We start from the raw sequence: 57,671 nt of genomic DNA on the forward strand, positions 1-57,671 counted from the left end.
CTTTGTGAAATAGTAAAGACTCATTTTCTTACCTCCTCAATACATTTTTGTCTCCTATTTGTTATCCATTTACATAGTAAAATTCAACTTTCACATTTTCTTCACAAGTTTATCATTTTGTATTTTTAAAGAAGAGTGTGTTTTTTTTATACAGGTGTCTATTTTTTACAAAAAACAAATCCATACAATTTTTGCCAATTATATACAATAAAAAATCACCCAATTTTTTCTCTTTTAGAATTTATTTTTATACATTTTCCACAATTTTTTAGTTGTTTATATATTTTCTTAGTCGAGCGATACATTATTTAATGTAACTATGAACAAATTTGTTACTCCATAAAAAAAGATGCTGTTTCGATAGCAAATTAAATTTGCTATCGAAACAGCATCTTATATTAAATATTATATATATTACCAACGGTCAAAAGGTATAAGCCCACATAAGTTTACTCATAAGTGTGTGAAAGACCTTTGGCATGCCCCTTTATTCACCTGAAATTATCCATGGTGCAGGCTGTGCAACAAATACACTGTCCTTATCTGTCTTTGAAACAGATATCTGCATTACTTCAGACAAATTAACTCCATGTTTCTTGAATAAATATGGAATATCTGAAAGTATATCAAGCTCTAAAGTATATATTATAATTTTCATGTCTGGATTTATCTTTTTAAGTGTTACAATATCCTGCTCAATTGTATCCTTTTGTGCAACTAGAAAAGCAAGTCTTGGAACCGGCTTATCCTTTAATGCTTCTTCTGTTAAATCCGATACTATTTCCACATTATGTACTCCAAATTTTGCTGCATTTTCTTCCATTGAAGCAAGTGAACCTTTATCTCTTTCAACAGCAATTACCACACCTTCATATGCAACCATTGATGCTTCAATTACAATACTTTCACCACTGGCTATAAGCACTGTATCCCTTACATCCATTTCTAACTTATTCATAATTACGGAACGTATTTCGTGTCCAACATATTTTACACTACCTGTTGAAAAGTTTTCATTTTTCATTCCAAATATCATAGACTCACGTGTATTTTCATTTACTACAAAAATAACTGTAGGTCCACTTATATTTACATCCATGAGTTCAAATACTTTACAGTGTTTCATTTCACCCGGCTCATATCCTTGTCCGTAATACATTTCATAATCGCCGTATCCTGCTTCCCATAATTTATAAAGCATATTTTCATTTGTTTCATCAGCAAAAATCAAAACTCTCTTATGAGTTGCTATTGTTGCCAATACATTTCTTCTTTTGCTGCATGTATTTAACAACTTAATTTTTTCCGGACTTATCTGCAACATATCTGCAATATATCCCATCCAATCCAACATCTGCTTGCTGGAAAATTCTACTTTTTCTGCCATTATTGTACCTCCATTAGTTGTTTTTTAATCTTATTTTTAGCAAATGAATATCTTACTGCATTTGCATAAATTTCACTTTCTTCATTATCCGTAATGTCAAATTTATTTCTTATTAAGTTCATCTCATGCCCCATGTCCGTTCCGCATATTGCCATATCATCTGTATTAATTGTAACAGGAATTCCTAATTTCATAAACTCTCTTATCGGAAAATCTTCAATCTTTTCAATTGCTTTTGTCTGCAAATTACTTGTAGGACACATTTCCAAACATATTTTTTTCTCTGAAAGTGCTTTCATAAGTGCCAAATTCTCTACACTTCTTACTCCATGTCCTATTCTTTTTGCGCCAAATTGAACTGCTTTTTTTACACTTTCTGCGCCATCGGCCTCCCCTGCATGTATAGTAAATGGTACATTTAATTCGGTTGCAAGTTTAAAAACATCAATAAATTGTTCTGTTTTATATAATGCCTCAGCTCCTGCTAAATCCAGTGCAACTACTCCGTAATCTTTATTGCTTTCTTCATTTATCAAATACTCTTTTGCAAGTTTAACTGTTTCTAAATTCTGTTCTTTGTTATCAGCCATTCTCATACAACATAAAATAAGATTACATTTCAAATCAGACTTCTTTAATCCGTCCAAAGCACTTTCAATAACTTCCCTCATAGTCAAACCTTTATCCATATGAAGTTGTGGTGCAAATCTTATTTCCGCATATACTACACCTTGTCTTTTTATGTTTTCCTGAACCAGATAAACAGCTCTCGCTATTCCTTCTTTTGTCTGCAATAAACTACAAGGTAATTTAAAGCATTCCAAAAACTCATTTAAACTTCTACAATCTTTAGAAACCATAAGAGCTTTTTCTAATTCACGTTCGTCTTTATATGGAAGTTTTATTTTCTGCAATGCTGCCAAATCTTTTGCTATATCAGGCGTAATTGCTCCATCTAAATGAAGATGCAACTCAATATATCTTTTTTTCATATCCGCACCTATCCTTTAATATATAATGCCCCTCCCTTTTGTCAGTGGCTGTTTAGCGTAAACACTTATTAAAATGAACTTCATTCATTTTGTTTCCTCTTTTCTTTAATTATACTCCTAAATAATTATTTGTTAACAAAAATTTGTTAACAAAATATTGTTATTTTATTTATAAACTATAGTTATGATATTATTGGGTTTTGTATAAGAAAATTTATTATTTTTTGGCGGGCATAAATTTTAAAGAATACTCTTATATAGACATAACATATTTATAGGATTTTAGCTTTGTCTTTTTTATAATTGATATATATAAATTACCCATACATCTACTTAAAATTCTTAGGAGGATTTATGCTGCAAATTAAAAATATTTCAAAAAAATATACAACCGGTGATTTTGTGCAAACTGCCCTCAATAATGTGAGTTTGAATTTTCGTGACAATGAATTCGTTGCAATCTTAGGGCCTAGCGGTTCCGGTAAAACTACATTACTTAATATCGTTGGAGGTCTTGACCGATATGATACCGGAGATTTGATTATAAATGGAATTTCCACAAAAAAATACAAAGATAAAGACTGGGATTCTTACCGAAATCATACTATAGGATTTGTATTTCAAAGTTACAATCTTATACCTCATCAATCCATTTTATCAAATGTTGAATTGGCGCTTACAATTTCAGGAATTTCAAAAAAAGAACGCAAGGAAAGAGCTAAGCAGGCTCTTACGGATGTGGGGCTTGGTGAACAGATTCACAAACGTCCAAATCAGCTTTCAGGTGGTCAGATGCAACGTGTTGCAATCGCCAGAGCTTTAGTTAATAATCCTGATATTTTACTTGCTGATGAGCCTACGGGAGCATTAGACAGTGACACAAGCGTTCAGGTTATGGAACTTTTAAAGGAAGTTGCTAAAGACAAACTTGTCATTATGGTTACTCATAACCCTGAACTTGCAAATCTCTATGCAAACAGAATTGTCAGAGTAAAAGACGGTCATATATTAGATGATTCTAATCCATTTGAACTTAATGACAAAAAAATAGCTCCGCCCGAGCATAAAAATATGGGTAAATCGTCAATGTCGTTCTTGACTTCTCTTGCCCTTAGTTTTAATAATTTAAAAACCAAGAAAGGGAGAACATTTTTAACTGCATTTGCAGGCTCAATAGGAATTATTGGAATTGCATTAATATTATCGCTTTCAACAGGTGTCAATCAATACATCACTGATATTCAAAAGGATACCATGACTTCATATCCAATAACCATAGAGCAAAAAACCTTTGACCTTTCCAGCATGATGAATGCCGGCGAACAGGCTTCTAAAAAGAAAGTTAATCATAAATTAAATGCTGTTTTTTCAAATGGAACAGATATTATGATGACAAGTAAAATGGCAACAAGTATTAGCGAAAATAATTTGACTGAATTTAAAAAATATCTTGATAATAAGGACAGTGAAATCAACAATTATGTTGGTGAAAACGGAATAGTCTATTCTTATGATGTTCCATTTTCTGTATTTTCTTATGATTCAGACAATACTCTTGTAAATACTAATGGAAGCACATTTTCAAATTCTAATTCTAATACAAGTTCAATTGCCCAGATGAATGGCAGTATGTCAGTCTCAATGAATGCGGATATGAGTACTTCTATGAGCACCGATATGATGACAGGAAATATAAATAGCAGTCCATTTACTGAAATGTTATCCGGCAAAAATGATGAACTCGTAAGTGATGTCATAAAAGATAATTATAAAGTTGTATATGGTGACTGGCCTAAAGCTTATGATGAAGTTGTTCTTGTTTTAGATAAAAATAATGAAGTATCACTTACTACTCTTTATTATCTTGGGCTTTTACCATCAAAAGATTATAAAGATATTTTAAAGCAAATTAATAAAGGGGAAGAAGTCAATCCGGAAACTTCCAAGATATCATATGAAGACATATGTAATCACAACTTTTATTTAATTGCGGATAGCGACCTTTATCAGAAAAATAGATCTGATTTATTTAAATATGTTGGCAATGACAATAATAAAGTTGAAGAATTACTAAAATCAGGTATTACTTTGAAAGTTTCAGGTATCATCCGACAGACTTCAGATGACTCATCTAATATTCAAATATCAGGAAGTGTTGGCTACACTAAGGCTCTTACTAATTATTTAATTAATTATGGAAATAAAAGTGATATTGTTAAAGCTCAAAAAAATAGTCCTGACGTAAATGTATTAAACGGTTTACATTTTAATCCGGACAATGACAGTATAAAAATTGATGATGCCAAAACTTATTTGTCAAACCTTTCTACATCAGACAAAGCAAATATGTGGAAATCCATGGCAATGACTGCATATGCTGATTCTCCTGAGCAGATTCAAATGCTTGATTCAATGACTGAAACCCAGTTAGCTGCCATGCTTGATTCATATTTAGAGAATCCTAAAGATGAAGAAATGCTTTCTATATATGATAACTATATAGATGTTGGAAGCTATGATGATAATATGAAAAATTTTGGATACGTAAGCCTTGGCGCTCCTTCATCAATTAGCATTTATGCTGATACATTTGAAGATAAGGATTCAATATCTGATTGTATTGACAAGTATAATAAAGATGTAAAGGACGATAAGGATAAAATAACATATACTGATTACGTTGCTTTACTTATGTCAAGTATCACTACAATTATTAATGTAATAACTTATGTATTAATTGCTTTCGTTGCAGTTTCTCTTATAGTTTCATCTATTATGATTGGTATTATAACTTATATATCTGTACTTGAAAGAACAAAAGAGATTGGTATTCTTCGTGCAATTGGTGCATCAAAGAAAAATATTTCTCAGGTATTTAATGCTGAAACATTTATTATAGGACTATTCTCCGGAATTATAGGTATAGGAATAACCTGTCTTCTACTGCTTCCTATAAATGCAATTATTCATGCAGTTACAGACTCAACTAATGTAAATGCATTTTTACCTGTTCAAAGTGGAATTATACTAATTGTTTTAAGTGTTATTTTAACATTGATTGGCGGATTTATTCCTGCTAAAAAGGCAGCAAAGAAAGACCCTGTTGCAGCGTTGAGAAGTGAATAAATTAATTCTTAAAATATCTGTGATTTATATATATGATAAACACTTTTATACTAAAGCCCGGGGCGTTGTCCACACTCCGGGCTTTAAGTATATTTCAGACTAAAACATCATCTTTACCAAATTCTTATCTTTCATAAAATTGCTCATTTCATATAAAACAAGCACATCTGTTATATTATTAGATTCTACAATACTTTGAAGATTTCCACTAAAATATCTGTAATCCACAATTGTAATTGTGTTATAATCTTTTAATAAAAATGGTGTAAAACTATTTGCATATGAATCTTTTATTATTAACAAATTTTTATCGTTATTTGCCTCATTGTTTTCAATACTAACTACACCATAATTTCCACCAAAGAATACCTTGTATTTATCTTTTTCTTTTAATTTATCTATATGGTAAATTTCTGATTTTTTACCATTAATCATCACATTACATTGGGGAATATTTTCTGCTATTTCTATCGAATCGCCTTTTTTCTTTTTATCAAGAACCTTTGAATATAATGTTCCATAAAATTTATCTGTCACATTTTTCATTTCCAAATTTTCATAAGGTTCACTTTCAATTCCCTCCACTTTACAAAATTCATTATAAGCAATAAATGCACCTTTAGTTGTCCAATGGTGGTCTGTCTTATAATAAATATAATCTTTGGATAATTTCTTCAACGCGTCATATGTGTTTACGATTTGAGTATTATTGTCTGCATTATTTGTAAATTCCTTCTCTGCTATTTTTTCATAATAATTATAATCATAAACATCTGCATATTTGGGTAATTTATCAGTTAATATATTTCCGGAACCAGGAATTAACATTACATAACTTTTAAGTTCTTTATTTTTATTAAAAAATGTATTTATGTATCTTATATTATTTTTCAGCTGTTCTTCACTCACATCTTCATTTGTTATTTTTTCAAGATAATAACCATCTTTTCCAATGTAAGCTCCTTCTATATCCTTAATTCCCGTTAACTCTTTAGCCACGCTCCTTAAAGTAATCAATTTTTCTCTTTCAGGAATCTGGTCACTAATAAAATTTTCTAATGACTTTTGAAAATCAGTATTTTCTATATTGCTTAAACTAATTTGGGGTCTTTCCTCTAAATATCTGTTTTCATTCTCCGAAAAGCTTCTATCCTTTGTGGCAAAAATCTCTATTCCCGTTCCGGCAAGAATAAGTACCATCACAATGACAAATATACAATTTATTTTTCTCATATTTTCACCTTTTAATGTTCTTCTAACAAGACTTACATATTAATACTAATTTTTTCTTATAGTATAAACACATATCTCTATTAAAAATATACTTACCCTTTCCTTTAAAATCTAAAATATAAAAACGGGTTATATGAATCTCCTACTAAAAATGCAACACATATAAAGAACAGAATTAAACATGCCACATTACTTACAATTAATTTAACATTATTTGAAACATTCATTTTAATTGCAACCTGACCTACAATATATTTTGGTAATTTTGTGCTTGCTATAGCTGCAATTATTAAAATAACTGCGTATGATCCTATATAATATAAAGACATTTCTCCAAGAAACGGAGTTTTAATTCCAAACATTGCCTTAAAGAATGTACCCATTTCTGATATGTCAGTACATGCAAATATAACCCAGCCACATACTATTAAAATCAATGAATAGATATGTTTTAAAATATTTGGGCATTTATTTAACACTTTTTTTAACACAAATTTTTCCAAAACTAAAATTATAAAGAAATATAATCCCCAACAGACAAAATTCCAACCTGCACCATGCCATAATCCTGTTAAGAACCAAACTATAAATAAGTTAAATATCTGTCTTGGAACTCCTTTTTTATTTCCACCAAGTGGTATGTACAAATATTCTCTAAACCATGTTCCAAGAGTCATATGCCACCTGCGCCAAAACTCAGTAATGCTTTTTGACTCATATGGATAGTTGAAATTTTCAGGAAATTTAAATCCAAACATTTGCCCTAAGCCAATTGCCATATCCGAATACCCTGAAAAATCAAAATAAATTTGAAAAGTATATGCGATAGCTCCTACCCATGCCATTGATGTAGTGATTGAAGACATTGCCGATATTTCGTCCCATAAATTTCCGACCTGATTTGCTACGAGTATTTTCTTAGAAAGTCCAACAATAAATCTTCTAAAACCATTTGCAATATCATCTATATTTTCATTTCGTCTGGCTATCTGATTTTCAACATCACTATATCTTACAATCGGTCCTGCTATCAATTGCGGGAACATGCTCACATACATTCCAAAATTTATTATATTGTGCTGAACTTTAACTTTTCCAAGATAAACATCTATTGTATAAGATAATGTTTGAAATGTATAAAATGATATACCTATCGGAAGGGCTATCTGCAATAATGATACAGATGCACCAAATAAATTATTTATATTTGTAATTACAAAATCCGTATATTTGAAAAATGCCAGTATTCCCAAATTTACAACTACTGACATTATAATTACAATTTTACAGATTTTTTCATTATGCTTTTTTCTAAATGTTTCTATCAACATTCCATTACAATAGTCAAATGCCGTTGAAAAAATCATTATTCCAACATATATCGGTTCACCCCATGCATAAAAAATAAGGCTGAATACAAATAGTACTGTATTTCTTAGCTTTCCAGGGCATATATAATATACTGCCAATACGATAGGCAAAAATAAAAACAAAAAAACTCCGCTGCTAAATACCATATATTTTTCCTTTTTTATTTAAAGCTATCTTCAAATGCTTTCTTTATTTCACTTGCATTATCACTTACAATTAAAACAGCATAATCATCTTTAACAAATATCTGTGCATCATTTGCTCTGTCTACCTGTGTTGGGTCATAACTTTTGTAAAATGCAATTCTGTCCTTAATATGTTTTTCAAGGCTCTTTTTTGCTTCATCTACGTCTTTGCTGTTTTTAACTCTGATAACAGCAACCTCTTCAGCCGTTCCTTCCTGTGCATAATCTAAAAAATATTTGTCAACCTTACTGTAATCCATATCCGAAAGATACGCAAATAAATCTTTTGTATTATCTGAATCAGAATTTACTGCTAACATTGTTGGCATATCTGTGTCTGCTGCCATCATTGTTTTTTCAAGTTTAGTCATATCTATTTTATTATTGTTATTTCCACATCCAACCAACTGAATTGCAAATACACACACTAATGCAATGTTAAATATTTTTTTAATAAACTTATTTTTCATATTAATATTTCCAAGGTGCCATTACAGCACCTTGGACTCCTCTCATTAAAATCTTTTATGTTACCAGAATCAAAAGACCTAAGTTCACATAAGTTTTCTTATTCAGCTGCTACTGATTCGCTTTCATCAGCTGCTCCTTCATTTAAGCTTTCATTCTCTATTGCTTCATCTGATGAACCAATTGTTCTTGAATTACTTGTTATGTCTCCTAAATCTTCGTCTTCCATTCCTGACATTTCTGCAAAATCACTAAAAGCTTTATCTACAGCTTTGTTAATCTTCTCAGTAACCTTATCTGATAAATTATCCATAGCTGATGTATCGTTATAAGATGAGATATATACAGCCATTACTTTATCGTCATTGTCTGCATCAATCAAATTAGCTGATAAATTATAACTATCTGTAACATAATTTGAAATCGACTGTACAATTGCATTTATTATGCTGACTTTTTCATCATCTACATCCTGTCCTAAATTATAAGCGAGAAAATATTTCTTATCTTCGATTGCTTTTTTTATTTTCTTTGGAAGTTTATATACATCATCTAATTTTTCATTATTCACTACTGCGTAGTTATATTTTGTTCCTGTTGCTGCCGGGAAGAAATCTGTATTCCATTCATAATTGTCACTACATTCTTTATCATTCATATTAAAATGTGAATAATTTGGACTTCCTGCATCTGAATAAATATCTGTATGATACCATTCACCATCAAGTTTTACTTCATCCCATGAATGGATTCTGTCAGTTGTATGTACTACCTTACATTCAATATCCATCATCTGCATAAATAATCTGAAAGTTGTTGCATATCCTACACAAACCGCTGTTTTAGATTTTAAAACACCATTTGGAGTTGCTGCGTTCTGACCTGATGTTGGAATAACAGACATCATTCCTGAATCATTTTTTATATTTTTTACCATCCAATTGTACACAGCAAGTTCTTTTTCATAATCTGACATTCCATCTGTTATTATTTCATCAAGAACTTTCTTAGCCATATCAAGAGTATCTTTATCTTCTTTATTTAAAGAATCTTCTTTTCCTTCTTTATATGCATCAGAGATATTTTTTGTTGATTTAATTGTGTATTCGTCAGCAATAACAACATCATCTTCCTGTGCCACATCCTCATCTTTTGCAAGGGTACTGTCAACACTTGTCTTTAATCCACTGACTTTATTAAACATTACAGCACTTAATGTAATACTTGCTCCCATTCCTACTACCAGTACAGCTAAAATACCCCATACTGCAATCCATTTTTTCTTTTCCATGATTTACTCCTTTTTTGTAATCTGAATTTTAGATAACGCGGTAAAAACTCTAAAGTCTCAATGCTTCTTTTTATTTATAATCACATTATATTATTGTAATGGTGCATATATTGTTATGAAATTTTTTAATTTTTTCTTAAGTACCTATAACAATGATATTACTTATATTACATATTTTTTATACATTAGTTACGTGAATAATTGATTTTTATACAAGAGTTACGTGAGTAAATAGATTTTAATAAAAAAAGAAATATGATATGATTTCAAAGTAAACGGCTCTAAACTTTATATTATGAAAAGTTTAGAGCCGTTTATTTTATCAATTACTTTTAATCACTGCAAATTACTTATCTGTTTTATATTTTTTGTTTGTTTTTTTATTATACTCACTGCATTTTCATATAACCAATGTATTCCCAAAGGCATTGCCACTCCGGCAACATACTATATAAAACCAAAACGGACTTATAATCCAGGCTCTTGACAAATCAATTGACTGGTCTTTTTTTACAATTAATATATAAATCAATATTGCTATAACAAATGAGTCAATAATGCTAATATATAGTGTTCAAACTTAGACAGAACGAAGCAAAATAGGCACATTGAGAAAAAAACACCGGAATAAACCAAAATGCCAATAAAAACATCCCCGGACTCGCAAAGCCAAAACCATTTATCATAATTGTAAGAATATCTCCTAAATTCATATACTTTGACTGCGACATTCCTATTCCCTTCATTATATCTATTAAATAGTTTCTCTGTGTATCTTTCATTTTTCTCCTAAAAGTAGAAATATCAATCTCACGTCTTAAACTAAAAAATAACTACTAAAAGCATCTTAAACTGTTCCTTACCATAAACTGCATGTGGATGTTTTGCTGGCATTACAATTGATTCTCCTTCATGAAGTTCATATTTTTTTCCATCAATTGTAATTTCCCCAACTCCGTCAAGACATGTTACAAATGCATCTCCGCCTGATTCATGAGTACTTATTTCTTCACCTTTATCAAATGAAAATAATGTAACACTTACAGCATCATTCTGTGCAAGAGTCTTACTGACTACCTGTCCTTCCTGATAAGATACCTGTTCTTTTAAAGTCAGAACTTCTGCTTTACTAATATTTTTAATTAACTGTTCCATTTAATTCACCTCTTATATTATGCTACTGCTTATTATTTGCATTTGCATAAAAAATATTAATATTATTCTTTTCCATCCCAGCAATATGTACATAATTTACATTTATCTATTCCTACTGAATCTAACATATCATCTAATCTGTTAAATTTTAATGATGTGAAGTTAAGTTCTTTTCTGATTTCTTCAACCATACATTCATATTTTTCAGAATCCGGATTAGCATATTCTTCTAAAACTTCATCTGTTACATTTCCATTTTCAAGTCTCTCTATAACTCTTCTTGTAATTAATTCCATTTCTGATGATGAACGTGAGAAATTCAAATATTTACAGCCATATAATAATGGTGGGCATGCAGGTCTTATATGTACTTCCTTAGCACCACTCTCATATAAAAATTCTGTTGTTTCTCTAAGCTGTGTTCCTCTTACAATTGAGTCATCAATTAATAAAAGGCTTTTATCTTTAATTAATTCTTCTACTGCTAACAATTTCATTTTTGCAATTAAATTTCTCTTACTCTGAATTGTTGGCATGAATGATCGAGGCCATGTTGGTGTGTATTTGATAAATGGTCTTGAAAATGGGATTCCTGATTCATTTGCATAACCAACAGCATGTGCAATACCTGAATCTGGTACACCTGCTACAATATCAGGCTTAACATTATCTCTCTGTGCCATCTTCATTCCACAGTTATATCTCATCTGTTCTACACTTACACCTTCATATGAACTTGCCGGATAACCATAGTATACCCATAAAAATGTACAGATTTTCATATCATTACCTGGTTTTTGAAGAGTTATGCAATTGTTTTCTGTCATAACTACAATTTCTCCAGGACCTAATTCTTTATAATCTGTATATCCTAAATTTTTATAAGCAAACTTTTCAAATGACGCACAAAATGCACCTTCTTTTCTTCCGATTACAATCGGTGTTCTTCCGTATTTATCTCTTGCAGCATAAATTCCTGCATGATTCATAAGTAAGATTGATAATGAACCGTCTATTTTTTCAAGTGCATAATTCATTCCTTCGATAAGGTTATCTTTTTGATTTATAAGTGCAGCAACAAGCTCTGTAGCATTAATTTCTCCACCACTCATCTCCTGAAAATGTGAATGACCTTTGTCAAATAACATCTTTGTAAGTTCATCCATATTGTTAATCTTACTAACTGTTGTAAGTGCATATGTACCATGATGTGAACGTACAATTAATGGCTGTGGTTCATAATCTGAAATACAACCAATTCCGTATTTTCCCTTCATCGTCTGTATGTCTTTATCAAATTTTGTACGGAAAGGAGAATTTTCAATATTATGAATTGAACGATTGAATCCGTCTTCTCCATAAACTGCCATTCCACCACGTCTTGTTCCTAAATGTGAATGATAATCAATTCCAAAAAACAAGTCAAAAACGCTATCTTCTTTAGATGCCACTCCAAAAAATCCACCCATTAGTTATTACCTCGTATTCTATAATATATTTTACTTTTGTTTATCACCGTCTGCATTTTTAGACGGGATTCTAATCTCAACCAATATATTTTAGCAGAAAAGTTTATAAGGTTCTACTGTTTTGTAGCATAAATAGTAATTTTAATAAACAGTTTTGAAATATTTCCAACCAAGCATTTTTACTATTTATGGTCTGAATGTTTTTAATGCTTCTATTGTCTGTGTTATCAAATCATCCAATGTCCAACCAAGCATATCTGCTCCACGCTCTCTCATTATCTCCTGTTCTTTTATGCAATGCTCCTCCGGATACATTTCAAAATCAAGATCATATAAAATGCCGTTCCTACAAATAAGTAACTGCACATTATTGGAATTGATTTTATGAAGGCTGTTTCTATTTCCTTCTTATTCATCCTTTTTTTCTCCGTTGTTTTTCGGGAGATCATATGTATCTAAGAAATGATGTTTAACACCATCTTTTTTATATGCAACAACCGTATCTAAATTTACATTTTCTATACTCTTAAAAATATTTCCTTCTACATATGGATTTGTCTGCTTTAATGTTTTTATAAGTTCTTTAATTTCAACTCTCTTAGATCTGTTTTCTTCATTATTGCAGGTAGTACATGTATCGGTAAATTTGCATGCACACTGGATGAATCTTAAATTATTATAATCTCTCCACGCCTTAATATCATCTTCTCTTACAAGATATAATGGTCTGATTAATTCCATTCCCTCAAAATTTGTACTATGAAGTTTTGGCATCATTGTCTGAATCTGTGAGCCATAAAGCATTCCCATAAGAATTGTTTCTATTACATCGTCATAATGATGTCCTAAAGCAATCTTATTACAGCCTAATTCCTGAGCAAAATGATATAAATGTCCTCTTCTCATTCTTGCACACAAATAACATGGTGATTTTTCCACATTAAAAACTGACTCAAATATATCTGATTCAAATATATGAATAGGTATGTTTAACTTTCTTGCATTCTCCTCTATGACTTTTCTGTTAGCCGGGCTGTATCCCGGATCCATAACTAAAAATTTAACATCAAATTCAAATTTATTATGAAGTTTTAATTCCTGAAAAAGCTTAGCCATAAGCATTGAGTCTTTTCCACCTGAAATACATACCGCTATTCTGTCTCCCTCTTTTACAAGTTCATACTGATTAATTGCTTTTGTAAATTTGCACCAGATTTTTTTCTTAAACTTCTTACGAAGGCTTTGCTCAACATCTTTGCTTATATCCTCTGCTTCCTGCTGTTTCATCATATCTAAAAGCCATGCAACATACCCACCTTCAAGGCTTTCAGCATCATATCCCTTTTCCACAAGATTTTGTGCTACTTCAATACTATTCTGTCCTCTGCTGCAGCAAATAATTAATCTTTTTGTTTTATCAATCAATTCACTGTTTTCTATTTCTTCTGCCTGAATAGTTATTGCTCCCGGAATTTCTCCGTGTGCAATCTCTGATTCATTTCTCATATCTATTAACTGATATTCATCAGCGTTCATGGATTTTAACTGTTCTATTGAAACACTCATATATAATCTCCTATATTAAGATTTTCTCTATTGTTTTACATTTAATCTATCAATTATAACTTACTAACATAAGCCTTATATCTGAAAAATTTTATCCAAATCAGGCATATATTTTAGCCATGATTTATCTTTTTATATTTCCTAAGTCTTTCAAAACTTCTCCTGCAATAATCAGTCCCACAACTGAAGGAACAAATGCCACACTTCCCGGAATATCTCTTCTTTCAGTGCATTTGTGCTTAGCACCCGGTGGGCAAATACAGTGAGTTCTACAGCTTGTTGCCATATCTTCAATTGGTCTCTTTGGCATTTCTTCTGAATAAACTACCTTTAATTTCTTAACCCCGCGCTTCTTTAATTCACGACGCATAACTTTAGCTAAAGGACAGACTTTCGTTTTATAAATGTCTGCAACCCTAAACATTGTAGGGTCCAATTTATTTCCCGCTCCCATTGAACTTATAATAGGTATATTTAATTCTTTAGCCTTCATTACCAAAGAAATCTTTGCCGTGACCGTATCGACCGCATCTACAATATAATCATATTTGTCAAATGGAAATTCATCTGCATTTTCAGGAAGAAAGAAACAGTTATGGATTTCTACTTCTGCGTCAGGATTAATCTCTAAAATTCTTTCCTTCATAACTTCAGTTTTATATTTGCCTACAGTCTTTCTCGTAGCAATGATCTGCCTGTTTAAATTAGTAAGGCATACTTTATCATCATCTATAAGGTCAAAATGCATTACTCCACTACGTACAAGTGCTTCACATACATAGCCACCGACACCACCTATACCAAATATAGCCACTCTTTTATTTGCCAGTGTTTCCATTGCTTCTTTTCCAAATAAAAGTTCTGTTCTTGAAAACTGATTTAACATAATTTTTCTCTCTATCTTTCTACTGTGTTTTCTAATTTAATCAATCGGAAGCCGTTTTCCTACTGTTATAATAGGATTATTATAAAATTGCATAATATTTTTGTCAACGAATAATAAGCTGCGGTCTTATATGTCCAAATCATAAAACCACAGCTTATTATTGTACTATAAAATTGGTAATTGTTATATAAAAACCTGTATTTGAATTTTCAAATAAATTTCATCAAAGTAAGAGGTTTTTGCTCCTAACATCTTTAAATATAAATAACTTTATTTCTATGCATCCTTTAAAAATGATTTATAGCATCTATACGCTTCATATACATCTGCCTTGTTTGTTACTTCCCATGGGGCATGCATACTTAATACTGCCACACCACTGTCAATAACTTCCATTCCATATAATGCCATAATATAAGCGATTGTTCCGCCACCGCCTGCATCAACTTTTCCAAGTTCCGCCATCTGGAAATTAACACCATTATCATCCATAATCTTTCGCAAATCAGCTAAATATTCTGCATTTGCATCATTAGAACCTGATTTTCCGCCTCGTCCTGTGAATTTGTTAAATACAACACCTTTGCCCATAAATGATGAGCTGTTTTTCTGGAATACGTCTGCGTATAAAGGATCAAATGCAGCATTTACATCAGACGATAACATTCTGCTGTTTGCAAGGCATCTTTTAAGTTTAATTTCACTATATTCTCCTGTTAAATTAAGAAGTTCAGCTACTGTGTTTTCAAAGAATCTTGACTGCATACCTGTTGCACCAACACTTCCGATTTCTTCTTTATCTACTAAAAGGCAGCATGATGTTTTATCTACGCTTTCCATGTCAAGCATTGCAATTAAAGATGTAAATGCACAAACTCTATCATCCTGACCGTATGACATAATCATACTTCTGTCAAATCCCATTTCTCTTGCTCTGCCTGCAGGCACTACTTCAAGTTCAGCTGACATGAAATCTTCTTCTTCCATTTCATACTGTTCTTCTAAAATCTTTAAAACGCCTTTCTTTGTTGCTTCCTTCTCTTCATCATTTAAAGGAATTGTTCCAATTAATATATCAAGATTTTCACCTTCAACTACCTTAGCAGCTTTCTTTTCCATCTGGGCAGATGCAAGATGAATAAGTAAATCTGTTACACAAAATACAGGGTCTTCCGGTTTTTCTCCTATATTTACATCAATTGTTGTTCCATCTTTTTTTACAATAACACCATGTATTGCTAAAGGAAGTGTAACCCACTGATATTTTTTAATTCCACCATAATAGTGAGTATCTAAATATGCCATTCCTTCTTTTTCATATAAAGGATTCTGCTTTATGTCCATTCTTGGAGAATCCACATGAGCACCTAAAATATTCATTCCTTTTTCAAGTGGCTTATTTCCTATGTTAAATAAAGCAACTGTCTTATTCATGCATACAGCATAAATTTTATCGCCCGGCTGTAAAGTTTTATTTTCTTCCATCGCCTTTTCAATACTTATATATCCTTTTTCTTCTACTCTTCTTACTGTGTCTTTTACACATTCTCTCTCAGTTTTACACTCTGACAAAAAATTAATGTAATCTGCATTTAACTGCTGTAATTCTTTCATCTGTGCTTCATCATATGTCTTCCATGCATTTTTTCTTTCCATATTGCTCATTCCTTTCCAAATCTATGTTCAAGACTTTTAAATCTTTTTCTATTTTTATTCTGCCACCATTTTAGAAGAATTATTTATACAAGTCAATATAAAGCACTATCCCCTTTTTTATAATTAACATTATTTCAGCGATACATTATTAAAAAAAATATATTCAAAAGTCATAACTCTTTTATAAATAATAATAGGAGGGCGTTGTTTTAGCGACGTCCTCCTTTATTTTATAAAAACAAAATATCAAATATGTGTATGAAATAATATTTATATATTAAACAAACACCAATTATTCCTTTATTATATTTTTACTGCAGAAATATGATATTAAGAAATATCCACCATATATTACAAGTAAAATTATTGCTGTCATACCAATTGATGGTCCAATCATTTTCGTTCCAATAAAATCAAGTATTTGTTTTGAAAACATCATTCCAAATATCGAATGAACAATTGCAAGTGCTAATGGGAATATGAAAAACAAAGCTGTCTGTCTGAACAATGCCTTATTAATCTGTTTCTCATCTGCACCAAGTTTTCTAATCATTCTACATCTTTCCACATTATCTGCACTTTCTGATAATTCTTTCAAAGCCAGAATTGCTGCACCTGATATCAGAAGAATAACTCCAATGTAAAGACCTATAAATGCACCTATTGCTCCAATACCAACTGCACTGTCTATAATATTATTTTTAGTATTAACCATTGGTACCATATAATTCCATCTAGTCTCATCATAAATCTTTTCTACTTTCTGTTCAAATTTTTCTACTTCTTTCTTATCATCCATAGAATAGTTAGCTGCAATAAATTCTCTTATTTTATGATTTTCATCAACTATGCCATCAGGAACAATTATTATTCCTGTATTTGAAGGATTTCCTGACATTTCTATAAAACCTTCTTGGCATTCCTTGTATTTTGGTATTAATTCATTACCAAATACATTAATTTTCACTCCTGCCTTTAACGATTTATTTCTTAATTTTATCATTGGACTATAGTCACATAAAACAATATACTCATCATCATTTAATTCAATAGTATCTTTTCCGTAAAATCTTGCAAGTCTGTTATAATCGCTAACTTTTACAATGTTCTCCGATACCTCAAGCATTGTCGGAGAATCATCCTTTTCATCATTGTTTCCTAATGTGTCATTCAATGTAACATTTTCTGACTGATAAATATATAAATCTACATATTCCTTTAAATATGGTTCAATATTATAACCGTTTTCCTCAAAAAACTGAAAAATACTCTTATTAGAACTTTCAACTTCCTTCTTACCATATCCGTCTTCTTTGCTTAAATTTACAACTTTATTAAAGTTAATATCAGCCGGTACTCCCTGCTTTAAACTATCATTTAATGAATTCCTAATAGATAACCCACTTGAGAGTACACAAATTGTAATAAATAACATTAAACTTATTATTGTCATTGAAAATACATTCGTATTTACCCTGCTGCTCATTTGTCTGAAAGTAAATGTATTTAATCCTTTATAATAAATTCCTTTCATTGATGAAACAACTTTAAGTAATAATCCCGAAACTGACCAGAAAAATAGAAATGTACCAACACATCCCATTACAATATAAATTGCTAACTGTTTTCCGTTTGTTATTTTACTGTATCCTGCAGTAACGTTATAATATGCTATTATAAGCATTACAATAGAAATGGCGAAAATAATTCCACAGATAATAGGATTTTTTAATTTAATTTTCTCAGTCTTTCTATTACCCTGAAATAAATCAATTAATTTGCATTTATTAATACTAAAAGTATTAAATATAATTACAATTACATATATCAATACAAAATTTAAAATGGTCTTTATACAAGCCTGACTTGAAAATACAAATTGATATTTTGACATGTCAGCCTGGAACATACTTGCTACCAGAAAACTTGTAAACTGAGAAGCTCCTATTCCAATAATTATTCCGACTACTAATGAAATAATTCCGATAATTAATGTTTCAAAGAATAGAATCAACGAAACTTTTCTCTTTCCCATTCCTAATACCAGATAAAGGCCAAACTCTTTATTACGCCTCTTCATTAAAAATCTGCTTGCGTAAATTACAAGAAATCCTAATACACATGCAATGAACACACTAACCCATGACATAATCTGTGTTAATAATTTGACTATTTCCCTTGTGTCATTTGAAATTTTTAACATTGCCGACTGTGTTTCTATTGCATTAAATATATAAAATATTGCAACACCTAATATCAAAGTAAAAAAATAGATTGCATAGTCTTTCATACTTTTTTTAATGTTTTGAAATGATAATTTATAGAGCATCGCTTAAGTCACCTCCTAACAAAGTAACTACATCGATAATCTTATCGAAAAATTCCTTTCTTGTATCATCACCTCTATTTAATTCATTGAAGATTTTTCCATCTTTTATAAATATTACTCTTGATGCATAACTTGCTGTAAATGAATCATGAGTTACCATTAAAATTGTAGCTTTATAATATTTATTTAAGTGCGAAAATCTTTCAAGTAACATCTTTGCTGACTTTGAGTCTAATGCTCCTGTTGGTTCATCAGCTAATATTAATTCAGGATTTGTAACAAGTGCTCTTGATGAAGCAACTCTTTGTTTCTGACCTCCTGACATCTGGTATGGGTACTTATTTAAAACTTCTTCTATTCCAAGTTGTGTTGCAACTTTTTTTACTGCTTCGTCAATCTTTGTTGCGGGTACATTCTGGATTGATAATGACAAAGCAATATTTTCATAAGCTGTTAATGTATCAAGTAAATTAAAGTCCTGAAAAATAAATCCTAACTTTTCTCTTCTAAATTTATTTAACTTGTTGCCTTTTAAGTTTGTTATGTCTTCACCGCCTACAAATATATGTCCGCTTGTCACCTTATCAATTGTAGAAATACAGTTAAGTAAAGTTGTTTTTCCACTTCCTGAAGCTCCCATTATGGCAACAAATTCTCCTTCATCCACGTCAAATGAAATATTGTCTATTGCTTTTGTAAGATTTAATTTGTTTCCGTAATATTTTTCTATTTGTTCGATTCTTAATATGCTTTCCATATTTAAATCTCCTTTCACATTTTTTATACTGACATAATTTTATATGAAAAACACATATTAGTCGTTTTTTTAATATTACATAACATTACAATTTTGTAATGTTACCATTTTAAATTATTTTCCTAAACCACCGTGTCAAAATAATCATTCTTTCCAAATGTTACTCTGACTTCAGTGTATTTTCCTTCCTCCGATTCAATATCTATTTTATGTCCAAGCCGCTCGCACAGTCCTTTCGCAATATAGAGACCCATTCCTGTTGATTTTGCATATTTTCTTCCATTTTCTCCTGTAAATGACTTGTTAAATACACGTGATAAATCTCTTTTTGGTATTCCAATTCCATTGTCTAGGATATGCAGTACAACTCCCTCTTCACTTTTTTCACTATATATTTTTAATTCTTTTTCGCCATGGTCTTTCATGTATTTAAATGAATTACTCATTATCTGATTGATTATAAATTCCATCCATTTGTTATCTGTAACTACTTCGTTTTCGACATCGTTGACAGAAAAATTAATTCCATTTTCAAGAATCATATCTTTATTTTTCATTGCCACATTTTTTATCAAAGACTGCAGAGAAACTTTTGTAAATTTATAATCTTCCTTTGCATTTTCTGACCTGACAAAATAAAGAACCTGTTCCGTATAGTCATCAATTCTCTTAATCTGTTCTACATATTTTTTATTCATTTTATCATTATGACACATAAGTCTAAGACTTGCTATCGGGAGCTTGACCTCATGAACCCACATTTCCACGTAGTCCTTAAAATCATTAACACTGTTTTCATAAACTTTAACATTTTCAATCATTGATTTATTTATATCCTGTAAAACCTGATAATGAATTTGCCCCTCATAAAATGATGGTTCCTTCATTGTTTCACTTACAAAATATTTTTTATCAAGCCCATCTGTATTATTTATAAGTTCATCATAGTAATTCTTTTTTCTGAAAAAGTCCCAAAGTATAGAGAATATAAATGCAAATAGCCATAATGCTGCGTACATCACTATGGCTTCAAATTTTATTCTAAATACAGAAAATATGGAAAATGTAATTACAAAAAACATTATCCATATTATCACTACTATTTTATTGTCTTTTATATATTTGCCAAACTTCATGTTAAACAATACCCCTGTTTTTTTCTTGTTTCTATTGCATCTTTGTATCCTATCTCTGTTAGTTTTCCCCTTAATCTGCTTATGTTTACGGTAAGTGCATTATCGTTTACAAATTCATTGTTATCCCACAAATCAGTCATTAACTCATCTCTAGATACAATACGGTTTCTATTATTAAGAAGCATCTGGAAAATAATCATTTCATTCTTTGTAAGAACCAGCTCCTGCCCATTTCTGCTTATTGTTCCTTTACTAAAATTTACCTGAGCATCTTTGTAATTTGCAATATTTTTTCCACTATCTGCTCTCTTTAATATGGCTGCAATTCTTAACAACAAAATTGTTGGGTTGTATGGCTTTGTTATGTAATCATCTGCTCCATAACTCATAGACAGGACTTCATCTGTTTCACCTGTTCTGCTTGTAACCATAATAATTGGAACATCCGATGTTTTTCTTATTTCACGAAGCAGCATTTCTCCATTTATTCCCGGAATATTTATATCAAGCAATAATAAGTCTGCATTTTTTTCTAATATATCATTCTTTGCATTATCAAATTGCTCTAAATACTCTGCTTCATAACCTTCATTTGTCAGAAGCTCTGTTAGCTCCTGGCAAATTGTTTTTTCATCTTCTATAATCAATATTTTTTTCTTTGCCATTTTTACCCCTTATTTATTTTAAATAATTCTTTGCTGATTCAGTAACCGCACCTGCTGTATGAGAACTAGAAGGACCCACCATTATCGGTCCAACAATATCAAATATATCCATATTCTACTCCTAACCATATACTAACATTTTTGTTTATTATATACCCACATATCTAATAAATACAGTATTTTACCTCTTATTTTATATAGGACATTATAGTTTATACATAAAAATAATACTGAGCTAACATTAAGTAGCTCAGTATTTGTGCCTTTAGTTTTATAACATTTTTTCTTTTTTTCTTTTTTCTATTCTTCTTGTTATTCTTTTTCCAATCTTTTCAATTATCATTGTTCCGTATCTCATCATTGGTTCAGTAACAATTGCAAATACGACAAACAGCATAATGCATTTTGTTGACATTCCTCTAATTGCAAATAAATCACCTAAATATATGCTGCACAATAATAGTCCGATTATGCTTCCTCCCCATACGCACCAGCGAAGTGTGTTCATAGGTTTACTTATATTGTATAAAATCATAAATCCAACTATCGATAAAAGCATAGTGCATGCTGTAGATATATCCGTCTCGTTTACTTCAAATACCTGTCCAAATACAACCAGTGCTCCAACCACCAACACATCTGTAATTCCCGCCGGAAGTGCCTTTATTAAGACATTCGTCAGGAAACTACCCTGTATAATGTTTTTATTCGGTTGCAATGCTAAGAAGAATGCCGGAATTCCTATTGTAAACATACTGATAAGCGAAACCTGAGATGGCTCTAAAGGATAATTTATCATAAAGCACACTGAAAACAGTGACAACAAAAATGAAAATATATTCTTTACTAAAAACAGACTTGCTGAACGCTCTATGTTATTTACAACTCTTCGCCCTTCCAAAACAACTGAAGGCATTGATGCAAAATTTGAGTCAAGTAATACTAATTGAGATGCCTGAGCCGCTGCATCACTTCCTGACGCCATAGCCACTGAGCAATCCGCATCTTTTAATGCAAGCACATCATTTACACCATCCCCTGTCATTGCAACAGTTCTTCCTGCTTTCTTTAGTGCCTGCACGAACTGTCTTTTCTGGTTTGGTGTAACTCGTCCAAATACTGTATATCTAAGCACTGCTTCCTGAATGTCTTCTTCACTCTCAAGCGTTGTTGCGTCTATATATTTTTCAGCATTTTCAATTCCTGCCTGTTGTGCTACCTGCGACACTGTAATAGGATTATCACCGGAAATTACTTTTATTTCAACACCCTGATTCGCAAAATAATTAAATGTTTCAGGTGCCTCTTCTCTTATTGGATTTGACAAAAATACAAGAGCAATAGGTACAACCTTTTCTGTCAGTTCTTTTCCATTTATTTCGCCATCATATTTTCCAAATACAAGTACTCTATATCCTTCACTACTGTAATTTTCTATTTCTTCTTTATATTTTTCATAGTCATCTCTAAGGACAAATTCCGGTGCGCCTAAAACATAATTTGCATCATCAAATGCTGCACCTGAATATTTAAATTCTGACGAAAATGAACTTATTGATACTGCCTTTTTTCCTGATGGAGAATTAAAATAATTCTTAATTGCTTCCATAGTTATATTATCACTTGACATTCCTGCCGCAAAATCACTAAGCATTTCTTTAATAGATGGCATATTTTCTTTATCATATCCGTCCATTGGAACTGTACCGTTAACTTCCATTGTATTTTCAGTTATAGTTCCTGTCTTATCTACACACAAAACATTTACCCTTGCTAAAGTTTCAATGCACTTCATATCATGCACAAGAACTTTTTTCGATGCAAGTCGCATTACACTTACAACTAATGCCACGCTTGCAAGCAAATACAAACCTTCCGGAATCATTCCTATAACTGCAGCTACCATAGAAGTAATGCTCTTGCTAAATGATGCTTTCGCAAATATAAACTGCTGTCCAAAAAGCAATACTCCAATCGGTATAATTATAATACCTACAACTCCTACTAATTTGTCTAAAACACGAATCATTTCTGACTGTTCTTCGTGGTTCATTGCCTTTGCTTCTAATGTAAGTTTTGATATATAGGAATCTTCGCCTACTCTATCAAGTCTTGCATAACACTCTCCTGAAACAACAAAGCTTCCTGACATTAATAGATCCCCCGGTTTCTTTGTTATTTCATCAGATTCACCTGTAAGTAATGATTCATTTGCTGAGACCTCACCTTCAACTACGATGGCATCAGCACATATCTGATTGCCTGCCTTAAAAAGTACAATATCATCAAGAACAAGTTCTTCTGCAGGAATCTCCCATTTTTGTCCGTCACGAACAACTACTGCCTTTGGTGCATTTAATACCGAAAGCTTGTCCAAAGTATTTTTTGCTCTTATTTCCTGAAAAATACCAATGCATGTATTAGCAATGATAACCGGTAAAAATGTAAGATTTCTAAAAGAACCTGCCACAATTAATAATACAGCAAGTACCGCAAATACTAAGTTAAAATACGTAAATACATTACTTTGTATTATTTCCTGTACAGATTTTGATGGTGGATCAACCGGTTCATTTGTCCATCCATTTCTAGTATATTCTTCAACCTGTTGTCTGTTTAATCCATTATTAACGTCAGCCATGTATCTGTTAGTTTGCACACGTTCACGATGTTCTTTATTTTTTCTAAATTCTTTATCCTTCATATACGCTCCTAGATTATAATGCCATGTTCTAAAAATCTAAGCCCACATATATCTATTCATAAGTGGGCGAATGACTTTTGACGGATTGTAAGAGTTCGTAACACAGAACAATCCGTAAGCATCAAAGTCGTGTTTTTAACCTCGATATCATTTTATAACAATATTTTACCAATTTTTTTAGTTAATATCGTAAAGAATTTATTAAAATTATGTTACTTTTTTAAATAATATGGTTGTGAGACTTAATATAGAATTATCAATGTAATAAAATTAACATAAACTACTACTTTTTTTACAGTGGCAATAGATACTTTCTTAATAAAAACTGCGATAAATTTTCTGCCTTATTCAAATATTCATCAACAAGATTTGGATTAACTTTATGAGCTTTCGCAAGACTTAACATACCTATAATTCCATTCATAGGAGTTCTTATTTCATAAGACATATTTGATAAGAAGTCTGTCTTTGCCTGACTTTCTTTTTCTGCACTTTTAAGTTTCTCATTAATCTTCTGCAATTCTTCATGATAAGATGTAATATCTTTAAATTTTAAATAAGAAATTTTTATATCTAATTCTTTGATTTTTTTGCTGAAGATTTTTATACACTTTCAATTTCTGAAGATTATTTATTTATCTTGATTTGACTTATAATTATACTGAACCTATGGGACGAATACGGTGCCCCGACCGCCTTTGCAGAAAGTATGAAGATAAAAATATTCCATACTCTTTTGTCCCTTATATTCAATACTTTTTTTAATCTCCATTTTCCATACTTTTATAAATGCCCATATACCTATACTACTTTAAATACCCTATATTCCATACTTCTTTAAATCAACTTTTCCATTTACTACTTCAACCCCATCGGCTTCAAGTAATTTTGCCTGAGCTCCTTTTCCACCAAAAGCAAACTCTCCTGCCAATTCTCCTTTAGAATTAACTACACGAAAACATGGAATATTATCCGGGTCCGGATTTTTATGAAGTGCATTTCCAACTGCTCTTGCCATTTTAGGTTCGCCTGCCATTTCTGCAATTCTTCCGTAAGTTGCCACATGACCTTTTGGGATTTTCTTAACCGCCTCATAAATTCTTTTTGTCGGGCTGTCTGTGATAATATCATAACTTTCAGATATCATTCTCTTTATTTCTTTTTCGGGAACAGTTCCATCAAGAATTATTGTACTCCAATGTTCTTTATTTTGATGATATCCGGGAATTACAGATTTATAGGTTTCTCTCCAAAAATCTCTCCATTCAGGGTTAACTTTTATATTTAAGTTGATAAATCCATCTCTTTCATATATCCATAAAAATGCCTTCTTGCTTTTCTTTACTCTTACAAGCTGCCAATTAGTATCTCTAAATGGTGTTTCTACATATGTATCTTTAAATGTCAAACCAAATTCTACTGCTTCCTGTCTTGTTCTCAATATCTTTTTCCTCTTTATGATTAATCTTAAACTCTTTTTTTCTTGTAGCTTCATTTTTATTTGCTATTTAACACTATAAAATTTTATATTATTCCACACTTTCAAAATTATTTCGTAAGAAAATGTTCTCTGTTAGGATACTTTTCTCTGTACGCTACCAATGCGGCTTTTTGCAAAATAGAAAATTCTTTATCTAAATTAAATGCATGTGGAGTGGAAAATGCAATCGCACTTATTTGTTCAGCGATTTTTTTTGCTATTCCTTCATCTGATAACTGTCCCATTCCAAAAACTGCTGACGTAAATCCTCTTCCATTTTTACTTACTTCTATAAATTTAAAAAATACATTTTTAAGTTCCAAAAACAAAATTTCACGCTTTTCATCCTGTATTTCATCTGAATTCAATAAACATAAGCCATTAATTATTTCATACAACTGCTTTCTTTTGCTTCCACTAATATCTACAGAATTACCCTCAGATAAATATTTCATTTCCATGAGGTATCCAACAAATTTATCTTTTTTAGGTTTCCTTTTTCCATATCTTGCAATCCATAATTTTTCTCTAAATGAATCAAGTTCACTATTATCTTTATTATCATTTAATATTCTAAGTCTGTTGTCTGCATTTGTTTCATTATAAAATTCTTCTATCCATGTATTCTGCATATTTCCGTTTTTCTCCATATTTATTATCTACTTATAAAATCATCTACATTATTAATATCAACTTTTTTATATTGGGATACATAATATTTCCCACTATCCAAGTTGTGTTTTTTCAAATCATTTCCTTTAAAAATATCCACAACTAATTTTGCTATTTCCATAGACTGGTCTTCCTTATCGTTGTACACAGTCCCCTGCATTTGACCTTCTTTTACTGCAATTAATGCATCATTAAGTCCATCTATTCCACATATAATAGGCCATTCATCCTCGCCATAACCTGATTTTTTATAAGCTTCCACTGCACCAATCGCCATCTCATCATTATTTGAAATAATCATTTCTATATTGTTGCCATACTGATCTATTAGCTGTGTCGTTCTATTTTCTGCCTGTCCTCTGTTCCAATCAGCAAATTGGTAACTAAGTTTTTCTAAATTAATTCCATTATTAATAATTGTTTTTACTGAACAGTCTGTTCTGCTTATTGCATCCTGATGCCCGGCCTCACCCTCTAGCAAAACATATTGTATTTTTCCATCATTATTTTTATCTACATTTTTATTCGCTTTTATATAATCTGCTGCAATCTGTCCCTGCATTACTCCTGACTGTTCTGCATCACACCCAACATAATATAATTTGTTCCATTGCATCAAATCCTCTTTTACCGGTTCTCTGTTAAAGAAAATAATTGGAATATTATTCTGTCTTGCCAGTTTAATAATTTTACCCGGAGCTGTTCTGTCAACTAAATTAACACACATTATATCGCAACCTGCATCAATCATTTCCTCAACAACTTCATCCTGATCACGCTGACTATCATCTCCATTTTTTTCAGACACTATTATTCTAAAATTATCATTTTCCATTGACTTTAGATTATCTTTAAGTTCCTGTGTCATTGCATTTATGAATGGATCATCCTGCGTGTATGTTACAACACCTACCCTAAGTGTTTCATTAAAATTTTTTTCTTTTTTCTGACATCCTGTAAAATTGTAAATCAATACAAATGCCATTATTAAACTAACAATTCTTTTATTCATAAGAATACAAAAACCTTTCTATTTCATTAGAAAATAAATCATTTTGATAAAGTTCTTTTGAATCAACATCATAGCCTTTCATGGTGTAAAATGAATTATTAATTTTCTTACTTATTTCTTTTACACTATTGTATCCAATCTCATATCCATCAGGAATAATAAGACATTTTACATTGCCATGCTGAAGCAAATTTAATGATTTCGTACTATTTCCAATACCATATATCTGCGCTCCGTTATATATTCCATTATCGCTTTTTTCGCCTAAGTCATCTAAAGAATAATTATCCATAATAACTAAATAATCTACTTTATCCTTGCCATTTACAACATCACAAATATCCTGCTCCGTTTTACCATTATATGTCCAACCTATATCTATGTTAGTCCCTTCTATGGCATCACAAAATCCTTTATATTTGTCAATGGTTTCTTCTTTCGCATACTGGGCAAAAACAATGCCTGCTTTCTTATTTTCTTTTTCGCCTGAATCTGCTATCAGTCTTTTTCCTATCTCATATCCGATATTGTAGTGATTAGGTTTTATTACCGGATAGCCTGATTCACCACCATTCCCACTCACAAAAACATCTTCTGTAATTAACATGAATGGTATTTTGCCGCATACATTTTTTAATTGTGTTCTCGTATCGCTTCCTGGTGCAGGGCAAATAATAAACCCATCTATATTATTTTGCTTCTGCTCATTTATTAATTCGATTTCATCTTCTACTTCCTCAATATCATCTGTGTTACATATTATTAAATGTATTTCATTTGCCTTAGCTGAATCTTTTAGTCCTTTAATAAGTGCCTCCCAATTTTTATCTCCTGAATTTGGTATAATTACTGCCACTTTTTTTTCAGGAGTATTCTGGTCAAATATTTTAGTAATAAAAAATATTGCCATAACACAAAGTAATATTTCTGCAATAAGAAAGGCTATTTTATTTTTTTTCATTTTCAACCTTCCTTTCTACATTTTGTTTTTCTAAATTTGTGAGATTACTTTCATTATATGGAATTGCAGGTATATGAATTGTAACCTTTGTTCCTTCGTCAGCTTCACTTTCTACACTTAATCCATATTCATTGCCAAACATTAGCTTAATTCTTGAATGAACGTTTATGACACCAACTCCTGAACCATGTTTAGGTGTTTTATTATTATCCTTAAGAATATTTTCAACCTCTTCTTCTCTCATTCCCATTCCATTGTCTTCAACGGTTATAAAGATTTCATTATCTATCTTTTTACCTCTGACAATTATTTCACCGTCATCATCTATATCCATATTTCCTACACCATAATATATAGCATTCTCTAACAATGGCTGAATAACAAGTTTCACAATACAATAGTCATTAATTTCATCATCTATTTCAAATCTGATTTTGAATCGTTCTTTATATCTTGCCATCTGTATATTCATATAGCTTCTGCTGTGTTGTATTTCATCAGATATCTTTATGATTGTTCTTCCTTTAGACAAACTTATACGCAATAACTTAGCAAGTTCTGATATCATAAACACAGCTTCTTTATTTTTATTTGCCTCAACCATCCATGTAATTGATTCGAGCGTATTGTATAAGAAATGCGGATTAATCTGACTTTGCAATGCATCCATTTCGCTTTTTCTTAGTTCAGTCTGCTGCCTGATTATTTCCTGCATTAACTCTTCTATCTGTTCATATGATTTTCGCACTGAATATCCTAAATGTCTTATTTCCGATGAACCACCTATATAAATATCATTTTTTCCACCTGCTTCATACGCCTTAACAGATTCATTCAGGTTAAGTATTGGTCTTGATATTTTTCTTGATATAATTCTGTTTACCTCAAGAAGCATCATCACTAAAATAATTACAGTCGTAATTATATAATACCTGAATTGCTTTATACTCACTGTCTGTACCTTGTCCGGAATTACACCTACTACCTTCCATCCTGTGTATGAAATACTGCTTATTATATAATTATTTTTATGTCCATTAAACTCTAATTCATGTATTCCTTCTTCACATTTTGCCATTTTATTATTATTTTCCTTAAAAATACCCCTGTCTATCTCAGTTATTCTAGGATGATAGATAATTTGTCCATCTGAATCGCATAAATAATAATAAATTCCATTTGAATCTTTATTGATTCTATCTAAAGTTTCTTCAATGATTGAATATTTCATATCCACCAGTAGTACTCCACTTACCGGCTTTTCCCCATCATTTACATCCACCGAACGGCTCAGCGACACAACCCGATAATATTTATAAGCACCATCTTCAAACAGATTCTGTATATGAGGAATAGAAAAATGAATATTTTCAATTTCACTTTTAGCCATACTAAACCAACTCTGACTTTTAACATCAACATTATCTTTTTCAGATGCTATAGGCTCTGATGCTATCAGATTTCCGGAATTGTCATATAGTGCCATACTTTGAATCTTATCTGAATTAATTTCATACAATAAACTAAACTGTCTGTTAAACTCCTGACTCGAAACATCATATTGCTGAACTATATTGTAATTTGCAGCATTTGAAATCTGTCTTATATTTAATAAGTCAGAGTCCATTTTATCTACTATACTGTCTATAATTCCCTGTGTACTTGATATTAAAGTTTCTTTATTTGAAATTTTAAATCTATTATAAATAAGCATTCCCATAACAATAGTTGTCACTATTGTTAACGTTGTAAAGACCGCCATGATAATAGATTGAATGTCTAATCTAATAAATTCGCCACGGTGAAACCAGCTTCGAAATCTTTTTATTTTTACATTTTTGCTTTCTTTTTTTTTAACTTTATTCAATCTTCCCATATTCCCTGTATATATTATGATGTTTGGGGCAAAAGCCCCGATTTTGATGACTACGGATTGTTTCATGCTACACGTTGTTTTATATTATTTATTTAATCTCTCATTTCTGTACTTTGATGGAGATACTCCGAATTTCTTCTTAAACACATAGCTAAAATAATTTGCATCTAAATATCCTACCTGCTCAGCTATTTTATAGCTTTTTTCATTTGTATCAAGTATCAATCCGGCTGCGATATCCATTCTGTAATCTGTAAGATATGTAACAAATGATTTACCTACTTCTTTCTTAAATACAGATGAAAAGTAAGAATTTGATACTCCCATTATAGAGCATACTTTATCTAGTGATAAATCAGGTTCCATATACCTGTCTGTTACTATATTTTGTGCATCATTAACCAAACTTCTGGATTTACTGTTTCGAACACTTTTTAATTTTTCACTTACTCCTAATGAACATTTAATAAGCCAGTTTTTCAAAGTGCTTTCGTCCATCTGAGGCACCCTTTCGTAAGGATTATTTATATCTCCTAAAAAGTCATTAAAATCTATAAAATTATTGGCACAAAATCTATAAAATGCCCCTACCATTTCCATAATCACTAAATTATACTGACTTACAGTATTTGCATTTTTATGTAATTTTTCAATTTCTTTACTAACCGCATCTTCTATTGATTTGTCGTCTCCTAAATATATCGCTTTAAACAAATCATGCATTTTAGAATCTTCTGACTGCAAAGTCATATTCTGCTCATTAGGTGCAATTTCTTCAATATTAATTGCCCTGTTTGTTCCATATAAAACTCTGTATGATACTGCTTCTCTTGCTCCTTCATAAGAATTGTTTATGTTTAATATGTTATCACATACTCTTCCTATACCTGCTGTAACAACAGCACCAATAACTCTATTAACCCATTTGCAGAATTTATCACAAATATCCGTAAACTCTACCATTTTTTCTTTAGAGCTTAATTCAACAATTAGTACTGTATTCCCCAAATAAATAAATTCTTTGCAATTAAATTTTTTCGCAATTCTTTCCTTTATTTCTCTTTCTACAGACATTGATAATAGCAAGGGTTCCATATTTTCAGGAACATGATGTGTAGATGTATGGAAAACCACACAACAATAGAACGGGCCCTTTAAATCTATTTTATAGGAATCGACAAATTTTACATATTCTTCTTCATCAACTCTTCCTTCAATCAACGAAACAAACAAATTTGTCTGAAGAATTGGGAGTACATCATTAAAATAATTTTCAAGTTTTTGAACATTTAATTTTTCTTCTCTTTCCAAATCTAGTGAGTTTTTTACTCTCTTTAAACATTCAGTTAATTCGTCAGAATTTATCGGTTTTAACATATATTCTTCAATTTCAAGATGAACTGCCTCTTTTGCATATTCAAATTCGTCAAATCCGGTAAATATAATTATGTGAATATTTCTATAATCATCATTAAGCCTTTTGGACAACTCAAGTCCATCCATATATGGCATTTTAATATCTGTAATAACAACATCCGGTTGAGTTTTTTCGACAAGTTCTAATGCCTTTACTCCATTTGTTGCACTTCCGACAACTTCAAAGCCTAACTCATTCCACGCTATTTTTTGTTCAATAACATCAATAACTTCTGCCTCATCGTCAACCAGGATAACTTTATATTTATCCATAATACTTTCCTTATCTCACTCTAAATTTAATGCAATATTTTTCTCAGGCAATCTTCATACATTTAATAGAAAATCTACCTCTTTTAATTTTATTTTTTCCGTTTATCTTTTGTCAATTTATTATAACAAATAATCTATTCTAATAAAATATTTTATATAAAAGTCAACATTTTTGTTACGACAAAAGCCGTTCCCATTATCCTATAGATAATCAGAACGACTTTTTGAACGTATGATTAAAATATTTATTAACATGTCAGGATTGTGAGAGTTTGTATTATAAGAAACAATCCGTATGACATATTTTTCATTATTTTATTTCTTCTGTACATACTTGAGACAGTCAAGAGTAACTGCTGCAAGAATGATGATACCTTCGAAAATGAACTGAAGGTTTGTATCAATACCAAGGATTGTAAGTGAGTATGTAAGAGATGTAAATATAAGAACACCTGTTACAACACCTGAAATCTTACCAATACCACCTGTAAATGAAACACCACCTACTACGCAGGCTGCGATAGCATCCATGTCCCATCCTTGTCCATAAGCTGCACTACCTGAACCAACCATTCTGTTACATTCAAGCCATGAACCAAATCCATAAAGGATACCTGCAAGAATGAAAGCTCCCATTGTTACTTTGAATACTGAAATACCTGAAACTGCTGCTGCTTCCGGGTTTCCACCTACTGCGAATAAATTCTTTCCAAAAGTTGTCTTATTCCAAATGAACCAAACAACTGCTATTGCAACTATTGCCCATAAAATAATTGTTGGGAATCCTCCAATCTGAGGAATAAATATATTTGGAATTGCTGCATCGATTGCACCAAATGAAACACCCTTTGTTGCGTAAGTTACAAGACCAAATATAATAAGCATGTTGGCCATAGTTGATATGAACGGATGCATTTTGAACTTAGCCATAAAGAATCCGGCTATCATTGCAAAACATGTTGTAAGGATTATACAAACAACTAAAGCTAAAATTGCTCTTGCGCTCGGAGCCATATTTGAAAAATCAAATATATGTCCAAATACGCCACCTGTGTTTATGCCGTTATGCATTATGATTGTTGATGCAACCATACCCATACCAACCATACGACCAACCGAGAGGTCAGTTCCTGTCAAAAGGATTAAGCCTGCAACACCGAGGGCAAGGAACATTCTAGGTGATGCCTGCTGTAAAATGTTAAGTATATTTGTGTATGTAAGGAGTTGAGTATTTTTAACAACCGGAGTAATTGCGCATAACCCAATAAATATCAAAATGATAACAATATACAAACCATTTTTATATAGGAACTGTGACAAGTTGAAAGTATATTTATAATTTTCAATTCGCTGCTCTGTTTTCTGAGCAAATGTATATTTTGATGTACGCAATAAATCAATTAAATGATACTTATGCATAAATGCATCATGTTTTCTATCTTTAATTTCCTGACACTTTGACTCGTGAGTCATTTTTGAATCATACAATTTATTTTTATATACATATTTTTCATCTTTAATTTCATCTGAATCAGACAATTTGCTTAAAGCATTTTCATGTTCTGTCTTCAATTCAGCGCAAGTCTTTTCATACTTGTTTTTTTCATCAATTTTTTCGCTTTCACAACTAGCTACTACTCTATTGTAATATTGGCTGTTGTAATTCTTTGAAAGATAATCTTCAGCCTGGGCAATAAGTTTTGATACCTTATCTTTATTTGAATTTTCAACTGCTTTTGCCTGTTCTAAAGCCTTCTTATCACTTTCAATAATTTTTGCTTTTTCTTCTTTAGTTAAATTTTTATTTTCTTTTACGATAGCAATATGATTCTTTAAACTTCTGACTTTATCAGAACCATCTGCGCGTAATTCGTCAATCTGACTTTGTATTTTACCTACATATTCATCTATCGGCTTAAGAAGTTTTTCTTCTTCCTCAGCTGAAAGAATAACGCCTTTTTCTGCCATATCAAATACTCCTCTCTTCTACAAATATTTAGCACTAAGTCTTAATAATTCTTCCTGATTTGTTTCTTTTGTATTAACTATTCCTGCAAGATGTCCGTTAGACATAACACCAATACGATTTGTAATTCCTAAAATCTCAGGCATTTCAGATGAAACAACTATTATTGTTTTTCCCTGCTTTGCCATGTTAATTATCAGTTCATAAATTTCGTATTTTGCACCAACATCAATACCTCTTGTAGGGTCATCCATCATAAATACATTTGGTGAACGTTCAAGCCATTTACCAAATATGGCTTTCTGCTGATTTCCTCCTGAAAGATTTGAAATCATATCATCAGGTCCCATACATTTAGTATGCATTACCTTTATTTCTTCTGCAGTTGCACGAACCATATCATCCTTTGACAATGCAATGCCTCTCTTGTAATGGTTCATATTTGCAATCGTTGTATTAAATGTAATGTCACCCTTAAGGAAAAGACCATTCGCTTTTCTTTCTTCTGTTATCAAAGCAAATCCATGATCCATGGCATCTTTAGGCGATGAAAAATTCATTATCTTTCCATCATAAATTACATTACCGGCTGCTCTTGTTCTCATACCAAATATAGTTTCAAGGAGTTCTGTTCGACCGGCTCCTACTAATCCATAAAATCCAAATATTTCACCTTTTCTTATGTCAAATGAAATATTTTGAAGTTTCGGTGCATACTTAGTAGACAAGTTTTCAACTGAGAAAATTACTTCTCCCGGTTCATTATCTACAGGTGGGAATCTGTTATCAAGAGAACGACCAACCATTGCTGATATAAGTTCATTCATGTTTGTATCTTTACTGTCCTTTGTCATTACCAGACTTCCATCTCGTAAAACTGAAATTTGATCACATATTTCAAATATTTCATCCATCTTATGTGAAATATATATTAATGAAATTCCCTGACTCTTTAACTGTCTCATCATTTTAAACAGCTTTTCTACTTCAGGTGCTGTTAATGATGATGTTGGTTCGTCAAGTACTATTACTTTTGAGTTATATGATATAGCCTTTGCAATTTCACACATCTGTCTCTGTGATACAGACATTTTCTTCATTGGCTGTGTCATATTAACTGTAATTCCTAATTTTCTAAATAAATCGGAAGCTTCTTTTTTCATTCTACCTTCGTCAACCACGCCTAATGAGTTCTTAGGATATCTGCCTAAAAACAGGTTGTCAACAACGCTTCTTTCGAGACACTGATTAAGTTCCTGATGAACCATAGCAACCCCATTTTCAAGTGCGTCTTTAGGTCCGGAAAAATTAACTTCCCTGCCATCTAATATTATAGTTCCTTCGTCCTTTTGGTAAGTTCCGAAGAGACACTTCATCATTGTCGATTTGCCTGCTCCATTTTCACCCATAAGGCCCATTATTGATCCCGGTTTAACATTTAAATTAATATGTTTCAGAACCTTATTTCGGCCGAATGATTTACTCATGCCATTAATCGACAAGATGTATTCATTCTTATCTTCCACCATATCTACACTTCCTCTTTCTTTTTTAAAGAAGGGAGGCTTTATCTGCCACCCTTCTTATTAAATTATCCAAACTTACAATTCTATTTTGAAAGAATTGATGTATATGAAGCTGCATTATCTGTTTTAACCATGTTAATTGCAAATGCGTCATATTCGCTTGGGTTACCTAAACGGTTAGTAATATTTGATTCTGTCTGTCCGTCACCACCGATGTAATCTACTTTAAGGTTAAGAAGATCATCGTATTTTTCAAGTAATGGCTGATATGTTGAACTAAGGAAGTTATCTGATGCATTGTAAATGTTAAGCCATACTTTCTTTTCTGCGCTCTTGCCTGAATCAAGCTGATTTGAAACTTTGTCATAAATCTTTGTTGAATCTGTAAAGTCTTTATAGTTATCTGCTGTTACAGCAACGTTTAATGCGTAATATGATCTTTCTTCTTCACTGTATCTGTAATCTTCATCCTTTGTGAGACAGTTACCTGCATCATCAGGTGTTCCTATACCTGTATCAATATCTACACCATCAAGTGCGTTACGAAGAACTCTAAGTGTAAGATATGCCTGAACGTCTGCATGCTGTGAAATTGTTCCGCCGTATCCTTCTGCTATAGCTGCTACTGCATCACTATTTGCATCGTATCCAAATGTTGGAACCTTGTTATCTTTAGCCCATGCATTAAACATTGACATTCCCATACCATCGTTATTTGAAACAACTACATCAATCTGCTTTCCGAATGAAGCTGTCCATGTTCCAATTGCATTTCCTGCTGTTGCTGCATCCCATGTTGCTCCTGCTGAGTTCTTCATTTCCTGTGATGCTAATTCTCTGATTGTGTATGTCTTTCCGTTAACCTCTAAAGTTGCATCCTTTACAGCCTTTGATGTTCCATCAACATTTGTTCCTGCTGGTGATGAATCAACGCTTCCCTCTTTTTCAACTGCTGTTCCAAGTGCTGAACGAACACCACATGTACGAGCGATTGAATCGTTATGTCCGATATCTCCGATTGCAAGAACATAACCGATTACTCCATCTCCGTTTCTATCAATTTTATCGATGTTCTTCTTAATGTAATCAAGTACCATCTGTCCCTGAAGTTCTGCACCCTGGTTAGCATCAAATCCTACATAATATGTGTCTTTGTTGAAATTAAGTGCTGTTGTATCAAGTTCACCTGTTGAACTGTTTGATGGCTGACGGTTAAACCAACATAATGGTTTATCCTTATTTGCCACTGAACTAGCTGAACCTGAGCCACCTGAACTTCCGCCAGATGTTCCACAACCTACCATTGATACTCCGAGCACTGCGGCTACTAAAACTGTTAATAATTTTGACTTTCTCATTAAACATTCCTCCTATTTGTTAATATTGTCGTTTTTTTTCCTGTCTCAATGACTAAATTTATTATAAATTTTATAGTCCCTAAAAAAAATAGAATATTTTTAGATAAAATATCAAAATTTTACTGTTTTTTAATGATTTTTATAGATATTTTTACTAAAATCGTTTTTATTGTTGATGTGGATTTTATGTTACTTAGCTTTCGACCAAAACATCTTTATATAATAAAAATAGCATATCAGAAACACATCTCATTTGTTTATATCTCTGATACACTACTTATATTTCGTTATTAAATTAATTTTCCTAATTTCCTTAGTTTGTCTACAACATTAATATAATTTTCATATGCTAAATTATAAATCCACTCCTTATCTTCTTTTCTGTACGGATCCTTTAAGAATCTTTTTATGAATTTAGCAATCTGGCTTCGCATCCAACCCCCTTAACAACTCATCCAAATCATCATCTGTATCGTCTGGTTTTCGACTAATTCTATCATTAATATCTTCCACTGAAAGCTGATAACAATTATAAATCTATAAATTTTCTCACTTCTTCCTTAGGCATCAATGGCATGCTGCAAAGTAATTAGCTTCTTGTTTTTTTCATCCTTGCTCTTACCATTTATAGTTGCATTATCATCAATAAATGTACTTTGGCTTGAAAAATGAAGTACAACATGGCCAATTTCATGTGCTAATGTAAAATTTTCTCTAGATAATCTAACACTTGAATTAGTATAAATTACTGTATCATTATCTCTTTTTAATGCAAATCCAAGATTTTCATCATCCATTGGATATCTTAATAATTTATACCCCATTCTTTTACATTCTTTAAGCAAATCTATTATCCCATATCTACTAACCACGCATTTGTCCCTTAATTCATATGCTGCATTCCTTATTTCACGCTTTCTATTCTCCTGCACAAATAATACCCCCTGTTAATTTTTATTTTGAATTTTGTCATATAAGTGTTTATTGGCATAAAATAAATCCAGCATATCAAACACCTTTTCAGACGCACTCTTTTCAATACTTGTTCTATATTCTATTACCGGTGCTTCATCTAATACCTTAGTTATATCCCCAACTGTAACACTCAAAATTTTCGCAATCTTTGAAAGGATATCTAATGTAATGCTGTTCGTGCCATTTTCAATTCAAGCATACTTTTGTCTACTAATACCCAGTTGTTCAGCAACCTGTTCCTGTGTATATCCTTTTGCACTTCTCAACTTTCTAATTCGGGTTCCCAACAATTCATTCATGACTATTCCTCCCTCACTTATACTAACATTGTAACATCTTTAAGGTCTTTTTCACATTTTTTGATATTTGCATTCGCTACCATATTTTCAATAAATTTACACAAAAAAGAAACGGTCTACAATCCTCTAAGCGTTAACTTACGGACTTTTCCGTTTCTTTTTTATTTATTCTCAGAATTAGAAAACTTTAATTTTCATTCCTACAGAATTATGCTGTATATTTAGTTTCGATAATATATTTTTCTTTTAATTTTGAGCATCCATTTTGTGGTATTATTCCATCATGTTGCATTCTGCCTGCTACAATTCCTGGATGTATCCCTATTTTTTTAGCAAATTCAACTATCTCATTATCTGATGTATATTTTGAAGGTGAAAATTTCTTATAATCTGCCGGTGCAATCAAATAATCAGTTGCAAATTCATCCGCTTCTTTTTCTAATTTATTATTAATGTCAATCATTTCTTCCATAGTACTACTTATAAATACCGTTTTTATTTTCTGTTGAAGTACATGTTTTATTTCATGAAACAATGAAAACCAAAACTTATCCGCATCCAACCCTCTATTATTCATTGCCAGCACTACTCTCTCATCGTTTATCCATTTTACTGCGCCGTTTACACCTGCATTTTTAAGATGTGGCAATAGTACAAAAGCCACACCACAATCTGCAAAAATTTCTTTCATTCTAGGCAAAAACTCTTCTGGTTTCTGAACTGTCATACTTCTAAGTTCCGGCAAATATCTTTTTAATTTCTGTGCATCATACGGACTGGTATTTATATTTTTTGATATATTTATTGCGGTTTGAATCCACGCTCTGGAATTAATAATATTTTTTTCATTATTGCAGGACGTACTCGTTCTAAAATTAACTAAAAAATCCGGTTGCAACATGATTCTTAAATCTGAAACTCTAAAAAATCTACATAAATTAGCTACTTTGTCATTTACATTTCTAGTAATAGGTAAATCAACTACATCAACAAAATATCTATAATCTATCTCTTTTACAATCTTAGTTTGCTCATCATAATCTTTCGCCTGCTGCATTTCAATAAGCTTTCTATCATAAGTATTTTGTAAATTCTGCCATACTTCTACACTTGTTCCCATCATAACTGATAGTTTCTTTGCTAAATCATTTGATATATTAGCCTGACCGTTAATCAATTTGCTTAATGTTTTAGCTGTTGTTCCCATTCTTTTAGCAAATTCAGCCTGACTAACTTCCATATCCTCGATAATGTCAGCAATATAATAGCCTGGGTGAAATGCCACTATATCTTTGTATTTTTTCACATTACTCATAATGGTTAGACACCTCCGTTACTTTTACAATTTTAATTATTTTACATTGAGATAAGATATCGCCTTCCGTGATTTCCTGTCCTTCATTATCACAAGGAATCATAGTAACCCTATATCTGGTATTGCCTAATCTTATACTCCATTCATCTTTTCTATTACCTTTTAAGTAATTTTTATTTCAACTCATGTCTCCACTCGCCGTCTTCAACCACATAGTGAAATTCACTGATATCATCTTGAAGAAAAACTTTCAGCATGTCGTCCATATCGCTTGCCATTTTTTCTTTCTTCATTTGCTCTAAAGGCATCCATTTTACTTCACCTTCATCTGATGATTTTAAGGTTCCGCTGAATTTATTTGTTTTATAAAATACAACTATGTATCTAGAACCGTCTTCTCTCGGCCAATCTTTTGTCCCACAAATTCTTGGATTTTCTATTTTTAATCCTGTTTCTTCATATACTTCGCGTATAACAGAATCTACAAATGATTCTCCTTTTTCAACGTGACCACCGGGGAATGTCAAGCCTCCCCAATTTTCATCTATCTTATCCTGTACAAGTACATTTCCTTTGTCATCATATACCATGCACATATTTGTTAGCGTTACCTGTTCTGTTGTCATTTTGACGCTCCTATTCCTTATGCTTTGTTACATTTATGTTAAAATACGGTTATCATAACTTCATAATTCTTTATTTCTATAATATCATATAAATACATCTTTCCATAATTTGACCATCTTATCAACAGTGATTCATAAAACATATTGTATCTTTCTATTTTTCCTGTAATATTTTCCTGTTTTTATAAATTTCTTCAAGATTATTTTAGTCCAAAATGTCCGTTTCTTCAAAATTATTTCTCTGCATTATGTCCGTTTCTTCAAGATTTATTTTCTATATTTTGCACGTTTCTTCAAGATTTTTATAATTTTTTAAGCAGCCATTTCCTTTTGTTACACAATTAAAAATACCTCCTATCCGCTTACTGTATTTGCTAATAAATACAAATAAACATATAGAAGGTATTTTCTAAACACTTTATGAACAAATTTAATTCGGCATAATTACTATGCTAGTATGCATTTAATCGAAATTTATTTTTCCTGAATTTCTTTTCCACTCATACGCTCTATTTCTATTTCAAAAAACTGCACTAATTTTTGTTACTTAATTATATATTTCGTACCTCTTCCTTTACCTTCGTCCGTTACAATTCCCTTTTGAATCAAATCTTTCAATATCTGTATTGTCTTTGATTTGCCAAATGAAACATACGGCGCAATTTCGCTAATCGATTTAAGAACTGTCCTACTTAAAATTTTATATACTGTTCTTTCATCTTCCGTCAAATTCATGTTTTCTTCAAAAACGGAAAGTTTACCTGACAAATATTCTTCTTCCGTTATCCCTGATGGCAATCCACCCGGAGAAATAATCTCTATTCTATCATCAAACATCAATACTCTGATTTGGGACTCCACATCCCATACTCTATGAATTAGTGCATTTGCAATTGCTTCTCTAAAAGCTGCTTCCGGAATTCTTTCTACGTTTTTTCGTTCTGCCCCTTGTATCACTTCATATCTATAGTAATCTCTGAATACATCCAGTGTCTTATCATACACATCTAAAACAGATATATTATCAAACGTTGCTCTTTTTTGAATAATACTGATATTTTGACCGAACTTAACAATATCAATTCCAGGAAAATGTGATTTATATAAATACGGCTTTTGGACTCCGCCTTTTACTGTAAGCTTTATTGTATTATCGCTTTGTATTTCGAGTGTATAGTCCGGTTGAGGCTAAATGCTATCATTAATTTTATTTTCTATATCCAAACAGGATTGCCTTACATTAGGCATCCCCTTAACATTACCGTTATCGTCTATCCCGAAAAAAATCTCGCCTCCATCATAATTTGAAAAAGCACTTACAGTTTTTAAAAATGTATTTGTAATTGTTTCTTTAAATTCTAATTTTTTTGTTTCATGCATACTACTTGTATCCTTTCCATTTTATTTATTATATGTAAAAACGCACGAAAAATTAAACATAAAAAAATACGTTTTATTTTTCGTGCGTTTTTGATTGTTATTCAAAGTCACTGCGTACATAAAATGTAGCTCTTCCGTTTCCTTTTTTTATAAGAACCCCTTCTTCTACTAATTGTTTTAAAGCTAACTCTACTGATTTTTTTCCTATAGAAGGGCATAACTCAACAACGTCACTCTTAGTTATTTTTCCTATTTTATTATATATTGCACGTCTGACAATTTCTTTTGCAGGAATTTTTTCACTTACAAGTTCTACTCTTTCCTCAAAATCTCTGTATGAAGCAAGAATAATCCTTAACATATATTTCACAAAAGACGTTACATCTTCCTTATTTTCATGCCAACCATCTTGACAATTTTCTAATGCTTTATAATATAAATCTTTATTCTTTGCAATCTTATTTTCAATAGAAATATATTTACCTACAACATATCCACTTCTATATAAAAGAAGCGCTGTAAGCAAACGGCTCATTCTTCCATTTCCATCACTAAATGGATGTATACAAAGAAAATCATGTATAAAAATAGGAATAAGCAAGAGCGAATCCAACTCTTCGCTATCAATCATTTTGTTGTAATTCTCACAAATATCGTCTATTGCAGACGGCGTTTCATATGGTGCAAGCGGTGTGAAAAGCACGTACTCTTTTCCTTTTTCATCAGTAGCAGCAATAACATTTTGTGATACCTTAAAATGACCACCAATATTTTTTTCCGTATATTTATATAAATCACGATGTAACTGCAAAATATAATTTGCTCTTATTGGAATGTACTCATAATTCTCATGAATCGTATTCAGGACATCTCTATATCCAAGAATTTCTTCCTCATCACGATTTTTCGGAGTTGTCTTTTCCTCACATAACTGCCTTAATCTTGTACTTGTAGTCCGTATTCCTTCAATTGCATTCGATGCCTCTGTACTCTGTCGCTTTGCTATTTCAATAAGTTTATCTAACTCTTCCGGTTTCTGCTTAAGATATATTTCCTGTCTTCCCTTATATTCATGAATCTGTGCAACAAGTGAAATTATTTCACTATCCCATTTTTTTTCTTTCAACGATGAATAATCAAATTTTCTCATAATCCATCTCCTAATTTGTTATTTATCTTCTAAATTATATTGCATTTTAGGAGATAATTCAATTATTAGGACATAAAATCCTTATATATAGCATTCCTTTTTTTAGAAAGTATATTCTATTTTTAGAATAATACATAATCACATATTCCTATTTAATTGCCTCGCTCCATTCATTTTCCTTGAAACCTGTTAACACTATATTTTCTCCAACTATAAGCGGACGCTTCATAAGCATGCCATTAGTTGCCAATAATTGTAACTGCTCATCTTCACTCATTGTAGGCAACTTATCTTTAAGTTTCATCTCTTTATATAATAATCCGCTGGTATTAAAAAATCTTTTAATTGGCAAACCACTTTTATTAAACCATTCTTTTAATTCATCATATGTTGGATTGTTTTCCACTATATGACGCTCTGTGTATTCCACATTATGTTCGTCCAACCACTTTTTAGCCTTTTTGCAAGTTGAACATTTTGGATAACATATAAATAACATTTTTTCACCATCCTTTATTAATTTCTTTTAAATATTCTATAAATTTCTTAACTGCCGAATTTAATATTTTTCTATCCTTCATTGCCAATGTAATCTAGCTTATTTTGCCGATTTTATTATGAATGTCTGCATAATTTATAAAAATGGCACTATATAAACCGGCATTCCAACAGATACCTATAACAAGTGACTGTATATTTCTAAATCTTCGTTCTTAAATACATTAAATATTACCTTTTTGATTCTGTCATCTTTTTTCAAAAATTGCATTACTGTTTCCGTAGCAATTTCAGCAGCCCTCTGCTGTGGGAATCTAAAGACTCCTGTGGACAAGCAACAAAATGCTATTGATTCCACACCTGTATCAGCAGCAAGTTTTAAACATTCTTTATAACAACTTGCAAGCAAATTTTCATCTTCTTGGGTAACTTTCCATTGTATAATAGGTCCCACTGTGTGAAGAACATATTTTGCCGGAAGGTTGTATCCTGATGTAATCTTTGCTTTTCCAGTTTCCTCTTCATGCCCCTGCTTTGTCATAATCTCATGCATTTTCAAACGAAGTTCTACTCCTGCATAAGTATGAATAAAATTATCAATACAGGCATGCATAGGTGAAAAGCATCCAAGCATCTGTGAGTTGCAAGCATTTACGATTGCGTCACATTTCAAAGTAGTAATATCTCCCTGCCAGATATATAATCTTGAATCGGATTTCACAGGTGTAAGAGTTGCAACATCTGTGATACCACGCTCTATATTTCTTTCAGTAAGATACTCATCCTGTATTTCCAAAAATTCATGACTTATTGGTCTTGGTGGTCTAACATTCATAAGTGAGCGCAACAGATTCTCCTGTCCCTGCTTATCCGCGGGAATACTCTGTCTACCAAACCTTATTTCTTCTTTTAAAAGATACTTAATCAAATATTCTCTTCGCTCATTCTGGTTCATAATACCTGTCCCCTTATATCTGTAATTGCCTTTGCCATATCACCGCCGATACCGATTGCGCGCTTTCCGAAACCTTCCGGTACGACTGCTTCATCCATCTTTCTAAACATTTCTTCCGCATCATATGTCTTTGGATGACATCCTCTCTGGCATTGTATTTTACCATAATCTCCCTATGTTGCAAATATTCTGTTTTCATCAAACCCTGCTTTATAAAACTGATGGTCCACATTGGTAGTCATTACAAAATACTCCTTGCTTTTCACAATATCATAAAGCTCGGTATAAAGCGGCAATTCCGGAGGAGCAAAGCTTTCCATCCTGCTCGAAACCAAACATAAATGGACGGCATTTTGCCTTTCCATCTCTTCCAACTGTTGCTAAATACTGAACCGGGTTTTTCTGTAAAAATTCTACTACTTTCTGCATTTTATAGTACCTCCTTAAATTATATAAATTGTTTTTACAAAGCTTATATAATGTGCAAAATATCATATACAGCCGGACAAATTTGTAATAAAATATATTTATATAAGCCAAACGTGAAACGATGAATTTTATACAGAGGAAAGTCTTTTTTCCTTCAACAATATTTTATTTATGGAAAGGAACGGTGAATATATGAAAAAAACATCTTTAAAATTACTGCTATTTAGCTTTTGTATGAGTTTTATTATGATAATTCCTACAAATGTAAATGCAGAAGAAATCATTCCAGTCAATATATCTGTAAAGTATGGCCAGACAGAAGCCCGAAGAATCTTAGATATGATTAATGAACTGAGAACCAGTCCTACTGATGCATGGGCTTGGGATAAGACTGATACCAAACAAGTTGCATATCCCGGTTTAAAAGAACTTGTCTATGACTATGATTTAGAGCGACTTGCAATGAAACGTGCAGCAGAAATTGCACTATCCTACGAACACACCCGCCCAAATGGTCAAAATCCTTTTACTATTTATACTGAAGAAAATATAACCAGACTGGATGCAGGTGAGAATATTGCAGTAGCAAGTCCTAATGTTTATTCTAAGGCAGAAGCAGTAAATAACGGATGGCGTGAAGATAACGAACCTTATGCCGGTCAGGGGCACCGTAGAAATATGTTAGGTTATAAATTTACCTGCGTTGGAGTTGGTCATGTTACTTACAACGGCTATGACTACTGGGTGGAAGAATTTGCCTCCAGACCTTCCATTAATACAACAGAAACACCGGCAAATGACAGTGAACAAACTGTTACTGTTTCAGTAACTAAAAGTTGGATTACAAATTATAAGACATCTTTTGACCAAGATTCATATGTTCTTAGATTAGGAGAAACATTAACTCCAAATATTACACCTATAATTTCTCTTATAAATCAATTTGGACCAATCGGAACCGTGTTAGATACTCCAACCGTTTCCATTAATGACCCTTCTATTGCCACCTATAGTGATGGAAAGATTATAGGACTTAAAGAAGGTACCACCACGTTAACCACATCACTGTACGGATTGCCATCAACAACTTCGGCAACAATAATCGTACATGACTGTGATAATCATTGGAATCAGGGAGTAATTACAAAAGTTCCAACCTGTATAGTGGAAGGCGAAAAAACTTATACCTGCGCTATTTGTAATAATACAAAAATTGAAAAAATTGGCATAGATGCAACAAATCACCTCCACTCTGAAATTCGAAATCAAAAGGAAGCTTCCTGCAAAGAGGAAGGATATTCCGGTGATAAATATTGCCCTGACTGTGGAACTAAACTTTCATCAGGCAATACTATTGCAAAAACAGAAAATCATAGTTGGAATAACGGAGTAATCACTAAAGAACCTACATGTGCAGAGACAGGCGTAAAAACTTATACTTGTGGAATTTGTAATAAAACAAGAACTGAAAACATTGCAAAAACAACAGAACATCTTCATACTGAAATTCGTAATAAAAAAGCTGCTACCTGTGGTGAAACCGGTTATACAGGAGATACATATTGTACTGATTGCGGAACAAAAATTTCATCCGGTAAGACCATTGCAAAATTAACTACTCATACTTGGGATGAAGGAAAGGTCACAACAGAACCTACCTGTACAGCGAAAGGTGTTCGAACATTTACTTGTAGTATATGTGCCAAAACCAAAACTGCGAGCATTGCAGCAACAGGACATCAGCATACTGAAATCCGCAGGAAAAAAGACGCAACCTGCGGCGAAGATGGTTATACAGGAGATACATATTGTACTGATTGTGGAAAGAGACTGGCATATGGTCAAACCATAAAAAAAACCGGCAACCATACTTGGGATGACGGAAAGACTACAACCGAACCTACCTGTACAATAAACGGCATAACAACTTTTACCTGTAGTGTATGTGGCAAAACAAAAACAAGAAGCATAAAAGCAGCAGGACATAGTTATGGAGAATATGTGGTTGTAAAAGAGCCGACATCCACAGAAAAAGGACTGAAATCTAAAACCTGTAGCGTATGTGGAAAAGTATATTCTGTGACATTGGCAAAAACCGATTCTTCTAATGCAAATATAAGAAATACGACAAATTCAGAACAGAATACACAGACAAATCAGTATACCACTAAAAAGATTAAACTAAACCGCAGAAAACTGACTTTGAAAAGAGGCAAGAGTTTTAAATTAAAGGTTACTTTAACACCGATAAACAGTCGTGACAAAATTACTTACGTAACTTCAAACAAAAAAGTTGTCAAAGTCTACAGAAATGGTAGAATCAAAGCTCTGAAAAAAGGTAAAGCTAATATTACAGTAATTTCAGGTAATAAGAAAGTTATCTGTAGAGTAACGGTCAAATAAAGACTATACAACAAAGGGCACTCAAACAATTAGTCAACTTTTAGTGCTTTAACGCCCTAATTATATATTTAATAAATATAATTTTAAAAGAATGATTAACAAAAAATCCTTTATGAAATATAAGTTTTACAAAAACTGTATCCATAAAGGATTTTTTGCTATTATCATCAAATATATTTACTACGCATAACTCTCTTATCCATCTTTATTCCGACCCAATATTGAATCATCTTATACCTCCCTTGTATGTTCATACTAATCCAAAAGTTATATTTTCTCTATAAAAAATAATTTACATCCCACAATTTTGCTATGTCAAAAGTATTTTACATATTGTAAAATGACGATTTATCGGCAATCTATTGCTACCACAGTAAATACTGCTTTTTTTTGCTTTTGTGTCAATGGTTTTAACATTCCCACTTCAAGCATTCTTTCAACTATATAAGGAATAAATTCTCCCCATGTAAATGCGTTACTGTTATTGTATCTAACTAATTTTTCCAAATGCTCCGGATACTTTGACTTATTTACCTCATAAAGTCTTTCATCCACTTTTTTCCCTTCTTCAAATATAAATTCCGGAATCTGTATATGATTTGCTACGAAATTGTTTATGACAGTTACTAAATTTCCATCTTTTACATTTATTACTGTAACCTGATTTTCTCCATCAACAACATATCCCTTTGCTGATAGATTGGAAAAACTACTTACACTTATTTTTTCTTTATCACAACCATTTGATAAATATGAATACAAGTCTTCCCAATCTTCCTGTGTATTACTTCTCCAGTCTATTTTTCTATCGCTATATATACAATTATACTGCTTACTTTGGAGCACCTGTTTATTATCTCTCCATACCTGATCATACATATAACCACAACCTGCATATTTATCATCTGGCTTCTGCCTAACACAATCATCTGTTACAGTTGCATACGCAATAAAATTCCCTCCGTCCGGTCTTTTTACTGCAAGTTCTTCCCAATTTTCCCAATCGTTTCCGAAAGAACTTAGCGCCATCATTACCAAATTGTATTTCAGATAATTTTTGTCATTATTAGGGCATATCATTCCCCAATTGTCCTCTGCTTTATCAAATTTTTCAAATAGGTCCTTGAAGAATTTTTCACATAAAAATTTTGCAACTTCTTTTTTAATATTTGCCTCTTCTGAAAAATCTTCTCTGCTATCTGTTATGTACATATTTGTCAGGTATTTAGGATTTTTTGAGCTGTCAACCTGATCAATATATCCCCATTCCACAAGTTTTCGTAATTCTCCTTCAATATAGGCAATAGGCACTTCCAACTCCTTTGAAATATCAGTTATTGTCTTTGCCTGATAATAACAACTCCATGCAATATTCTGTTTAAGCCTTGAATCAAACATATCCTTTGTATCACCGTTTTTCCCCGGGCTTCCACCATGTCCCATATTAATAAAATATATAGGATTTACACTTAAATTACTGTTTTTAACCATATCAATTTTCTCCTTTAATCCACTTCTGATGTCAGATAAATGCCATTTTACGGTTCCAACAGAAATATTAAGTTTCTTTGCAATATCCATTACTGACATTTCCTTATAGTATTTCATATATGTAATTACTCTTTGTCTGTTGGATAACATCCCAATTTCTTTTCTCAGTTTTTTGTATGTTTCTCCATTTTCAATATTATCAAAGCCGCTCTCAGTTACCGGATATTCTATTTTTAGAATGTCTATGTGTTTATTTGAAATTTCATTATCAACAAATCTTGCATATACATTGCTCGCTATTCTATATACATATCCTTCTATATTTACAATATTATCTGTCTTAAGAAATGATTTATATATCTCAAGCATAATATTCGAAGCAAGTTCTTCAGCATCCGCAATGTTTCTCATTTTAGACATCGCAAATCCAAATATCTTCTGCTGGTATTCAACTATTAATTTGTCTGCATCTATCTTATTCACTATCTACCTCCGTGATAAACAAATGTGCACTTTTTGTTTTCATCTATATAGTGTATTAAATGTTAAAATAGGTTTGGTATAAATTTTTATTAATTCATCTAATCATATATATACTTTACCCCCTCTTCTTTCAATGTATTTTGATACATCCATTTATCCTTTTGGTTATTTTATCACAGTATTATCACCTTGACACTATTACACAAAACATATCGCAATGAGCATATCTCTGTGCTATAATAAATTGTTCTTAGTCTAAACTAAAACTTTTTAATTGACTAGAAAAAATATATCAAAAGACAAGGTATGGCATTTTATTAATCAAATTATATAGAGGATAAAAGATTGAAAAAAGCGATATCAACATTTTTAGTACTAATTCTAATTGTCACAAGCTTTTGTTTCACAAGTTTTGAAGATATGTACCAATGGGCGATAACTATGCAATGTACTGTGGTGAATGTGGCAAATATTTCTACGGTCCTACAAAGCATGATGATTGGAACATACATATATTTTATATTTGTAATGTGTTAGGTCTACCTGGTTCAGGCTGGGCATGGGCATGGGATACTTACGATACTTTCTATAAAAAAGAAGACCACGAACATACAGATACTATGCAGCGCTCCTATTGTCAAAATAAAGGTAAACAAGTATCTCAGAAATTACTTGAAAGTAAATATACACCATATAGAACTGATGTACCAATGAGTTATCCGCCAACAGGACCTGTTTGGTGGTATATAGATAAATTCTAACAAATAAAATGTCACGATATAATTAAACGGCTAATATGTTTCTAAAATTTTAGATACATATTTATGAACTAAAAAACAAATGGATGTTTCTCTGCAATTACAGGAGACATCCATTTTGTTTTAGTTTGAATTATTTCATTATTATAATTCTATTAATCTCTGTCTTTTGACAAAGACCCAAACGAATCGAAGTTCTTTTTGGGACCATAATTTGTTCATTTTTTAAACTATAACTTCCTGTGATCCGCGGAGTGTGTACATATACAAATCCTCTGTCCTGGAAGAACTGGTGAATCTCATATGCTGCCAGAGAACGAACTCTGAATACAGCCTGGAATGTGTTTGTTCTCGGACGGAGATGAGAAATTGTTCTAAGATACTCAAAGCTGTGACGCTTCTTCTGCAGTGGATAATCCGGTGCGGATGCTCCTTCTATCACAACCTCTTCTGCCTGGATCTCAAATGGCTGCTTAGCCTGTGGTGTTGCTACCAGTGTACCCTTAACAATGATTGCTGCTCCTACATTCAGTTTGGAAACCTCAGCGAAGTTCTCAATCTTGTCGTGATATACAATCTGTAATGTATCAAAATAAGATCCATCATTCAATACGATAAATCCGAATGTCTTAGAATCTCGAATGCTTCGAATCCAGCCCCCAACTGTTACCTCTTTGTCCAGATATGCTTCTCTGTTCTTAAATAACTCACGAATTGTTGTTAGTTCCATACCATTTACTCCTTCAAATAATTCTTCTATCTTTTTCTATTATCAGAATCTTCAAACAGATGCCTCACGGCAGTCTTAACAGCTGTTATAACACTCCAGGAGCGCAGAGTAAATAAGAAACAACAGTTTTGAGTTATATTTTGATATATATCACAAAATAATTATTGTATATTTATGCATAAATCAAGTTCAAAATGCAAAAAAATAGAATAATTTTCCATAATCATAACTAGCACTTCTTTTTTCACTTTTTTATTTGAATTTTTACAAGTAACTTAGATGTCAAAGCCGAAGCTAATAAAAAAGCGGTACATCCTGCTGTAAGTTTTCCAACGATCACAGGGACAATCATCTTTGGATTAACTCCTGCTGTAAAAGCAAGGTGATCTCCAAACGTAAATGATGCCGAAACAGCAAATGCAATATTTATGATTTTTGACTTTTCATTCATATCACCAATCATATTAAACATTGCTATATTGTTTGCCAAAGTTGCTATTAACCCTGCTGAGCCTACTTCATTCATTCCAAATGTTTTTCCTACTTTTGATAAAATACTTCCAAATGTTTTTGTCATCCATTTCACCATTGGAAAAGCACCTATTAAAATAGTTCCGATCTGTCCACAAATTAAAAAAGAATTTTCAAGCGGGATTGTACCATTAGAATCTTCTTCTACCATAACCCGAAACAGAGGAAAATGAATTCCTGTTTGATATTCAAACACTGCAATTGCTATAAAAATTGTAATTAATATCTTCAAACCTGTTCCAAATTTTTGAAATCCTTTCAGCATTTTTTCTGGCCAGACCCAAAGACCAATTACAATCAGCGCTGCCATCAAAATTACTGGAAGCATATTCCTAATGATCGATAAAAGACTCATCTTATAAGACGTAAAATTCATTACAATTCCTCCGACCAAACATCCGATAGGTATTGTTATTATTCCTGCCAAAACACCTGCACCAAGATAAGGATAATCTTTTTCTTTCATCAAGGACATTCCTACTGGCAAAGTAAAAACTAACGTTGCCCCTAACATATTTGCTACTAATAACCCTGAGAAGTTTCCTACCGCATTATTCCCTGCAAGTTCCATTGCCAAAGGATATCCCCCTGTATCACTTGCAAGTAAGGTTCCCGCAAACATAGATGCATCAGCTCCTATCAGCTGATATATAGGTACAACAATTGGTTTTAGCACTATTGCTAAGACTGGTGCCGCCGCAATTACCCCTGCCATTGCCAGCATCATCGGTCCTATTGCATGAAATCCTTCCTCGAATTGTTGTCCATATCCCCGTCGGTTTTCCTGGATTCTATCAACTGCTCCGATAAGCATAAAGATCATCATTATGAAAATAATTATCGAGTTCACAGACAAATTATTTATCCACATCTGTATACTTTCTATAAATTCACTCATATTTGTCTCCTCTGCAACACTTTATAAGGTTTCTTCTTCACATTTTACCATTAAAAAAAGGAGGTTCGGACTAATCCGCTCCTCCCCTTGCTGAAATAATTTCATCAATTATTCTCGACAGCTCTAATGCCGTCTCGACACTATATTTACAATCACTTAATTCTTCTGGTTTTCCGTATCCATACTTACAACCAACAAATGGAATCTGATTATATCTGGCAGCCTCTTTATCATAACTTCGATCACCTACCATAACTGCAAGTTCTGGCTTTTCTCTCAGTAATAGTTCTTCCAGACTATACTTTTTGTTATTTTTTTCTGTAACCCCCTGGATCACATCAAAATAATCATTTACTTCTAATTTTCTTAAAATAACATCTAACTCCCATTTTGATGCATTAGAACAGATTGCCAACTTATATCCTTTTTCTTTTAACTCTTCTAACATTTGATGGATTCCTTCAAATGTTTTTGCTGACTCTTTCATTCCATCAATCCAATATTTCTGAATTAATGTTTTGAATATCTCCACTTGTTCAGATTGATTCTCTCCAAAGAAATATCTTACATCCTGCTCAAATGGAGCCCCGATCCGTTCTATAAATTCTTTATCCGAAAACCCAGTTTTTCCTACTTCTTCCAAGGCTTTTCTATATGCCTTTACTGCATATACTTCTGTCTGATTGATTGTGCCATCTACATCAAAGATAACAATTACTTTAGAAGATTCCAATTGCACATCCTAAAATGCATAAGACAAATATGCCAAGTATAATATAAATTGTCTTAACATTTTTATTAAACAGGGCTACACAAAGGAATGTAGCTCCTAACGGAAGAATTCCCGGGAAAATCTGATCGAAAATTGATTGTAATGTTGTTTCAGTTCCTGCCAATGTAAAACTTAGGGTTGTTTGTAACGAGACCATCGTTCCTATCATTGCACCTATTACTGTCATACCAAGAATGGATGCCCCCATGGAAAGCTTGTCCATCAAATGATTTTCTTCTGAATTCTCAAGGAATTTTGTTCCCATCTTATATCCATACTTTCCACCAAGAATTTTCGTAATAAAATGAATTGCTGTATATAATAGGAAGTAAATCACTGCGCCAAGAATGTTTCCGCTTTTTGCAAGTCCAATTCCAATTCCTGCAGCAATTACTCTAAATGTTCCCCAAAAGAAGGAATCTCCTATTCCAGACATAGGTCCCATCAGACCAACCTTTACATTATTAATAGAAGATGTATCAAAAGTATCTGATTTTGAATTTTCTTCTTCCATTGCCACACCAAGTGTCATAAGGAATGGAGAAACATGTGGAGTTACATTGAATGTTTCTGTATGTCTTTTCAACGCTGCATAAAAATCATCATCATTTGGATATATTTTACGCAATGGCTTTTCAATTGCATACATATATCCATACGCCATCATTTTATCAAAAGACCATGATCCCTGAATCGTAAATGATCTCCAGAAAATACTTCTATAATCCTTAGGAGTCATGATTTCCTTTTTTTCATTTATTTTGTCTAATTCTGTTCTTTTATTTTCTTCCATCAGAAATCATCCTCCTCTTCAAATTGCATATTATTTACTACAAGAAATGCGATACATAATCCTACAACTGCAACACCAATCACATCCATTCCAAGGTACATAACTGCTACAAATCCGAGGAAAAGGTATGGAAGTATTTTGTTGTTAGACATAATTTTAATTAAAAGCGCAAGTCCTACACAAGAAAGTACTCCTGCTGCAACATTAAATCCATTCAGTACCACCTCAGGAATCATATTCAGTACACTATTAATTCCATCAGAACCGAAGAATAATGCGATGAAAACCAAAAGTGCTGAAGGGATTCCAATTGACAGTGGCACTACTGTTAAATGTAACAGGTTTGCTTTTTTCAGATTTCTCTCATCAAGTGCTCTTTCAATCTGTTTTCCTGCCCAACTTCCAGGAATCGCGTAACAGAAGTTTCTCCACAGCTGCAGGAATACAGACAGTGGTAATGCAAGTGCTACAGCTGTTCCTGTTCCTGCTCCTGTCTGAATTGCAATTGCAATACTTAAAATACTAGAAGCATATACTTCCGGTGGAACAGCACTTCCAACCATAATAGATCCCATGAACATTGATTCCAATGTTGCTCCAATAATTACACCTGTTTGAAGATCTCCCATAATCAGACCTATAATTGGACCTGTAAACAACGGTCTAGCCATCATAGATGCTCCAAACAACTGCTCATCCATTGCTGCAAGAAGAGCGACAATAGACACAAGAATTGCCGGTATTAGCATAATATTTCCTCCTTCTTTCTTACTACTATAACGGTTTAGATTAAACTTTCTGCCATGACTTTTTTATCTGTAGGAACAGCTCTACATTCAACTTCTGCACCTGCCGCAACCATCTCATGAATCTGTTCTTTCTCTTTTTCAGATACTGCAAGAGACGGAGTAATCATTGTTCTTTCACTTGTCAGTTTCATATTACCAAGATTAACGTGATCAACATCTTTTACATTTTTCACTAGTTCTAACGCATCTGATGTATTATCAACAATCAGAAACAGCTTATATTTATCCGTCTTTGTTCCATTCAACAATGGAATCGCATCTTTCAGTGTTTTTACAACAAACTTCACGCCCGCCGGAGCAACCATTTTCAATGAATTTCTACGGAGTTTATCTGCTGCCACTGCATCATTTACTATCAGAATACAATCTGCTTTCAATGAATTTGTCCATGCAAAAGCAACCTGTCCATGTATCAATCTCTCATCTACTCTTAATAATTTAATCATTAGAAATCCTCCTCTATATTGCTCTTTTCTTCAATCATTTTTTTCAGATCTACAATTCCTTCTCTTCCCATCTGAATTGCATTTTCTATCAATTCATCTGTTGAAACATCTGAATCCAAATCCTGTGCCAGACCAATCAGTAAAGGAAGATTCAACCCTGTTATAATATGTATCTTCTCAGATTGAATGTATGAGGAAAACGCATTAGCGACGCTTCCACCCATAATATCTGCAACAATAATCAGTTCATCTTCTTCATCCAATTCATGAATCTTCTTTTCTGCTTCTTTATGCATATCAAACCCTGGTTCAACATATGCACTGATTTCTGAAATATCTTCATTTTCACCCATGATTAATTTGAATGTCTCCATAATCCCTGATGCAAATCTTTCATGAGTTGCTACTAATAATTTCCTCATACTATTCCACTTCCTTATTTCATCTTAATTTTAGTACTCTACTGTTCTGTAATATCTTCTGATTTCCAGACTATGATTTCTTACATGCTCAAAATGTGCGCTAACTCTTTCAAGCTGTGCAGCCATAACGAGTGGTGAAACAAGTCCTCTTACGCTTGGATCAACTCCTTTAAGTTCATAATCCTTTGTATCCCATACCTGAACTACATCTGAATATTTTCTTACAAATTTTTCAACACGATCAAGTAATGGTCTTGTCTCATCTTCACCTTTGAAAAGCATAAAGCTCATATCTTTTTCAGTCATTTCCACTGTTCCATGGAAGAACTCTGCTGCATGGATAGATTTTGTTGCGATCCACTGCATCTCTTCAAGTACGCACATTGCGAAGCAATATGTTTCTCCCCATGTGTTTCCAGCTCCTACACACATATGGAATTTTGTATCTTTATGTTTCTCTGCAAATGCAAGAGCACGCTCGTCATTATCTTCTCTTACTTTCTGAAGTACTTCCGGCATCTGTTTCAGAGCATCAATAAACTTTTCATACTCTGGAAATTCTCCGTTGTTTTTCATGAATCTTGCACCCAGTGCAAAATACTGAATATAAATTTCTTCAACAAGATTATCATTGGATGCTGTTCTGTTTTCAAACACATAATCTGCATACTCAGTAAGTGGGCATTCCTTTTCACCTACAAGAACGATTACTGTTGCACCAACTTCTTTTGCATATTTTGCTGCATTGATTGTCTCTACTGTTGTTCCTGAAAGAGATGCTGTAATTACAACAGAATCTTTTGTGAGTTGTTTTGGTTTGGCTGTAACTAGTTCTGCTGCAATTTCATAATACCACGGAATTGTTGAATTTGTCTTAATGAGATAAGATAATGGGCTTGCCATCGCATAAGTTCCACCAGTTCCCACAAGATAAAGGTTCTTATATCCCTTCTCGCAAATAGCATCTACTGCCTGATTGATTTCTTCAATATTGTTTACTGCCTGAGTTAATACTTCATTGTAAGTTTTGTCTTCATATCCGTACATATTCTGGTTCCTCCATAATCAAAATAATAATTAATAATTTTAACTTTATGCGCATAGCTTAGTGTTGTAACCACTTCGCATTTTTAATATACCACGCTATTTTTGTAATGTCAACCACTTTTATTTTTTATTATACAAATTTTGCTTTTTAGGTTTCTTTTTCTATTTTTGTTTGGTATAATAAGCTCAGAAAACCTTATTTGTTACTTTTTGTGCTACACCGTGTCTAGTAATTCTGTTATTTTAGGAGATATAACTATGGATCTTTCATACCAACAACTTGCAGAAATTATACGAGAAAAAATCAACAGCAATGAATATGTTTTTGGTCTTGCTCTTCCTTCTGAGCGTGAATTAGCAAAATCTTTTGATGTACGCCGTTCCTTAGTTCGCTCAGCAATTGAACAGCTGTGTACTGAAGGCATTTTAAAAAAATATCACGGAAAGGGAACTTACATTATGCTAAAAGATATTGATTTTTCTTCCAAGCATTTTAAAGGTATGAGTGAGTTGCTAAAGAAAGCCGGCTATGACCCTTCCAGTAAAATTTTAAATACAATGACTCGAAAAGCCGGTTACAAATTTTCAAAGATTTTCGATGTATCAGAAGATACGGAGATTTTTCAGGTGCTTCGACTTCGTCTCGGAAATGAACAGCCTATAGCTATTGAAAATACTTATATTTTACATGACAGTATCCCTGATATTGAAAATATTGATTTTCAGATTTACTCTTTGTATGATCTTTTTCGAACCAATAATATAAAGATTTATGATATTAGCCATGCTTTTTCTACAACAAAAGTTCATAACACGGACGCACGTTTTCTTAATTTGGAAAATGATACTTCTGTTATTTACGTTGATATTACATCCTCGCTGATTGATAACCAGGTTGTCGAATATACGGAAGTTCTTGTACGGCCTGAATTCAGCAAATATTATACGGATGGCATTTTCAAAAATGGTATTTATCAAGTAAATGCACAGTTTGTTATATAATTTTTTAGAGAGGATTTACAACAATTATGCCTAAGATTTATCAGCTTCTAACAGATGAAATTGAAGAATTTGTTTTACAATATATAAATGAACATCAATTAAAACCACATGACAAACTTCCAACTGAAAGAGAACTTTCCACATCGTTAAATGTAAACCGAATTACACTTCGTAATGGTTTGCAGAAACTGATCGACAAGGGAATTATCTATAGTCATCGTGGAAAAGGTTATTTTGTTTGTCCCCAAAAAATAAATCGGACATTGTGTTATTTCAGTTTTCCCGAAGCAGATAGTCTGTTAAAAGACCATTCTTATAAAGCCGAAGCTCAAAATTTCTTACCAACAATTATGAGCAATATTATTCATAATTTTTTATGTATAACAAATGATTATAATATTACTATTTCGTCTTCTCTAGAAAGTGTTGATGAAACAATCATCGCTTTTTCTTGTGATGCAATAAAAACTGAATATAATACCATTTACCCTGGTTTGTTTCAGATGAAAGAAATCCCACCAACCTTAGTACAGTCTTTTTTCA

At 32.2% G+C, this 57,671-nt stretch carries 52 protein-coding genes and 3 pseudogenes (1 of these 55 running past the window's edge); 5 read left to right on the forward strand and 50 right to left on the reverse strand.

Going from position 1 to position 57,671, the window contains the following annotated elements; all coding sequences use genetic code 11:
* Positions 1-487 precede the first annotated feature (487 nt).
* Both N5B56_RS10010 and add read right to left on the reverse strand, forming a co-directional pair.
* Entirely contained in the window at positions 488-1,387 is a 900-nt protein-coding gene (locus tag N5B56_RS10010; RefSeq protein ID WP_022088080.1) for a hypothetical protein, read from the reverse strand.
* On the reverse strand, positions 1,387-2,379 hold the full coding sequence (gene add, locus N5B56_RS10015) for an adenosine deaminase (RefSeq protein WP_260978846.1): 993 nt from the start codon (positions 2,377-2,379) through the stop codon (positions 1,387-1,389). The genes N5B56_RS10010 and add overlap by 1 nt, the downstream gene beginning before the upstream one ends.
* Before the next feature lie 354 nt (positions 2,380-2,733).
* On the opposite strand from add, the gene N5B56_RS10020 reads away from it, so the two are divergent.
* Entirely contained in the window at positions 2,734-5,505 is a 2,772-nt protein-coding gene (locus N5B56_RS10020) for an ABC transporter ATP-binding protein/permease (protein WP_260978847.1), read from the forward strand.
* Between the two features lie 99 nt (positions 5,506-5,604).
* Here the strand turns inward: N5B56_RS10020 and N5B56_RS10025 are convergent, their stop codons facing one another.
* The 39 genes and pseudogenes from N5B56_RS10025 to N5B56_RS10220 all read right to left on the reverse strand — a co-directional run bounded on the left by N5B56_RS10025 (position 5,605) and on the right by N5B56_RS10220 (position 44,543).
* Entirely contained in the window at positions 5,605-6,738 is a 1,134-nt protein-coding gene (locus tag N5B56_RS10025; protein ID WP_260978848.1) for a DHHW family protein, read from the reverse strand.
* 104 nt (positions 6,739-6,842) lie between these two features.
* Positions 6,843-8,255, reverse strand: a complete 1,413-nt coding sequence (locus N5B56_RS10030; RefSeq protein ID WP_260978849.1) for an MBOAT family O-acyltransferase — start codon at positions 8,253-8,255, stop codon at positions 6,843-6,845.
* Between the two features lie 14 nt (positions 8,256-8,269).
* Complete coding sequence (locus N5B56_RS10035) at positions 8,270-8,764, reverse strand: DUF4358 domain-containing protein (RefSeq protein ID WP_022088085.1); 495 nt, start codon at positions 8,762-8,764, stop codon at positions 8,270-8,272.
* 98 nt (positions 8,765-8,862) lie between these two features.
* Positions 8,863-10,053 (reverse strand): transglutaminase domain-containing protein, encoded by a 1,191-nt coding sequence (locus N5B56_RS10040; RefSeq protein WP_260978850.1) that lies wholly within the window; start codon positions 10,051-10,053, stop codon positions 8,863-8,865.
* Positions 10,054-10,613: 560 nt separating this feature from the next.
* Positions 10,614-10,835 carry a hypothetical protein gene (locus tag N5B56_RS10045; RefSeq protein WP_260978851.1) on the reverse strand — a complete coding sequence of 74 codons (222 nt, stop codon included), beginning with the start codon at positions 10,833-10,835 and terminating at the stop codon, positions 10,614-10,616.
* 40 nt (positions 10,836-10,875) lie between these two features.
* Complete coding sequence (locus tag N5B56_RS10050) at positions 10,876-11,208, reverse strand: cupin domain-containing protein (protein WP_260978852.1); 333 nt, start codon at positions 11,206-11,208, stop codon at positions 10,876-10,878.
* A 62-nt stretch (positions 11,209-11,270) separates the two neighbouring features.
* Positions 11,271-12,677 carry an amidophosphoribosyltransferase gene (locus N5B56_RS10055; protein ID WP_260978853.1) on the reverse strand — a complete coding sequence of 469 codons (1,407 nt, stop codon included), beginning with the start codon at positions 12,675-12,677 and terminating at the stop codon, positions 11,271-11,273.
* 255 nt (positions 12,678-12,932) lie between these two features.
* Positions 12,933-13,019, reverse strand: a pseudogene (locus N5B56_RS13400) (hydrolase); the annotation flags it as partial.
* Between the two features lie 66 nt (positions 13,020-13,085).
* Positions 13,086-14,243: a PP-loop family protein gene (locus tag N5B56_RS10065; protein ID WP_118565664.1), complete on the reverse strand. Its 1,158-nt coding sequence runs from the start codon at positions 14,241-14,243 to the stop codon at positions 13,086-13,088.
* 124 nt (positions 14,244-14,367) lie between these two features.
* Positions 14,368-15,129, reverse strand: a complete 762-nt coding sequence (locus N5B56_RS10070; RefSeq protein WP_117910716.1) for a tRNA threonylcarbamoyladenosine dehydratase — start codon at positions 15,127-15,129, stop codon at positions 14,368-14,370.
* A gap of 276 nt (positions 15,130-15,405) precedes the next feature.
* A complete protein-coding gene (locus N5B56_RS10075) occupies positions 15,406-16,785 on the reverse strand; it encodes an aminopeptidase (RefSeq protein WP_260978854.1) in 1,380 nt (459 codons plus the stop codon).
* 292 nt (positions 16,786-17,077) lie between these two features.
* The gene (locus N5B56_RS10080; RefSeq protein ID WP_260978855.1) at positions 17,078-19,114 is read right to left on the reverse strand and encodes an ABC transporter permease; all 2,037 of its coding nucleotides are present in this window, start codon (positions 19,112-19,114) and stop codon (positions 17,078-17,080) included.
* A complete protein-coding gene (locus N5B56_RS10085; RefSeq protein ID WP_022088094.1) occupies positions 19,104-19,871 on the reverse strand; it encodes an ABC transporter ATP-binding protein in 768 nt (255 codons plus the stop codon). The genes N5B56_RS10080 and N5B56_RS10085 overlap by 11 nt, the downstream gene beginning before the upstream one ends.
* A 122-nt stretch (positions 19,872-19,993) precedes the next feature.
* Complete coding sequence (locus tag N5B56_RS10090; protein WP_260978856.1) at positions 19,994-21,007, reverse strand: sensor histidine kinase; 1,014 nt, start codon at positions 21,005-21,007, stop codon at positions 19,994-19,996.
* Positions 21,004-21,672, reverse strand: a complete 669-nt coding sequence (locus N5B56_RS10095) for a response regulator transcription factor (RefSeq protein WP_260978857.1) — start codon at positions 21,670-21,672, stop codon at positions 21,004-21,006. The genes N5B56_RS10090 and N5B56_RS10095 overlap by 4 nt, the downstream gene beginning before the upstream one ends.
* A gap of 46 nt (positions 21,673-21,718) precedes the next feature.
* Positions 21,719-21,784 (reverse strand): annotated as a pseudogene (locus tag N5B56_RS10100) (L-serine ammonia-lyase, iron-sulfur-dependent subunit beta); the annotation flags it as partial.
* A 159-nt stretch (positions 21,785-21,943) separates the two neighbouring features.
* Positions 21,944-24,376, reverse strand: coding sequence for a cation-translocating P-type ATPase (locus N5B56_RS10105; RefSeq protein WP_022088098.1), 2,433 nt, complete (start codon positions 24,374-24,376; stop codon positions 21,944-21,946).
* A gap of 292 nt (positions 24,377-24,668) precedes the next feature.
* Positions 24,669-24,896, reverse strand: a complete 228-nt coding sequence (locus tag N5B56_RS10110) for a sensor histidine kinase (RefSeq protein WP_118565658.1) — start codon at positions 24,894-24,896, stop codon at positions 24,669-24,671.
* Between the two features lie 300 nt (positions 24,897-25,196).
* Complete coding sequence (locus N5B56_RS10115) at positions 25,197-25,817, reverse strand: methylated-DNA--[protein]-cysteine S-methyltransferase (RefSeq protein WP_118565657.1); 621 nt, start codon at positions 25,815-25,817, stop codon at positions 25,197-25,199.
* Between the two features lie 107 nt (positions 25,818-25,924).
* Complete coding sequence (locus tag N5B56_RS10120; RefSeq protein ID WP_260978858.1) at positions 25,925-26,506, reverse strand: DUF6553 family protein; 582 nt, start codon at positions 26,504-26,506, stop codon at positions 25,925-25,927.
* Positions 26,507-26,511: 5 nt separating this feature from the next.
* Complete coding sequence (locus N5B56_RS10125) at positions 26,512-27,540, reverse strand: galactose ABC transporter substrate-binding protein (RefSeq protein ID WP_022088102.1); 1,029 nt, start codon at positions 27,538-27,540, stop codon at positions 26,512-26,514.
* Positions 27,533-28,501, reverse strand: a complete 969-nt coding sequence (locus N5B56_RS10130; protein ID WP_118565656.1) for a substrate-binding domain-containing protein — start codon at positions 28,499-28,501, stop codon at positions 27,533-27,535. The genes N5B56_RS10125 and N5B56_RS10130 overlap by 8 nt, the downstream gene beginning before the upstream one ends.
* Positions 28,488-30,377: a cache domain-containing sensor histidine kinase gene (locus tag N5B56_RS10135; protein WP_117910730.1), complete on the reverse strand. Its 1,890-nt coding sequence runs from the start codon at positions 30,375-30,377 to the stop codon at positions 28,488-28,490. Before N5B56_RS10135 ends, N5B56_RS10130 begins: the two co-directional genes overlap by 14 nt.
* 84 nt (positions 30,378-30,461) lie before the next feature.
* Positions 30,462-32,066, reverse strand: coding sequence for a response regulator (locus N5B56_RS10140; protein WP_260978859.1), 1,605 nt, complete (start codon positions 32,064-32,066; stop codon positions 30,462-30,464).
* Between the two features lie 315 nt (positions 32,067-32,381).
* A complete protein-coding gene (locus N5B56_RS10145) occupies positions 32,382-34,034 on the reverse strand; it encodes a galactose/methyl galactoside ABC transporter permease MglC (protein ID WP_022088106.1) in 1,653 nt (550 codons plus the stop codon).
* Between the two features lie 18 nt (positions 34,035-34,052).
* Positions 34,053-35,561 carry a sugar ABC transporter ATP-binding protein gene (locus tag N5B56_RS10150; protein ID WP_022088107.1) on the reverse strand — a complete coding sequence of 503 codons (1,509 nt, stop codon included), beginning with the start codon at positions 35,559-35,561 and terminating at the stop codon, positions 34,053-34,055.
* A gap of 80 nt (positions 35,562-35,641) precedes the next feature.
* Entirely contained in the window at positions 35,642-36,916 is a 1,275-nt protein-coding gene (locus N5B56_RS10155; RefSeq protein WP_260978860.1) for a substrate-binding domain-containing protein, read from the reverse strand.
* A gap of 290 nt (positions 36,917-37,206) precedes the next feature.
* Complete coding sequence (locus N5B56_RS10160) at positions 37,207-37,350, reverse strand: hypothetical protein (protein WP_260978861.1); 144 nt, start codon at positions 37,348-37,350, stop codon at positions 37,207-37,209.
* 126 nt (positions 37,351-37,476) lie between these two features.
* Positions 37,477-37,848: an ImmA/IrrE family metallo-endopeptidase gene (locus N5B56_RS10165; RefSeq protein ID WP_260978862.1), complete on the reverse strand. Its 372-nt coding sequence runs from the start codon at positions 37,846-37,848 to the stop codon at positions 37,477-37,479.
* Between the two features lie 15 nt (positions 37,849-37,863).
* Positions 37,864-38,025, reverse strand: a complete 162-nt coding sequence (locus N5B56_RS10170; protein ID WP_260978863.1) for a hypothetical protein — start codon at positions 38,023-38,025, stop codon at positions 37,864-37,866.
* A 57-nt stretch (positions 38,026-38,082) separates the two neighbouring features.
* Entirely contained in the window at positions 38,083-38,190 is a 108-nt protein-coding gene (locus N5B56_RS10175; protein ID WP_260978864.1) for a helix-turn-helix transcriptional regulator, read from the reverse strand.
* Between the two features lie 208 nt (positions 38,191-38,398).
* Entirely contained in the window at positions 38,399-39,505 is a 1,107-nt protein-coding gene (locus N5B56_RS10180; RefSeq protein WP_260978865.1) for a HigA family addiction module antitoxin, read from the reverse strand.
* Positions 39,506-39,678: 173 nt separating this feature from the next.
* Positions 39,679-40,101, reverse strand: a complete 423-nt coding sequence (locus N5B56_RS10185) for an 8-oxo-dGTP diphosphatase (RefSeq protein ID WP_428979602.1) — start codon at positions 40,099-40,101, stop codon at positions 39,679-39,681.
* 573 nt (positions 40,102-40,674) lie between these two features.
* Positions 40,675-41,136: an ATP-binding protein gene (locus N5B56_RS13455; RefSeq protein ID WP_260978867.1), complete on the reverse strand. Its 462-nt coding sequence runs from the start codon at positions 41,134-41,136 to the stop codon at positions 40,675-40,677.
* A 183-nt stretch (positions 41,137-41,319) separates the two neighbouring features.
* A complete protein-coding gene (locus N5B56_RS13460) occupies positions 41,320-41,511 on the reverse strand; it encodes an AlbA family DNA-binding domain-containing protein (RefSeq protein ID WP_243003049.1) in 192 nt (63 codons plus the stop codon).
* Between the two features lie 97 nt (positions 41,512-41,608).
* Positions 41,609-42,661: a Fic family protein gene (locus tag N5B56_RS10200; protein WP_260978868.1), complete on the reverse strand. Its 1,053-nt coding sequence runs from the start codon at positions 42,659-42,661 to the stop codon at positions 41,609-41,611.
* A gap of 148 nt (positions 42,662-42,809) precedes the next feature.
* Positions 42,810-43,160 (reverse strand): arsenate reductase family protein, encoded by a 351-nt coding sequence (locus N5B56_RS10205; protein ID WP_117910088.1) that lies wholly within the window; start codon positions 43,158-43,160, stop codon positions 42,810-42,812.
* Between the two features lie 177 nt (positions 43,161-43,337).
* Positions 43,338-44,114, reverse strand: a complete 777-nt coding sequence (locus tag N5B56_RS10210; RefSeq protein ID WP_260978869.1) for a protein-ADP-ribose hydrolase — start codon at positions 44,112-44,114, stop codon at positions 43,338-43,340.
* Between the two features lie 270 nt (positions 44,115-44,384).
* Positions 44,385-44,543: a pyridoxamine 5'-phosphate oxidase family protein gene (locus N5B56_RS10220; RefSeq protein WP_428979601.1), complete on the reverse strand. Its 159-nt coding sequence runs from the start codon at positions 44,541-44,543 to the stop codon at positions 44,385-44,387.
* Positions 44,544-44,789: 246 nt separating this feature from the next.
* On the opposite strand from N5B56_RS10220, the gene N5B56_RS10225 reads away from it, so the two are divergent.
* On the forward strand, positions 44,790-46,946 hold the full coding sequence (locus N5B56_RS10225) for an Ig-like domain-containing protein (RefSeq protein ID WP_260978870.1): 2,157 nt from the start codon (positions 44,790-44,792) through the stop codon (positions 46,944-46,946).
* Positions 46,947-47,294: 348 nt separating this feature from the next.
* Here the strand turns inward: N5B56_RS10225 and N5B56_RS10230 are convergent, their stop codons facing one another.
* The gene (locus N5B56_RS10230) at positions 47,295-48,920 is read right to left on the reverse strand and encodes an RNA polymerase sigma factor (protein ID WP_260978871.1); all 1,626 of its coding nucleotides are present in this window, start codon (positions 48,918-48,920) and stop codon (positions 47,295-47,297) included.
* 428 nt (positions 48,921-49,348) lie between these two features.
* On the opposite strand from N5B56_RS10230, the gene N5B56_RS10235 reads away from it, so the two are divergent.
* On the forward strand, positions 49,349-49,681 hold the full coding sequence (locus tag N5B56_RS10235) for a hypothetical protein (protein ID WP_260978872.1): 333 nt from the start codon (positions 49,349-49,351) through the stop codon (positions 49,679-49,681).
* A 232-nt stretch (positions 49,682-49,913) separates the two neighbouring features.
* Here the strand turns inward: N5B56_RS10235 and N5B56_RS10240 are convergent.
* The 8 genes and pseudogenes from N5B56_RS10240 to N5B56_RS10275 all read right to left on the reverse strand — a co-directional run.
* Positions 49,914-50,408, reverse strand: a pseudogene (locus tag N5B56_RS10240) (OB-fold nucleic acid binding domain-containing protein); the annotation flags it as partial.
* A gap of 244 nt (positions 50,409-50,652) precedes the next feature.
* Positions 50,653-51,837 (reverse strand): ethanolamine utilization protein EutH, encoded by a 1,185-nt coding sequence (locus N5B56_RS10245; RefSeq protein WP_260978873.1) that lies wholly within the window; start codon positions 51,835-51,837, stop codon positions 50,653-50,655.
* Positions 51,838-51,907: 70 nt separating this feature from the next.
* The gene (locus N5B56_RS10250) at positions 51,908-52,570 is read right to left on the reverse strand and encodes an HAD family hydrolase (protein ID WP_144366559.1); all 663 of its coding nucleotides are present in this window, start codon (positions 52,568-52,570) and stop codon (positions 51,908-51,910) included.
* On the reverse strand, positions 52,557-53,402 hold the full coding sequence (locus N5B56_RS10255) for a PTS system mannose/fructose/sorbose family transporter subunit IID (protein WP_260978874.1): 846 nt from the start codon (positions 53,400-53,402) through the stop codon (positions 52,557-52,559). Before N5B56_RS10255 ends, N5B56_RS10250 begins: the two co-directional genes overlap by 14 nt.
* Positions 53,402-54,151, reverse strand: coding sequence for a PTS mannose/fructose/sorbose/N-acetylgalactosamine transporter subunit IIC (locus N5B56_RS10260; protein WP_260978875.1), 750 nt, complete (start codon positions 54,149-54,151; stop codon positions 53,402-53,404). The genes N5B56_RS10255 and N5B56_RS10260 overlap by 1 nt, the downstream gene beginning before the upstream one ends.
* 35 nt (positions 54,152-54,186) lie before the next feature.
* Positions 54,187-54,657 (reverse strand): PTS sugar transporter subunit IIB, encoded by a 471-nt coding sequence (locus N5B56_RS10265; protein WP_260978876.1) that lies wholly within the window; start codon positions 54,655-54,657, stop codon positions 54,187-54,189.
* Positions 54,657-55,079 (reverse strand): PTS sugar transporter subunit IIA, encoded by a 423-nt coding sequence (locus N5B56_RS10270; protein WP_260978877.1) that lies wholly within the window; start codon positions 55,077-55,079, stop codon positions 54,657-54,659. The genes N5B56_RS10265 and N5B56_RS10270 overlap by 1 nt, the downstream gene beginning before the upstream one ends.
* A gap of 30 nt (positions 55,080-55,109) precedes the next feature.
* On the reverse strand, positions 55,110-56,126 hold the full coding sequence (locus N5B56_RS10275) for an SIS domain-containing protein (protein WP_117910078.1): 1,017 nt from the start codon (positions 56,124-56,126) through the stop codon (positions 55,110-55,112).
* 258 nt (positions 56,127-56,384) lie between these two features.
* On the opposite strand from N5B56_RS10275, the gene N5B56_RS10280 reads away from it, so the two are divergent.
* Entirely contained in the window at positions 56,385-57,128 is a 744-nt protein-coding gene (locus N5B56_RS10280; RefSeq protein ID WP_117910077.1) for a GntR family transcriptional regulator, read from the forward strand.
* 26 nt (positions 57,129-57,154) lie between these two features.
* Positions 57,155-57,671: the 5' portion of a GntR family transcriptional regulator gene (locus N5B56_RS10285; protein WP_260978878.1), read on the forward strand. It continues 206 nt past the right edge of the window; only the first 517 of its 723 coding nucleotides appear in the window; its start codon is at positions 57,155-57,157; its stop codon lies beyond the right edge, outside the window.

The organism is Eubacterium album (assembly GCF_025336545.1).
GTDB lineage: Bacteria > Bacillota > Clostridia > Lachnospirales > Lachnospiraceae > Eubacterium_U > Eubacterium_U album.

Coding starts and splice junctions, on each gene's coding strand:
- N5B56_RS10010 (WP_022088080.1), bottom strand. CDS start 1,387: ATGGCAGAAAAAGTAGAATTTTCCAGCAAGCAGATGTTGGATTGGATG.
- add (WP_260978846.1), bottom strand. CDS start 2,379: ATGAAAAAAAGATATATTGAGTTGCATCTTCATTTAGATGGAGCAATT.
- N5B56_RS10020 (WP_260978847.1), top strand. CDS start 2,734: ATGCTGCAAATTAAAAATATTTCAAAAAAATATACAACCGGTGATTTT.
- N5B56_RS10025 (WP_260978848.1), bottom strand. CDS start 6,738: ATGAGAAAAATAAATTGTATATTTGTCATTGTGATGGTACTTATTCTT.
- N5B56_RS10030 (WP_260978849.1), bottom strand. CDS start 8,255: ATGGTATTTAGCAGCGGAGTTTTTTTGTTTTTATTTTTGCCTATCGTA.
- N5B56_RS10035 (WP_022088085.1), bottom strand. CDS start 8,764: ATGAAAAATAAGTTTATTAAAAAAATATTTAACATTGCATTAGTGTGT.
- N5B56_RS10040 (WP_260978850.1), bottom strand. CDS start 10,053: ATGGAAAAGAAAAAATGGATTGCAGTATGGGGTATTTTAGCTGTACTG.
- N5B56_RS10045 (WP_260978851.1), bottom strand. CDS start 10,835: ATGAAAGATACACAGAGAAACTATTTAATAGATATAATGAAGGGAATA.
- N5B56_RS10050 (WP_260978852.1), bottom strand. CDS start 11,208: ATGGAACAGTTAATTAAAAATATTAGTAAAGCAGAAGTTCTGACTTTA.
- N5B56_RS10055 (WP_260978853.1), bottom strand. CDS start 12,677: ATGGGTGGATTTTTTGGAGTGGCATCTAAAGAAGATAGCGTTTTTGAC.
- N5B56_RS10065 (WP_118565664.1), bottom strand. CDS start 14,243: ATGAGTGTTTCAATAGAACAGTTAAAATCCATGAACGCTGATGAATAT.
- N5B56_RS10070 (WP_117910716.1), bottom strand. CDS start 15,129: ATGTTAAATCAGTTTTCAAGAACAGAACTTTTATTTGGAAAAGAAGCA.
- N5B56_RS10075 (WP_260978854.1), bottom strand. CDS start 16,785: ATGGAAAGAAAAAATGCATGGAAGACATATGATGAAGCACAGATGAAA.
- N5B56_RS10080 (WP_260978855.1), bottom strand. CDS start 19,114: ATGCTCTATAAATTATCATTTCAAAACATTAAAAAAAGTATGAAAGAC.
- N5B56_RS10085 (WP_022088094.1), bottom strand. CDS start 19,871: ATGGAAAGCATATTAAGAATCGAACAAATAGAAAAATATTACGGAAAC.
- N5B56_RS10090 (WP_260978856.1), bottom strand. CDS start 21,007: ATGAAGTTTGGCAAATATATAAAAGACAATAAAATAGTAGTGATAATA.
- N5B56_RS10095 (WP_260978857.1), bottom strand. CDS start 21,672: ATGGCAAAGAAAAAAATATTGATTATAGAAGATGAAAAAACAATTTGC.
- N5B56_RS10105 (WP_022088098.1), bottom strand. CDS start 24,376: ATGAAGGATAAAGAATTTAGAAAAAATAAAGAACATCGTGAACGTGTG.
- N5B56_RS10120 (WP_260978858.1), bottom strand. CDS start 26,506: ATGGAGAAAAACGGAAATATGCAGAATACATGGATAGAAGAATTTTAT.
- N5B56_RS10125 (WP_022088102.1), bottom strand. CDS start 27,540: ATGAATAAAAGAATTGTTAGTTTAATAATGGCATTTGTATTGATTTAC.
- N5B56_RS10130 (WP_118565656.1), bottom strand. CDS start 28,501: ATGAAAAAAAATAAAATAGCCTTTCTTATTGCAGAAATATTACTTTGT.
- N5B56_RS10135 (WP_117910730.1), bottom strand. CDS start 30,377: ATGGGAAGATTGAATAAAGTTAAAAAAAAAGAAAGCAAAAATGTAAAA.
- N5B56_RS10140 (WP_260978859.1), bottom strand. CDS start 32,066: ATGGATAAATATAAAGTTATCCTGGTTGACGATGAGGCAGAAGTTATT.
- N5B56_RS10145 (WP_022088106.1), bottom strand. CDS start 34,034: ATGGCAGAAAAAGGCGTTATTCTTTCAGCTGAGGAAGAAGAAAAACTT.
- N5B56_RS10150 (WP_022088107.1), bottom strand. CDS start 35,561: ATGGTGGAAGATAAGAATGAATACATCTTGTCGATTAATGGCATGAGT.
- N5B56_RS10155 (WP_260978860.1), bottom strand. CDS start 36,916: ATGAGAAAGTCAAAATTATTAACAGTTTTAGTAGCCGCAGTGCTCGGA.
- N5B56_RS10160 (WP_260978861.1), bottom strand. CDS start 37,350: ATGCGAAGCCAGATTGCTAAATTCATAAAAAGATTCTTAAAGGATCCG.
- N5B56_RS10175 (WP_260978864.1), bottom strand. CDS start 38,190: ATGAATGAATTGTTGGGAACCCGAATTAGAAAGTTGAGAAGTGCAAAA.
- N5B56_RS10180 (WP_260978865.1), bottom strand. CDS start 39,505: ATGAGTAATGTGAAAAAATACAAAGATATAGTGGCATTTCACCCAGGC.
- N5B56_RS10185 (WP_428979602.1), bottom strand. CDS start 40,101: ATGTGCATGGTATATGATGACAAAGGAAATGTACTTGTACAGGATAAG.
- N5B56_RS13460 (WP_243003049.1), bottom strand. CDS start 41,511: ATGCATGAAACAAAAAAATTAGAATTTAAAGAAACAATTACAAATACA.
- N5B56_RS10200 (WP_260978868.1), bottom strand. CDS start 42,661: ATGAGAAAATTTGATTATTCATCGTTGAAAGAAAAAAAATGGGATAGT.
- N5B56_RS10205 (WP_117910088.1), bottom strand. CDS start 43,160: ATGTTATTTATATGTTATCCAAAATGTTCAACTTGCAAAAAGGCTAAA.
- N5B56_RS10210 (WP_260978869.1), bottom strand. CDS start 44,114: ATGAACCAGAATGAGCGAAGAGAATATTTGATTAAGTATCTTTTAAAA.
- N5B56_RS10220 (WP_428979601.1), bottom strand. CDS start 44,543: ATGCAGAAAGTAGTAGAATTTTTACAGAAAAACCCGGTTCAGTATTTA.
- N5B56_RS10225 (WP_260978870.1), top strand. CDS start 44,790: ATGATAATTCCTACAAATGTAAATGCAGAAGAAATCATTCCAGTCAAT.
- N5B56_RS10235 (WP_260978872.1), top strand. CDS start 49,349: ATGGGCGATAACTATGCAATGTACTGTGGTGAATGTGGCAAATATTTC.
- N5B56_RS10245 (WP_260978873.1), bottom strand. CDS start 51,837: ATGAGTGAATTTATAGAAAGTATACAGATGTGGATAAATAATTTGTCT.
- N5B56_RS10255 (WP_260978874.1), bottom strand. CDS start 53,402: ATGGAAGAAAATAAAAGAACAGAATTAGACAAAATAAATGAAAAAAAG.
- N5B56_RS10260 (WP_260978875.1), bottom strand. CDS start 54,151: ATGCTAATACCGGCAATTCTTGTGTCTATTGTCGCTCTTCTTGCAGCA.
- N5B56_RS10265 (WP_260978876.1), bottom strand. CDS start 54,657: ATGATTAAATTATTAAGAGTAGATGAGAGATTGATACATGGACAGGTT.
- N5B56_RS10270 (WP_260978877.1), bottom strand. CDS start 55,079: ATGAGGAAATTATTAGTAGCAACTCATGAAAGATTTGCATCAGGGATT.
- N5B56_RS10275 (WP_117910078.1), bottom strand. CDS start 56,126: ATGTACGGATATGAAGACAAAACTTACAATGAAGTATTAACTCAGGCA.
- N5B56_RS10280 (WP_117910077.1), top strand. CDS start 56,385: ATGGATCTTTCATACCAACAACTTGCAGAAATTATACGAGAAAAAATC.